Origin of the sequence: Streptococcus marmotae, from assembly GCF_001623565.1 — a bacterium.
Taxonomy (GTDB): Bacteria; Bacillota; Bacilli; order Lactobacillales; family Streptococcaceae; genus Streptococcus; species Streptococcus marmotae.
Map to the genome: position 1 here is coordinate 2233255 of NZ_CP015196.1, position 57671 is coordinate 2290925.

The 57671-nt window shown below is 38.9% G+C and carries 48 protein-coding genes and 7 pseudogenes (2 of these 55 only partly in view); 8 read left to right on the top strand and 47 right to left on the bottom strand.

Translation table 11 applies throughout. From position 1 onward, the window contains the following. From A4H00_RS10935 to A4H00_RS10965, 7 genes are all read right to left on the bottom strand, one after another. On the bottom strand, window positions 1-144 hold the 5' portion of the coding sequence (locus A4H00_RS10935) for an NtaA/DmoA family FMN-dependent monooxygenase (RefSeq protein ID WP_067091075.1). 1200 nt of this gene lie to the left of the window's left edge; 144 of the gene's 1344 nt are visible here — the first part of the coding sequence; its start codon is at window positions 142-144; its stop codon lies beyond the left edge, outside the window. A 1212-nt stretch (window positions 145-1356) separates the two neighbouring features. Further along, window positions 1357-2646 (bottom strand): O-acetylhomoserine aminocarboxypropyltransferase/cysteine synthase family protein, encoded by a 1290-nt coding sequence (locus tag A4H00_RS10940; protein ID WP_067091634.1) that lies wholly within the window; start codon window positions 2644-2646, stop codon window positions 1357-1359. A gap of 23 nt (window positions 2647-2669) precedes the next feature. After that, window positions 2670-3410 (bottom strand): cyclase family protein, encoded by a 741-nt coding sequence (locus A4H00_RS10945; protein ID WP_067091080.1) that lies wholly within the window; start codon window positions 3408-3410, stop codon window positions 2670-2672. Window positions 3411-4072: 662 nt separating this feature from the next. Beyond that, the gene (locus A4H00_RS10950; protein ID WP_067091084.1) at window positions 4073-5416 is read right to left on the bottom strand and encodes an MATE family efflux transporter; all 1344 of its coding nucleotides are present in this window, start codon (window positions 5414-5416) and stop codon (window positions 4073-4075) included. A 201-nt stretch (window positions 5417-5617) separates the two neighbouring features. Continuing rightward, the gene (locus A4H00_RS10955; RefSeq protein WP_082815646.1) at window positions 5618-6238 is read right to left on the bottom strand and encodes a TetR/AcrR family transcriptional regulator; all 621 of its coding nucleotides are present in this window, start codon (window positions 6236-6238) and stop codon (window positions 5618-5620) included. 656 nt (window positions 6239-6894) lie between these two features. Beyond that, on the bottom strand, window positions 6895-7209 hold the full coding sequence (locus A4H00_RS10960; RefSeq protein ID WP_067091088.1) for a MazG-like family protein: 315 nt from the start codon (window positions 7207-7209) through the stop codon (window positions 6895-6897). Window position 7210: 1 nt separating this feature from the next. Continuing rightward, window positions 7211-7897 carry an ATP-binding cassette domain-containing protein gene (locus tag A4H00_RS10965; protein WP_067091091.1) on the bottom strand — a complete coding sequence of 229 codons (687 nt, stop codon included), beginning with the start codon at window positions 7895-7897 and terminating at the stop codon, window positions 7211-7213. Between the two features lie 199 nt (window positions 7898-8096). Between A4H00_RS10965 and A4H00_RS10970 the strand changes: the two are divergent. Then, window positions 8097-8652: pseudogene (locus A4H00_RS10970) on the top strand (IS30 family transposase); the annotation flags it as partial. A gap of 694 nt (window positions 8653-9346) precedes the next feature. Here A4H00_RS10970 and A4H00_RS10980 read toward each other — a convergent pair. The 13 genes and pseudogenes from A4H00_RS10980 to A4H00_RS11715 all read right to left on the bottom strand — a co-directional run bounded on the left by A4H00_RS10980 (window position 9347) and on the right by A4H00_RS11715 (window position 20760). Next, window positions 9347-10429, bottom strand: a complete 1083-nt coding sequence (locus tag A4H00_RS10980; protein ID WP_067091101.1) for a hypothetical protein — start codon at window positions 10427-10429, stop codon at window positions 9347-9349. 509 nt (window positions 10430-10938) lie between these two features. Further along, window positions 10939-11481: a hypothetical protein gene (locus A4H00_RS10985; protein ID WP_067091103.1), complete on the bottom strand. Its 543-nt coding sequence runs from the start codon at window positions 11479-11481 to the stop codon at window positions 10939-10941. Further along, window positions 11420-11671 carry a hypothetical protein gene (locus tag A4H00_RS11935; protein WP_157771009.1) on the bottom strand — a complete coding sequence of 84 codons (252 nt, stop codon included), beginning with the start codon at window positions 11669-11671 and terminating at the stop codon, window positions 11420-11422. Before A4H00_RS11935 ends, A4H00_RS10985 begins: the two co-directional genes overlap by 62 nt. A gap of 240 nt (window positions 11672-11911) precedes the next feature. Then, window positions 11912-13092 (bottom strand): annotated as a pseudogene (locus A4H00_RS10990) (helical hairpin domain-containing protein); the annotation flags it as partial. Window position 13093: 1 nt separating this feature from the next. Beyond that, window positions 13094-13387: pseudogene (locus A4H00_RS10995) on the bottom strand (DUF5945 family protein); the annotation flags it as partial. Further along, entirely contained in the window at window positions 13384-13620 is a 237-nt protein-coding gene (locus A4H00_RS11000) for a DUF5965 family protein (protein ID WP_067091114.1), read from the bottom strand. The pseudogene A4H00_RS10995 and the gene A4H00_RS11000, both read right to left, overlap by 4 nt. A gap of 121 nt (window positions 13621-13741) precedes the next feature. Then, window positions 13742-14053, bottom strand: a pseudogene (locus A4H00_RS11005) (CHC2 zinc finger domain-containing protein); the annotation flags it as partial. Window positions 14054-14094: 41 nt separating this feature from the next. Continuing rightward, complete coding sequence (locus tag A4H00_RS11010; protein ID WP_067091123.1) at window positions 14095-14733, bottom strand: peptidylprolyl isomerase; 639 nt, start codon at window positions 14731-14733, stop codon at window positions 14095-14097. A gap of 106 nt (window positions 14734-14839) precedes the next feature. Then, a complete protein-coding gene (locus A4H00_RS11015) occupies window positions 14840-15436 on the bottom strand; it encodes a response regulator transcription factor (protein ID WP_067091127.1) in 597 nt (198 codons plus the stop codon). Further along, window positions 15417-16991 carry a sensor histidine kinase gene (locus A4H00_RS11020; protein ID WP_067091131.1) on the bottom strand — a complete coding sequence of 525 codons (1575 nt, stop codon included), beginning with the start codon at window positions 16989-16991 and terminating at the stop codon, window positions 15417-15419. Before A4H00_RS11020 ends, A4H00_RS11015 begins: the two co-directional genes overlap by 20 nt. Before the next feature lie 88 nt (window positions 16992-17079). Continuing rightward, entirely contained in the window at window positions 17080-19098 is a 2019-nt protein-coding gene (locus A4H00_RS11025; protein ID WP_067091135.1) for an FtsX-like permease family protein, read from the bottom strand. A gap of 11 nt (window positions 19099-19109) precedes the next feature. Continuing rightward, window positions 19110-19844 carry an ABC transporter ATP-binding protein gene (locus tag A4H00_RS11030; RefSeq protein WP_067091139.1) on the bottom strand — a complete coding sequence of 245 codons (735 nt, stop codon included), beginning with the start codon at window positions 19842-19844 and terminating at the stop codon, window positions 19110-19112. A 754-nt stretch (window positions 19845-20598) separates the two neighbouring features. Beyond that, window positions 20599-20760, bottom strand: coding sequence for a lantibiotic salivaricin M precursor (locus A4H00_RS11715; protein ID WP_099092178.1), 162 nt, complete (start codon window positions 20758-20760; stop codon window positions 20599-20601). Window positions 20761-20873: 113 nt separating this feature from the next. Between A4H00_RS11715 and A4H00_RS11940 the strand changes: the two are divergent. Next, window positions 20874-21002: pseudogene (locus A4H00_RS11940) on the top strand (transposase); the annotation flags it as partial. A 93-nt stretch (window positions 21003-21095) separates the two neighbouring features. On the opposite strand, the gene smc reads toward A4H00_RS11940, so the two are convergent. The 4 genes and pseudogenes from smc to A4H00_RS11050 all read right to left on the bottom strand — a co-directional run. Next, window positions 21096-24629, bottom strand: coding sequence for a chromosome segregation protein SMC (smc, locus tag A4H00_RS11035; RefSeq protein ID WP_067091143.1), 3534 nt, complete (start codon window positions 24627-24629; stop codon window positions 21096-21098). 2 nt (window positions 24630-24631) lie between these two features. Next, window positions 24632-25318, bottom strand: coding sequence for a ribonuclease III (gene rnc, locus A4H00_RS11040; RefSeq protein ID WP_067091146.1), 687 nt, complete (start codon window positions 25316-25318; stop codon window positions 24632-24634). Window positions 25319-25448: 130 nt separating this feature from the next. Continuing rightward, window positions 25449-26565, bottom strand: a pseudogene (locus A4H00_RS11045) (ISAs1 family transposase). Between the two features lie 98 nt (window positions 26566-26663). Next, window positions 26664-28825 (bottom strand): annotated as a pseudogene (locus tag A4H00_RS11050) (GbpC/Spa domain-containing protein); the annotation flags it as partial. Between the two features lie 193 nt (window positions 28826-29018). Here A4H00_RS11050 and A4H00_RS11055 point away from each other — a divergent pair. Further along, window positions 29019-29609 carry a type IV toxin-antitoxin system AbiEi family antitoxin domain-containing protein gene (locus tag A4H00_RS11055; protein ID WP_067091151.1) on the top strand — a complete coding sequence of 197 codons (591 nt, stop codon included), beginning with the start codon at window positions 29019-29021 and terminating at the stop codon, window positions 29607-29609. Beyond that, complete coding sequence (locus A4H00_RS11060; RefSeq protein ID WP_067091156.1) at window positions 29606-30451, top strand: nucleotidyl transferase AbiEii/AbiGii toxin family protein; 846 nt, start codon at window positions 29606-29608, stop codon at window positions 30449-30451. Before A4H00_RS11055 ends, A4H00_RS11060 begins: the two co-directional genes overlap by 4 nt. 99 nt (window positions 30452-30550) lie before the next feature. Here A4H00_RS11060 and A4H00_RS12260 read toward each other — a convergent pair whose 3' ends face one another. The 16 genes from A4H00_RS12260 to A4H00_RS11140 all read right to left on the bottom strand — a co-directional run bounded on the left by A4H00_RS12260 (window position 30551) and on the right by A4H00_RS11140 (window position 46650). Continuing rightward, window positions 30551-33646 (bottom strand): phage tail tip lysozyme, encoded by a 3096-nt coding sequence (locus A4H00_RS12260; protein WP_082815647.1) that lies wholly within the window; start codon window positions 33644-33646, stop codon window positions 30551-30553. After that, the gene (locus A4H00_RS11070; protein WP_067091160.1) at window positions 33646-34134 is read right to left on the bottom strand and encodes a hypothetical protein; all 489 of its coding nucleotides are present in this window, start codon (window positions 34132-34134) and stop codon (window positions 33646-33648) included. The genes A4H00_RS12260 and A4H00_RS11070 overlap by 1 nt, the downstream gene beginning before the upstream one ends. Before the next feature lie 83 nt (window positions 34135-34217). Further along, window positions 34218-34799: a CPBP family intramembrane glutamic endopeptidase gene (locus A4H00_RS11075; RefSeq protein ID WP_067091163.1), complete on the bottom strand. Its 582-nt coding sequence runs from the start codon at window positions 34797-34799 to the stop codon at window positions 34218-34220. A gap of 2 nt (window positions 34800-34801) precedes the next feature. After that, window positions 34802-35035: a hypothetical protein gene (locus A4H00_RS11080; RefSeq protein WP_067091167.1), complete on the bottom strand. Its 234-nt coding sequence runs from the start codon at window positions 35033-35035 to the stop codon at window positions 34802-34804. A 9-nt stretch (window positions 35036-35044) separates the two neighbouring features. After that, on the bottom strand, window positions 35045-35428 hold the full coding sequence (locus tag A4H00_RS11085) for a hypothetical protein (RefSeq protein WP_067091170.1): 384 nt from the start codon (window positions 35426-35428) through the stop codon (window positions 35045-35047). 9 nt (window positions 35429-35437) lie between these two features. Next, window positions 35438-35866, bottom strand: a complete 429-nt coding sequence (locus A4H00_RS11090; protein ID WP_067091175.1) for a hypothetical protein — start codon at window positions 35864-35866, stop codon at window positions 35438-35440. Beyond that, the gene (dcm, locus tag A4H00_RS11095) at window positions 35850-37202 is read right to left on the bottom strand and encodes a DNA (cytosine-5-)-methyltransferase (RefSeq protein WP_067091178.1); all 1353 of its coding nucleotides are present in this window, start codon (window positions 37200-37202) and stop codon (window positions 35850-35852) included. Before dcm ends, A4H00_RS11090 begins: the two co-directional genes overlap by 17 nt. A gap of 108 nt (window positions 37203-37310) precedes the next feature. Beyond that, window positions 37311-38099 (bottom strand): replication initiator protein A, encoded by a 789-nt coding sequence (locus A4H00_RS11100; RefSeq protein WP_067091182.1) that lies wholly within the window; start codon window positions 38097-38099, stop codon window positions 37311-37313. Further along, window positions 38096-38269: a hypothetical protein gene (locus A4H00_RS11105; RefSeq protein WP_167541364.1), complete on the bottom strand. Its 174-nt coding sequence runs from the start codon at window positions 38267-38269 to the stop codon at window positions 38096-38098. Before A4H00_RS11105 ends, A4H00_RS11100 begins: the two co-directional genes overlap by 4 nt. 65 nt (window positions 38270-38334) lie before the next feature. After that, window positions 38335-39578 (bottom strand): ISL3 family transposase gene (locus tag A4H00_RS11110; protein ID WP_099092179.1). Its coding sequence is split into 2 segments (ribosomal slippage): window positions 38335-38414 and window positions 38414-39578, totalling 1245 coding nucleotides; the frame shifts between segments, so codons are not numbered across the junction. A gap of 311 nt (window positions 39579-39889) precedes the next feature. Next, window positions 39890-41251: a 23S rRNA (uracil(1939)-C(5))-methyltransferase RlmD gene (gene rlmD, locus A4H00_RS11115; protein WP_067091190.1), complete on the bottom strand. Its 1362-nt coding sequence runs from the start codon at window positions 41249-41251 to the stop codon at window positions 39890-39892. A gap of 142 nt (window positions 41252-41393) precedes the next feature. Next, the gene (locus A4H00_RS11120; protein ID WP_067091193.1) at window positions 41394-42710 is read right to left on the bottom strand and encodes an LCP family protein; all 1317 of its coding nucleotides are present in this window, start codon (window positions 42708-42710) and stop codon (window positions 41394-41396) included. A 12-nt stretch (window positions 42711-42722) separates the two neighbouring features. Beyond that, entirely contained in the window at window positions 42723-43550 is an 828-nt protein-coding gene (gene pheA, locus A4H00_RS11125) for a prephenate dehydratase (RefSeq protein WP_067091198.1), read from the bottom strand. After that, window positions 43541-44032 (bottom strand): shikimate kinase, encoded by a 492-nt coding sequence (locus tag A4H00_RS11130; RefSeq protein WP_067091202.1) that lies wholly within the window; start codon window positions 44030-44032, stop codon window positions 43541-43543. The genes pheA and A4H00_RS11130 overlap by 10 nt, the downstream gene beginning before the upstream one ends. Window position 44033: 1 nt before the next feature. Further along, complete coding sequence (gene aroA, locus A4H00_RS11135) at window positions 44034-45320, bottom strand: 3-phosphoshikimate 1-carboxyvinyltransferase (RefSeq protein ID WP_067091642.1); 1287 nt, start codon at window positions 45318-45320, stop codon at window positions 44034-44036. Between the two features lie 403 nt (window positions 45321-45723). Continuing rightward, entirely contained in the window at window positions 45724-46650 is a 927-nt protein-coding gene (locus tag A4H00_RS11140; RefSeq protein ID WP_067091205.1) for an L-lactate dehydrogenase, read from the bottom strand. Window positions 46651-46912: 262 nt separating this feature from the next. Here A4H00_RS11140 and A4H00_RS11145 point away from each other — a divergent pair, with 262 nt between their 5' ends. The 4 genes from A4H00_RS11145 to aroB are packed head-to-tail and all read left to right on the top strand — an operon-like array spanning window position 46913 to window position 51027. Then, window positions 46913-47962 carry a 3-deoxy-7-phosphoheptulonate synthase gene (locus tag A4H00_RS11145; RefSeq protein ID WP_067091209.1) on the top strand — a complete coding sequence of 350 codons (1050 nt, stop codon included), beginning with the start codon at window positions 46913-46915 and terminating at the stop codon, window positions 47960-47962. A 34-nt stretch (window positions 47963-47996) separates the two neighbouring features. Further along, window positions 47997-49034 (top strand): 3-deoxy-7-phosphoheptulonate synthase, encoded by a 1038-nt coding sequence (locus tag A4H00_RS11150; protein ID WP_067091213.1) that lies wholly within the window; start codon window positions 47997-47999, stop codon window positions 49032-49034. Between the two features lie 43 nt (window positions 49035-49077). Continuing rightward, complete coding sequence (locus tag A4H00_RS11155) at window positions 49078-49944, top strand: shikimate dehydrogenase (protein ID WP_067091217.1); 867 nt, start codon at window positions 49078-49080, stop codon at window positions 49942-49944. A 15-nt stretch (window positions 49945-49959) separates the two neighbouring features. Further along, complete coding sequence (gene aroB, locus A4H00_RS11160; protein ID WP_067091221.1) at window positions 49960-51027, top strand: 3-dehydroquinate synthase; 1068 nt, start codon at window positions 49960-49962, stop codon at window positions 51025-51027. A gap of 215 nt (window positions 51028-51242) precedes the next feature. Here the strand turns inward: aroB and A4H00_RS11165 are convergent, their stop codons facing one another. The 7 genes from A4H00_RS11165 to A4H00_RS11195 all read right to left on the bottom strand — a co-directional run. Then, window positions 51243-52499 (bottom strand): ISL3 family transposase, encoded by a 1257-nt coding sequence (locus tag A4H00_RS11165; RefSeq protein WP_067091225.1) that lies wholly within the window; start codon window positions 52497-52499, stop codon window positions 51243-51245. A 370-nt stretch (window positions 52500-52869) separates the two neighbouring features. After that, complete coding sequence (locus tag A4H00_RS11170) at window positions 52870-53670, bottom strand: ABC transporter ATP-binding protein (protein ID WP_067091229.1); 801 nt, start codon at window positions 53668-53670, stop codon at window positions 52870-52872. An 11-nt stretch (window positions 53671-53681) separates the two neighbouring features. Further along, complete coding sequence (locus A4H00_RS11175; protein ID WP_067091234.1) at window positions 53682-54578, bottom strand: ABC transporter permease; 897 nt, start codon at window positions 54576-54578, stop codon at window positions 53682-53684. A gap of 58 nt (window positions 54579-54636) precedes the next feature. Beyond that, window positions 54637-55605, bottom strand: coding sequence for an ABC transporter substrate-binding protein (locus A4H00_RS11180; RefSeq protein ID WP_067091237.1), 969 nt, complete (start codon window positions 55603-55605; stop codon window positions 54637-54639). Between the two features lie 17 nt (window positions 55606-55622). Then, window positions 55623-56594 carry an ABC transporter substrate-binding protein gene (locus tag A4H00_RS11185; protein ID WP_067091240.1) on the bottom strand — a complete coding sequence of 324 codons (972 nt, stop codon included), beginning with the start codon at window positions 56592-56594 and terminating at the stop codon, window positions 55623-55625. A 582-nt stretch (window positions 56595-57176) separates the two neighbouring features. Next, window positions 57177-57515: a YlbF/YmcA family competence regulator gene (locus tag A4H00_RS11190; protein ID WP_067091243.1), complete on the bottom strand. Its 339-nt coding sequence runs from the start codon at window positions 57513-57515 to the stop codon at window positions 57177-57179. Between the two features lie 9 nt (window positions 57516-57524). After that, window positions 57525-57671 carry the end of a prephenate dehydrogenase gene (locus tag A4H00_RS11195; protein WP_067091247.1) on the bottom strand. 957 nt of this gene lie beyond the right edge of the window, so 147 of the gene's 1104 nt are visible here — the last part of the coding sequence; its start codon lies beyond the right edge, outside the window; it ends in the stop codon at window positions 57525-57527.

Sequence of the window (57671 nt, forward strand, 5' to 3'; positions counted from 1 at the left end):
CAATTGTGCCGCCTTAATATCCACTGTAATATCCGGATAACTTTCCAATTTGGCAACAGGATCCATCCAAGATCTGAAATTCAATCCTGTTGCACCAAAACTGGCTAAGCCCAACATCATTTGTTTTTTCTGTTCAGTTGTCATTCCTTTTTCCTTCCTTATACCAAATTCTCAATGCTACTCATCGATTTATCCATAATAACGACCACTGGTTCAAGCTTATCAAACAGAGAAATCCCTAAAATTTTTATCATCCGATTTGGCATTTCTCTTTCACTCTTTTTCTGGTACAGTCATTATATTACACTTGTCATCTAAATAGGTCAATAGGCAAAAGAACATCCTTTGTCACTTAAATGACAAAAAAAGGGGTAAGTGTCATTTAAAAAATAAATCTCCATCTACAAAGAAGATACCCTGAAAGTTATTCAATCCTTCTACACTGTTGAGATTGGATCAACATCTCGATTGCGGAGCTCTGATAAAAAACCTATATTTTGCGATTCTGTTGCTAAGCCTCTGTGGCAGTATCTCGAAGAACCTCTCCTTGTCATGAAAAGCTCCCTACCCCACAAGTAAAAATCAATCTATACTTTATAAAAGTCAATATCTGACGCGGTTTGCAGAATGTTGATTTATCAACGTTGTACAAACCGCGTCAAACTGTTAAAGCTATAAAAGAAGCAAGACTGGGCACTTTTTATACGTAATCTTCCGGATTACATTATTTTGTAGGTGAGCGCGACGTGTTCATCCTGGTTTGTCCCAGCCTCAAGGTGATAGATAAAACTAGCGTAACTGGTATCCTAAAAACCACTGAGGTAACGGAGGTTACGCTAAGGATTATTTTCAACCTTCAACAGTCCGCTGGACTGTTGAACCAAGGTGAGTTAACGACGTCAGATATTGATTTTTGACAAGTATTACATAACAAGCTTCGTCAGTGAGTACTCGCTTGAAAAATGGACGCAACTAAAAGCTCCTTCATCATTCATCCGTGAGGACATAAGAAGAACACCTCAGTAAGTGAAGTGCTCTTCTTTTCTATAGAACTACTAATTTCCCTTGTTTTAGTTTTATCTTCCTTGAAAAGATAACGATAATCAACTATTCAATCGGTCTCTAGGTCGCTTGGTCTCTCACTCAATCGAATAAACTCCATTCTTATGATGACTATATCTTTCGAATTCTCTTCCAAAGATATTGAATTGCCATTCACAACCATTGGGTAAGCTCAAGTTGAAATCGTTAAATGTTAGGGTATCAGTCATCCATAGATTTTTAAAGGAATCGTCACTCAGTACCCTAACTTCGTATCTCCTTTTTCTTAAGCAATTCAGGGTGCTGTTTCATATCTTAATTCTCAAATGCTTTATCCAAGGCAATCTGTAAATCTTCAATTAAATCCTTAACGTTCTCTAAGCCGATAGATAATCGAATTTGGCTTGGATTGATGCCACAAGCAAGTAAATCTTCTTCAGACATCTGACCATGAGTTGTTGTAGCAGGATGAACCACTAATGATTTTGCATCTGCAACATTCGCTAAGTTGGAGAAGATTTCCAAGTTATCAATCACCCTACGAGCTTCTACTGCACCGCCCTCAACTTCAAAGCTAAAGATAGAACTGGCTCCTAGTGGCAAATACTTCTGAGCTAAATCATAGTAGGGACTTGAAGGCAAGCTAGCATAATTCACTTTCCTTACTTTAGGGTGTTTCTCTAAATATTCAGCTACTGCCTTCGCATTTTCGACATGCCGTTCCACACGTAAGGATAGGGTTTCTAAGCCTTGTGTTAGGAGGAAGGCATTAAACGGCGAGATACTAGCTCCTGTATCACGGAGCAACTGTGTACGAACAGCTGTGATAAAAGCTGCTGCCCCGACATCTTTCGTGTAAGACAATCCATGATAAGACGGATCAGGCTCAACAAACTGTGGGAATTTACCAGACGCTTCCCAATCAAAGCGACCAGAATCAACAATCACACCACCAATCGTCGTTCCATGACCACCGATAAACTTAGTTGCAGAGTGAATAGCGATATCCACCCCATGAGAGAAAACATTGATGAGATAGGGCGTTCCAAAGGTATTATCAACAACTAATGGAATCTGATGTTTATGAGCAATCTCAGCTAATTTCTCCAAATCTGCGACATTCCCAAGAGGATTGCCTAGGGTTTCAGCCAAAAGAAACTTTGTATTTTCCTGAATAGCTTGGTCTATAGCCTCATAATCTGCCACATCCACAAAACTTGTGGTAATACCGTAACGGGGTAGCGTTTCACTAAGAAGATTAAAGGTTCCACCATAAACTGTCGTCGCAGAAACAATATGATCTCCTGCATGAGCCAGTGCTAATGCCGTATAAGTAATAGCCGCCATACCTGAAGCCGTAGCAAGACTACCAACTCCACCTTCTAGCACAGCCATTCTCTCTTCAAAAACAGCCGTTGTAGGATTGGTAATCCGAGTATAGATATTAGCAGGTTTGCGAAGGGCAAAAATATCTTCTGCTTCCTGGGCACTATCAAAGACAAAAGAGGTCGTTTGATAAATAGGAACTGCTCGTGATTTAGTTGTAGGATCAATGCCTTGTCCTGCATGAAGTTGCTTGGTTTCAAAAGAATACTCTCTAGCCATATCCATCATTCCTCTCTTTCATCCTATTCAGAAACGTAGGCTATCGCACGAACTGGTGAGCCAGTTGCCTTATCCCAGTTAGGATAAGCGATCGAAATAATACTACCTGTTGCTGGGACCTGATCTAGGTTAGCCAAGACTTCAACCTGATAAATCCCTTGCTCAAGCAAATAATACTCTTGGTGGAGACTACCACCATTAGCATAGGCAGCTTGACCACTGTCGGTATCCAGAGTTTCATGACCAAGAGCTTTAACATGACGTTCGTGAATCAAGAACTCTAATGCTTCACGGCTCCAACCCGGAGTTTGCTGAGCTCCCCTATCATCGAGATTTCTCATCGCATCTTGGTCCGGCCAGCGTTTATGCCAATCACTTCTAAAAGCAACAAAACTGCCTGCTGGGATTTGACCATGCACAGCTTCAAAATCAAGAACATCCTGCTTGCTAAGTTCATAGTTAGGATTTGCAGCAACTGCCTCTGATTTATCAATCACAAAAAGAGGCAAGAGTAAATCTTCTAAAGCAAGCTCGTCTAACCATTTACCACCTTCAACAAAGTGAATAGGCGCATCAATATGGGTGCCATACTGACCAACAACGCTAAATTGTTGCACATGGAAACCATCCTTCAAAGTAAAAAGATCCTTCTTCTCTAATGCTGGCAAGGCAGGAAAATGAGGACTATCCTCATTAATCTGATGGGTTAGATTGACCAATTTAGCCTCTTTAAAAATCTTATAAGCGTCTTGTAAAGTTGTCATAGTCTGACCTCCTTTTTGTTTCCTTCATTATAGATGAAATTGGAGTAACTGACAAATATATTTTTATTATCACATGTGATAGGTATAGACTATTAGACTTACCGAAATAGAAAAAGTAAAACGCCAAGGGGCAAGGCAAATACAACAAGAAGAAGGCTCCAAAGTCGCTCCATTATTCGCTGTTGAAATACTAACTGACATTAAGCTTTCTGCAGGTTCTGGGCAACGATTTGCTGATGATACTCATTAAATTTCAAAAATAGCATTTTATCTATAACTGTTTGCTATGATATAAAATATATGCAAATAAGTGGATCAAACAGAATATTCTTTCAGCAAATGGAATGGACAGTAATAAAAAATAGATAGTTTAGGTCTGAACCTTCTAAGAAAGTAGTAAAAATGCTAACTTTGATTTTCATTGAGCACGAGTTGGAGACAACTACGGTCTACTCAAGATAAGAAGGATAGGGATATAATATTATTTTTGACTACGGATATAGTTAGTTTTATGTCTCCCTAAAATAATCTAGGCAAGCTATCGCGAATAACTTGCCTAGACTGTTTAATTGGAATGGATAATCAAATTAAGACGGCAACCGTTCAATGATATCTATCAAACGCTGCCCCTTTATCAATCCATTTTCTCTTCTGTACTATTGTCATTTTTCACTGCCCAGCTTTTTTAACTCACCTAGCATCATAAATAATCCAACTAAAATCATGATGAAATCGATAAGTGGCTGAGTAAACCATACTGCTTTTATGCCAAACACCATTGGTAAAAGAATCATGGCAGGAACAAATAGGAATAATTGTCTAAGCATGACAATAACGCCTGCTTTCTTCCCGTCTCCAATTGATTGGAAGAAAGTAATTGTCATAACCATGACTCCATACAAGATAAAGACAGAATAAAACAACCTAAAATTTCCTACTCCTTGCGCAATGATACTTGCCTCTACTCCAAACAGAGAAAGTATCTGGCTTGGAAATAGCAATGATGGAATCCAAAATATTCCTGCAAGAACAAGGCCACCAACGGAAAATACTCTCACAGCTTGTCTTATTCTATTAAATTGCTTTGCTCCAAAATTTGTTCCTACAACTGGTTGCAGACCTTGACTCATTCCCCAAAGCGGAATAAAGGAAAAGCCATATACACGGAGTGAGGCTGCCATTAAAATTCCATTATTATCCCCTCCATACTTAAATGCCATTTTGTAAAGCATGATTTGTTGAATCATAAACAATAACTGCATCATCATAGCCGATGAACCAACTCCAAACATTTCTTTTTTTATTTCTGTATCAGACTTAATCTGACGAATTTTAACGACCTTGCTCTTTTTTAAGAAATAGTGCAATGTTACAATAGCTTGAACAAGCTGTGCAGTGATAGTTGCAAGAGCCACCCCTTCAATTGCATATTCTCCCATAAGTATCATCAGTATTGGGTCGAGTATAATATTGAGTAAAGCACCAAGCCCCATAATCATCATAGCTTTTTTCATCAAACCTTCCCCACGCATAACCATGTTGGCAGACTGGGTGAAGTTCACAAATAATGATCCGATAAAAATAACTCTAAGGTATCTAATACCATAGGCCTTAATCTCACCTGTCGCTCCAACCATATCCAAGAAATGGGGTGCAAGAATGATTCCACCAACTGTAATAATTGTCGAGAACACAATTACCCAAAAAATCAGGTTACCCATAATTTTATCTACAGTCTTCTTATCACCTTTTCCAATCGCTCTTGATAAAACAGAAGCAGAACCAACTCCAAGTAGGGTTGAAATACCACTGTTAAAAAATGTTAGTGGTGCTGCAACTCCACAAGCCGTCATAGCTACTTGTCCCATAATTTTTCCAGCAAATATTCCATCCATTAACGGATACAATCCTATAACGATCATTCCAATCACCGCAGGAACAGATAACTGAAAGAGTAGCGCTATCGGTCTTTTGCTCAGTAATTGTTCTTTCATATCTTGATTCATTTTTATACATCTCCTTGTGTTGTTTTTATTTTATCGGTAACTATGGATTGGTTTGAAACCTCTGATAGTACCTTTGCTTTTTATTCTTATTACACCATTTTCTCTGATATTCTTAGCACCCCCCTAAAACTGTTTATTAAGATAACTTAGTTATCAAATATTTTTAAAAAACAAGGGCTAAAAATTAGTTACCCTTATAGACTAAAAACCTATTAAATTTTTCCATCCAAAATTAAAGAACTCTGAAATGACTTTTGAATTTACTTTCACTTCCTCCGCTGTTTCAGAATGCATTATTATTTCACTTAAAGAACTAATATACGTATGATTCAACAAATGAACAGTAATTTCCGGAATTTCAACAACTTGTTTTTTTGTCGTTAAAATTTGAAATAGTTTCTTTTGATTCTTATCCTCGAGCTCAACCAATCGATCAGTAAAATTAGCATACTTTGTACCATAAGCTTTATACATTAACAGCTCAAATATATCTCTATTTTTAAAAAGATACAAGGCAATTTCTACTGACGCTTTCTTTTTGAGGTTAATTAAACCTTCTAGTTCTTCTTTTTCCAAACTTTGAAAGAATTCTGCTTCATTTTTTGAATAAAACCCTAAAATAGCATTGGCAAGTGGTTCAACCAAGGTTAGAAATAAATGTTCTTTGTCTTCAAAATGACGATAAAATGCTCCCGTAGTAACTCCGGCATTCTTACAAATTTTTCTTAAATTTGCTCGTTCATAGCCATCCTTTAAAAAGTTTTCTTTTCCACTATCCAATATTCTTTTATGTGTCAATTCATAACCTTTCAAATCGGTCACCGTATTACCTCGTTTCTTACCAATTGATAACTTAGTTATCAGTTTACTTGATAACCTATTTTTTGTCAAGTTAAATAAGACAATTAATCAATAATTTATCTTATAACACATGGTCCGAAAGTTCTAGCAACTTAAGGGTATTAAAAAACATCTCAGAGAGATATAATTGTAATCACGATAAGAACAATTAGAACGACTCTGAGATGTTTTTTCATACCCTTGACTGGCTAACTTCATTTTAGAACTTTCGGTTTGCTCTACAAACTAAAAAAATGATTCTTTTGGTATCAATATTGAAAAATATGAGTTTTTTAATGATTTGTCAAGATACCTTATTTTTCATTTTATTTAGTCTATAAGCATACTTTTTCAGCGAGTTCCTAAAATGCTTCTCTCCCAAACTTCTTATTACTTTTCATCTACCACTCCTAACAAATGTAAATATTTAACTTTCAGATAATGTGTTTTCATTTTGAACACTGCTTTTCTAATCATTTTCTATATTATAATGTCTTCGAAGACGAGATATTATCATTGTTTAATTGTGATTCTTATGAAAATATTTTAAAACCGCATGTAGCTAAAAATAGTTACATGCGGTTACTTCATACGTAAAGCATTTTCTAACTATCCACTATAGTTGAAAATAACCTACTTTACACTTTCTTGGCCGGAGCGGATAGTTTTGAACCATTTTCATTATAGATTCTTTTTTCATTGACTACAATTTTTTCAATGATTGCAGTTTCAAGATCTACATTGAGAATTTCAGAAATACCAAGTAAAAAAATAGCTACATCTGCTAATTCCTCTGCAATATTTGAAACATCATCCTTCAAATATGCCTGAAATAATTCATTAACCTCTCCATATAAACATAGTAACTCAAATTTAATGTCTGTAGTATTAAAGCCTTTCATTTTTTTATTTTCTAAAATCTTCTTTTGGCAATCTTTTAATGACGTAATCATATTATACAATCCTTTCAACTTTTATAAATTTATTATACAATATTTTGTCCTCTTTGGAAGCTTTATGTGCTACCTCTATAAAACCTACGTTTCGTTGTGATAGATATCCCCTTATATCCCTAGTTGTTTGTTCGTCAATCATTGAATTAACCTCATCCAATAACAAAAATTTAGAGGACAATAGCACCCCTCGAGCAAGTGCTACTCTTTGCTTTTCTCCCCCAGATATATTGAATATATTAAGGTTTTGTTCATCCCATAAGTATTGCATGTTCATTCTAATCAACATATCAATAATTATATCATCACTAATATTTTTCCCAAAAGTTAAATTATCTTTCAAATTACCAGAAAAAATATATGGATTTTGAGGAATATAAAGAAATTGTTTTCGTAATCTGCATGCCTCAATAATAGTTCCGTCTGAATCTAAAACCACTTCGCCATGCTTAGAAATATTTAAACCTGATAAAATTTTTAATAATTGTGTCTTCCCTGTTCCAGAATCACCAAAAATTAACACTCTATCCTCCATGCCAAATGATAAATCTCCACTCAACTCCAACGTTAAATTATCAAATATATAAATCTTTTTAGGGAGAGTGACTATTCCTAAATTCACTTCATCTGTAATTAAACTTTTCTGATCTCCCAATTCTTGAATATTTTCAATATTCTTTTTTAACATATCTATTTTAGAAACTATAGGAGATATTGTATAACTAATTGATATCAAATGAGGTATCTGTGTAAGTGCATTAAATAAATTATTAGAAATTTGAACGAACCGAAAGTTCTAAAATGAAGTTAGCCAGTCAAGGGCATTAAAAAACATCTCAGAAAGATATAATTGTAATCACCACAACAACAATTAGAAAGACTCTGAGATGCAAAACTATTATACACCAAAAAGAAGACATTTGACACTAGCTGAGCGTAGAATGATTGAGCGTTGGCTTCAAGAAGGGTTCTCAAATCGTGAAATCGCTAGAAGATTAGAAAAAGCTCCTCAAACTATTCACAACGAAGTCAAACGTGGTCAGGTTAGACAACAAGTGCGTAAAGGAAAATTTGAAATAATCTACTCAGCTGACTTCGCTCAAGAAGCCTATCAAAACAATCGTAAACATTCTGTGAAGCAGGCTTCCCTAACCAAGGAACTCAAAGAAAAGATTCTTCACTACATCAAACAGAAATACTCTCCTGAGATGATGGTAAAAGCAAAAGGGATACCTGTCTCCGTCTCCACCATTTACTAATGGACACTTAGGATTGACCAAGGATGACATGCTCTATCCTCGAAAAGAGAAAACGAAGAAAAAGCAAGCGAGTCCCAACTTTAAGCCGGCTGGAAAATCGATTGAGGAACGGCCTGAAAGCATTAATCAGCGTGAGAATGTTGGTGATGTTGAAATGGATACGGTTATTCAAACACGGACAAAAACGGGAAATGGGACTCAATCGGGATTTCGAAGAAATCGATTTTCCTCACTTCTTTATTTCTAGGTCTGGGCTAAACGATTCCAATGGATTCGTTTACTCTCACTCCCGCAAGGTTGACTAGCTTCCACAATTGAGAATTGTGGAAGGCTGGAAATAGAACGAGCGTAGCTCGCCCCTTGCAATTGAGAATTGTGAAAGGTTGGAAATAGGGTTAGCGAAAAAATGTTCGCTAACCTCCTCTAATAGAATGTTGATTTATCAATATTTTACAAACCAGACAAGCCTCGCTTTCGGGTCTCTAGGCTCGGGTATCAATAGTCACTTCTCTCCTAGAGAATTTTTACTCGCTGACTAACTTGGACTTGAAATTTGGAATTTGGAATTTTTACCCTTTGCTTCGTTGTAGCAACACTACGCATTCCACGTGTGCTGAGTGATACTTTCTATACTATAAGACGAAAGGGGTTGAGAGTAGTTTTGAAATGATACTATAGGCCTGAACTGCAGACTGCAAAGATATCACTGATACTTACGTTTCCTACTAGTAACAAATCACACTCAACCCTAATAGGATTTGAGTGTTGCCTTTAACAACACCAGCATTGATTGTTCAGAAATAACTATCTAGACAATGCCCTCAACAGAAACTTGTGGATTCCAATATCAAATTACACTAGTAATACATGCCTATCTGTTACTCACTCTGATACTTGTTAATAATCTTTAGAATTTTATCTTTTTCATTTTCAAAACGCCGTAAATCACTATTAATCAATTCAACAATCTCAATATTTGCGATATCATTTGGAATTTTTGCATATGTATATATGTCGAGGCTTTTAGCATCACTTTTTAATTTCAATGGTGATGTGTAAAAGTCAAATGATTTCTCTAATTTACCTAAACCGTATTGATTCCACTCTTTTCCCTTCTTACTCTTTAAGCAAGTACTAAAATTAAAAACGTGCCCCGATTCCTTTAGTTCTTTAACCATCGTAAAGGCATTATCCCTAACCATTTCCCGAGGGATATTTAGTTTATGACGATAGTCATTTTTTTCAAGTTGGACATCAATACTAAAATTATCATCCAGATGGACTATACCCCCAAAATAGTGTGATCCTGTACCCCGACCTGAATAAGGTTTAAATTCAGGATTAATTTTATCCAACATAGCGTTCTTAAAAATTCTCTCAACAGCTGCGTCTAATCGAAGATGTTTTACTTCATCCATTAATGGGTACACATCTCCATACTTCGATGTTGAAACATCCGTATTGATAGAAGCAAATAGTTCTTCTAAACTCTGACATAAATTTTTATAGTCATTAATAAAAGTATCAAACTCGTTCCTCTCAATGATTTGTAAGTATTCAACAATATTACTATAATGAATAATATTCCAATCTTCAGGTAATACTGATTCATTAATTTTAAACGGGACTAATAAAACTTTGAACTTAGCATCCTGATTATCCCTAGAATACTTTTCAAGCTGATCTCGCTTAGGATAATCTTTCATTTTATTTTCAATAATAACTTCTGTACCGTCAGTAAGATAGAGAGTTAAATCAATATTTTTACGCTCTCGCTCAACACTTTTAATTTTAACTTTATCGACATCAATTATATCTTTTAAGAATACTAAAGGAATATCGGGATTATTCTTAATAATATAGGCAATGAAATTGCTATGATACAATTCAAGACTTGCAAGCGATAAATTTAAATTTAAATTACTATTTAATTTTTCAATGATTTGTTTACTTGATATCATCCTACTTTTCCTTTCGTAATATAAGTTTTGAATTAATAATTATAATATCAATTTTTGAAATCTTATAATGTTTCTATAAAACCATCTAATACCTCTTTTTCTATTTGTAGGGTCCCATCCCAAACATATTATAAATCCTAAATATTCTCTATTTATATTATTGCTCCTTTCTTTTTCATCTCGAATTCAAAAAGATGTAATTAAAAGCTATTCAATAGTAATTCGCCACCTATGCAATATGACAACTAAGTAACCTTATTTTAATTTCCCCTAGATTTACTTGAAGCTATTTGGATTGCTCCATTAATTGTTTGTGACTTAACTTCTCCAGATTTTACAACTTCATCTAGGATTTGTCTAAACTCCTCTTTAGTTAATTTTTTTGGAATCTGAATCTTTATTTTTATTGCGGTCCCGGGAAAAATTTTACTGTCTTGTAAATCTTTAATACCTGTATTTGTTGCAATTGCTCTTTTAGATATTATAACATATTATCCTTTAAATTTTCTTCATAACTCAGTAACAATATATAATCCATACCCTGAGTTTAAGTAGTCCACTTCTTCATTTTCTCTCAAATGAGATTTTTCTGTAATACCACTAGTTACACCAGGTTTTAAAGCTAAATTCATCGCTTCTCTATCATTCGAAACGCTATAAAGCTCTTTAAAATTTAAACTTTCTTTAAATCCTATACCATAATCAATTAGAGCAAATTCACTTTCTATGTACTCCTTATGATCCCAACTCTGAGAACAGTGCCACGCATTAAAACAGTGAGAATGCTCCGGAATGTTTCTAATCATTTCAGAAATAATATAGAAAAAAATCTCCTCAACATTCTCATTTGAACATGAAAGAACTTTTGCAATTTTTCTCGAAATGTTCTCAGATATATTTTCCGATCCTCTAAAATAGTCACTCAATATAGACTTCATTATCGGAGTATATGTTCCAGTAGAGTTTATATTTCTTTCATCAGAATTTTTACTACTTTCTGCAAAGTGAAAAAATATTATTTTTAGCATAGTGAACTGAATCTTTTCCGACATTACCAACTTCATGTGTCACCTTAAATCCATACTCATTTAAAAACGATGATACTAATAAGCCAACAAAAGGGGGCATAAATTTTAAATCATACAAAAGGTTAACATTTTTATCAGACATATCTAAAGAAAGGAGTTTTTGTACATAATCTTTATATTTATGGTCTGGTAAATTCAACTCTATATATTGCATTGTTACTCCATATATCTTAAAAAGATCCCCTACATCAACTGAGAATTCAAGAACGTATACACCCTTTTTACATCACGGCTTTTGAGGAAATACTTGGAATTAAATAATCATAATTTCACTTATTATACCACTAAAGTCACTTCACAGAAAGACTTATTCAGCAAAAACCACGACAAACGCATGAAGAAAATCATTCGTTGAAAAAGTTGTGAAAACAGCAAAACGCCTACTTTGATAATCTTATTTTAAAAAATTCGAAGGATTTTCGAGAAATTCTCTAGTTTTCATCCTTTCCAACTTCTTGACCTGGTATTCGTAGTTATCTATACGATTATTCAACTCTTTCTTCCTTGTTCTAAGTTCGCTTTCAACTGCTCTTAAAGTTACACCTGCCGTCAAATTCATCTTGACATAGTCGTGGTTGGCTAAGCGACGATTTTCTGGATCGCTATTATTGAGATTGATAAGCACCTCTGCCATTCTATTTAGGTAAGCAATATGGTCCTGTAGATCTGTGATAACTAGGTCAAGCTGGGCAATATCCTTGATAATACCATCCTTAACTTCTTGAAAAGATTTATTATCTATATTCAATTCGATAAGAAGATTAATTTCGTCAATTTTATGTTTAAGAGTTTCAAACCTTGCCCGTCTTTGTTTAGGTATTGTCTGACTATCATTGGTTAGCTGTCGGATCAGGTCACTCCCTCGCATATATCGGTTAAAGCCAGAATTTTCTTTATGATAAATAAAAAACTGAGCAGTCTCACAGATAAACACATGATATGATTTGCCGCTGTCTGTCTCTTTTATATCCAAATGGCAGTTTGGGATAAAGACCAAGCCGTCTTTTTTAATTCCATAATTGATTCTGATAAATATGCCCTCCTTGACTAACTGATCAATCTGGTCCTCTGCAAGTACCACCTCAAACTCCTGAATTCGATCTCGATTCTCTTTGAACTCTTCATAGGCTTCCCACAATTCTTCATAGTGGAGCTTATCTTTCTCAGCTTCTCTACAATAATTCTCAAAGTCCGTGACAAGATTTGCTGACTCAAGTTCTGGAGTGTCTTCTCGCTTTTCAAAGTAATCTTCAAAGAACGCAACATCATATAAATTTTTAGTGCTAATTTTCTTATTTTCTAGGGAAATGGTTTGACCATTTTCAGTCAGGCTAAAAGTCACATGCTTTTTCTTCAGGGAAATGACCAGATTCAACTGCTCTACCATTTCCAAAAGATGAGATAAATCCTGAACTTTCGATAAAAGAAAATCCAATCGTTGCTCAATAGCTCGCTTGCAAATTCCTCACGGAAATATTCCTCTGTATAAGGTCGACGTTTGTCTAGTTGATTGCCTCGAATCACCTTCTTCATGTCCATATCCGTCATCAGAAACCTAGCATGCTTTCTGGAAAAGACTTTGGACAATATCTTCCTTGTTTTGTGCAATTACCTGTGCCAAATATTGCTTATAATCGTTAGTGATGCTTGACGATTGAGGTGTGACTGGACTTGATTCTTTTTTTACTTCAGATTCCACTTTTACTTTTGATTTTTGTTGTTCCATTTCAAATGCAGAAACATAGTCTACTTCTTCTGTCGGATCAGCCTCCGTTTGTTTAAATAATGCGGCAATCTTCGCACGTTCTTCTGTTGATGATGTCGGCGTCTTCTCATCTAGTGGCTGGTCAAAGTTCCATGGTTTTGTCATTTAGTTTCCACTTTCCTATTGTTTTCTGGATGTGTTGGAAGACTAACTTCCCTCCCAAAGGCTTGATTCAAAGCCTCGTCAAATGTTAAATGGCTTGATTGTTGCCGCTTCACAAACGTGCTATACATAGCTGTCTGTAATTGTTCCCGGTAGGTTTCTAATTTCTCTGTTTCCTTAGAAACCTTCTCCTCTTGCCTAGCCACTTTATCAGCTAGGCGTTCAATGACACTCATCGTGCTATCCTCCTTGTTCACACTTTCTAGCTTATGATAGGATTCTTGATTTTGTTATCACAACTCTAAAACAGTCTCTCGTTTAGGTGGAGGAGGATTCCTAATTCGTGCTTGTTTAAAGGGGCTCCTCAGATAAATAATAACAAAATGGTTGAGAGACATTTTCTACTACCTGTACCTGTTCAAAATGGACTGATTTGAGAAAAGTCACGGCTTCTTTGAACGATACACTTGAAACCAATTGAACAAAGTCAATGACATCTCCCTGAATATCCCTTGAAAACCACTTAAAGGTATTTGTATCCGCAAAAATCCGAAAGGAATCATGGTCTGGATGCTCATACACCTGACCTGATACTCTTTTAAATGGATAACCTAAGTTAGCTGCGACATCTAAAATAGCGATTTGTTTGAGATTTGTTAATGTTGTCATCTATGCTCTCCTTATCAAAAAAGCAGAAGGTTATCCTCCTGCTAGTTGTTATCACTGGTTGTTGTACTCTTGATGTCAGGAATGGCAGAATTACTTACTTCAGTATTTGACTTCAAGTCATCGAACTTCCCATTCCAAGTTATCAGCTGATTGACCAACAATTGATCCCTGATTTTGGCATAGGAGACTTTCATTGTTTTCGTTTCTGTCTGTGTCATTTTTTGTTGGTGTTCACTCATATCTGACACGTAAGTAACTTGATAAGATACCTCCACAAGTGCTTCATTAGTCTTTGAATTCACAAAAATCTTTGCCTCATCAAAACGATAGTCCAGCAAATAGTCCTTATACACTTGATTGATGGATTCTTCTTGATGTGCTATTTCTTCTTTATAGGCTGAATCTGTCATATAGGGCTTGATACGATTGTTGTTTTCACCCATCTTTTCCTTAGTGTAGTATTGAGTGAGAAATTCCTTAACAAGTTCATCAGATAAGACAGTTGCGTGCTCCTTTTCTTTTTCACTAGCAAGCAGTTTGTGAGCTTCTGTTTTGATTTGATGTTCTGTCTGCTTTGTGGCAGAGTGAGAACCAATGGTATAGCCCATCATCACTAGAAAACTAGTTACAGCTATTCCTCCGATACCAAGCAAAAGCCTGACTTTTATTTTATTTAACATATGTTGTTGCTTTCTCCTTTTTGATAAGATAGCACCATCATAACAGGATTGACTTGGAGATTTTATCACAAGAAAAAAGAAGCTGGGACAGCCTCAATAGATAATCTTACTCTGGAGAAAAATATCCTAAAAGTTCTGCTTTATGGATTGCCTCCTGCCTATTAGTAACACCCAGCTTTGAAAATATATTTGCCAAATGATTCGAAACAGTCCGTTTGCTTAAAAACAAGGTTTCGCAAATCTCATCAATTGTTAAACCATTTCTGACCGATTCTAACACTTCTATCTCTCGAGCAGACAAGATATCCACGATTTCTTCTGACGAAAAATACTTTTTTCCACTATATATACCTTGTAATTGAATAAGAAGTTTATCTGGATCAATACTTTTATCAATAAAAGCATACGCCCCCATCTTTTTAGCTCGATATTCGTATATTTTTTTGCTATACCCTGTTAAAATAACGATTTTAATCTCACGTTCCTTTTTTATCATATCTTCAGCTAAGGCTAATCCATCTGTTTCATAAATACTGGTCAAATTAATATCGATCAAAATGATATCGTATCGACTATAATCAATATCATCTACTGATTGAAAATTTTCAACTAAATCAACACAGTTAATTGTTTCCGACAATTCTAAAATCATTTTTAAACTCTGACTAAACAACTTGTGATCATCAATTAATAAAATTTTCATGGCACAACTCCTTATCTATTGGTAATTGGATTTCTACTATAAACGTAGCATTCACTGTCTGAATTTCTATTGTTCCGCCTAAAACACTAATACGATTTTCTAAATTCTTTAACCCATAACCAAGATGGTTACTTGAAACATCATAATTATTTCTACAAGATAAATAAATAATGTCGTCAGATACAGAGAGAGATAACAAAATAATATGGCCAGATGAATATTTAACAGCATTCGTCACCAACTCTTCAATAAAACGGTAAAGAATCTTATCATACGGTTCCATTAGAAAAAAATCAGACTGAAAATCTGTTTCAACTTTTTTCGTTGTCTCATATCTCTTCAATATTCTATCAATTAATGATGTATATTTTCTAGTTAACTTCTCATCACCACTGCTCATAGGTTGATAATAATCCATTCTCTCTCGAATACGTTGAACTAGTTCATCTGAGACATAGCCAATCTGAGTTCTAAACTGCTCATTTTCTCCATATTTATTAAAATTTTTTATCGCCATTACACTTTGTAATACTTCGTTATGGAGAAATTCTGCAAATTGTTGCTCTATATCTTCATTAGCTAATAAATTCTTCACCATTTTATTTCGTTTCAAAAATAAAACTTCTAAATAATCTTTTGCACCCGTTAGCTGCTTACCTCTAAATAATCTAATAAATTCTTCCGTTAAAAATCCAACTATCAGCACAATTAAATTAAAACAAAGAAAACTTTGTTTTAATTCTAGTCTTGCAATAATAAATGTAGTAAGTAAAAGGATGCCTACTCCCAGTAGTACTTTTAAACTTGCCTCAATATATAATAGTTTCAACTCATCTATCTTTTTTTGAAAACTTCTATAAATTGTTTTCAAGTGGAATGAAACAAGTACAAAGAGAATTTCCACATACCATAAAAAATTTAAAATACCAATATCAGTCGTATTAATATATAAAATAATATAAGTAACTGGTAGAAAAAATGAAAGGAAGGTCAAATTTTTCCTCTGATAATTTAAAGAAGATTTCAACTCTTTTTTATACATTATTAACAGGACAATAGGTAAGCAAGAAATAAAAAATGATGTAAATATAGATAAAAATAAAAAGAGGGGCTCACTAAAAAAATAAGATATTTCTGTGATAATCGTGACAATAAACGTGACAAAAAACAGTTCCTCGCCTATTTTTTTACCGAGTAGAATAATAGATACTGAACTATAAACTAATAGAAAAGAATTAATGGGATGAAATAGATCTAAAAAATGGAATAATGTATGCTCAATATTCAAATTTAGAGTCAATTGCCAACTAATTAAAAATAGAGATAGTAATAGCCACAACTTCAATTCACTATATTTAAACTTTAAGAAATTACAAATGTAAGTAGAAATAATCAACAAAATAATAAAAACAACTGCAAATTTTTGAGTAAAAGTTGACGAAAAATCAAATGGAATTTGAAGGTATATATAAATCATTAATATAAAATGATTTATTAAAGTTATCCACCATAACAATAGCGATTTATCAGAAATATTCTTTAACCACGTCTTCATATTTAAAATTTCCTACTATGATTTTTTGTTATCATTATATCACAAAACCAGAATAAGGATGGCTAATATCCCATTCTGGTTTCACTCACTAGGTCTGATTGCTAGCTTTTGTACAAATTTTATAGGTTGAATAGAGATAAATCGTAAATAAGCCAATCATAAACAATAAATATTTTGCATCAATTACAACTGTTGTATTCGCAAAATTTTCAAAGTAACCTAGTAAGCTATTACTAAGTGCCCAACTCAATGGAATAGCTATTAGCATCGGAACTAGAAAATAAGCGAGAATCTGTTGAAAAATAATTTTTTTATTTTGCTTCCTTTGATTTCCTAATAAATAAAGTATATTGTAGTCATTGACACTTTCCAACGCATTTGTCGAAGCCTGTAAAGATAGAATGCTCAGTGTAATTACTGTAAAAATCACCCCAACAAAAATGAGAACTAATACAATGACTCCCATAAATCCTAGGTACAGTTCTGCTGATCGAACTTTGGTTTGATATACAAAATCAGATTGATTTCCTTCTTGATTCGTAAAATAGTATTGCTCAATCCAGCTCTCTAAAAATGATTCAACCTTTCGTTTATCGATTCCTTTTTTATATAAGGCTACATAGTGTAAGCTGTTGACCGTTAATTTTTTCACTACTTTATCAGGAACTATCAATGTCCCTCGGTCATTATTTTCTACCGTAGTAACGAAATAAACATTTTCCAAAGGAGTCTTAGACGCTGACTTTAACGTTATTCCTAAAACAGTAACTTCATTATTTTTAGAGAGAAATTCACTAATCTGCTTCCTAGTACCTTTATAGTTTGCATTTATTAAAAATTCATTGTCAGACAAATCAACTTCTTTTTTTCCCTGAAATCTTAATAAGGAATTGTAATCAGTAAGCGAGACAATAGGAACGAATGAATCTCCTAATCCTTTATCTAAATCCCACAAATGGCTTGTATCAATAATATCTTTATAAGTCAAATCACTTATATAAGTTGGATACTCAAATTCTTTATTAATAATTGAAAAGTCAAAACCATCTTCTTTTAACTTATTCTTTACATCTATATGGTTATAATGGTATTTTTCTCCCTTAAACATCTGCACATCAATATCATAAGGAATAAATTTATTTAAATCATTACTCAATGAACTGTAGGCACTACCACTAAAAATCAATAAGCTAGTTGCTAATGTCAAGGAAAGCGATAATACCGATATGGTCACCGAATTACGATCTGCCTGTTTAGATAGTTGTCTGAGTTTAAATGAATTATATTTCTTGAAATACCAATTTGGCAATGAATAAGTTAAGCGGATCAAAAAATAGCTTAATGTACTGTAAAAAATAAATATAACTAGTACAAACAGTGTTATAAGCAACATTCCCCAATTTCTAAGAATTGAAATATGTGTATAGTCTGATAGATAGACACATCCAAAGCAAATAACTAGTGCCGATAAGATAAATAGTACCGCTTGCCACTTTGTTTCTCCTTTTGAAAAAATAGAACTTTTGACACCATTTTCTTGAATAAGAGAAATAATAGCTTGCTTTCTAAAGGTAAATATATCCATTACACCAATGATTCCACTTGTTGCTAAATAGGATATTCCTAATAAATTCACTGATTTCATGTCTATGAAAAACATATTACCAAAATAATTCCCCATAAAAAAATTAGATGCAATATGTGCTAGAATGATCAGCACTCCTAGTCCTAAGATAAATCCGGCAAGCAAAGCAAACAGATTAACAACCATCGTCTCACAGAAAAGAGTTCCTACAATATGACGTTTTTTCATCCCCAATGTTGCGTATAACCCCAGCTCTTGTTTTCTTCGGCCTAATACGAAACCAGTTGAGTAAACAACTAAAAAAGCAATTGTACTCAATATAACATAAGATAATAGGCCCATATATTGTGTCATAATGGTTGTCATCATCTCCTTAGCACCTGATAAACTTTGCATGACAGGATGACTTGGCAAAGCATTAAATGCATAGAGTAGACTATAAATTAACGTCAAACTAAGAAAGTAAACTGTGTATGTCTGTAAATTTCTTTGTACATTTCTAAGAATTAATTTTGGATACATCTTACTTCTCCCTATCGTGTATGTTTATAAATCTCTTGTAAATATTCTTCATTTGATAAAGAGTGGCGATACATATCTGCTGTAACTTGCCCATCCTTTAATAGAATAATACGTGATGAATACTTAGCTGCTGCTGGATCGTGTGTCACCATTAAAATCGTAATACCAAAAATTTGATTAATATCTTGCAGGAGAGCCATTAAATTTTCTGAGTTAGCCGAATCTAAAGCACCAGTTGGTTCATCTGCAATCAGAAGTTTCGATTCATCAATTAGAGCACGTGCAGTTGCAACACGCTGTCTTTGTCCTCCTGATAATTGATTGGGAAATTTATTTCGTAATTGACCTATTGATAATTTTTCTAGGATATTTTCTATTTTTACATGACAATCCGAAACTTTTTTTCCTTGAATTTGTAATGGTAAGACAATATTCTCATAAACTGTTAAAGTCTCAACTAAATTATAAGATTGAAAGATATAGGAAATATTTTGTGAACGATAGTTTGCCAATTGATTATCTGTCGCATTGATGATATCAAACCCCTCAAAGGAAATATCGCCTGATGTCGGCTTATCAATTGTTGAAACACAGTTTAACAAAGTTGTTTTTCCACTGCCGCTTGCTCCCATGATAGCAAGAAACTCTCCTGTCTTTACAGAGAGATTAACATCCGATAAAGCATGAACTAGACTATCTCCCTCACCAAACTCTTTATTTAAGTTTTTTACAACTAATTGTGACATAAGTATTCCTCCGTTTCTATTTTACAAGACTATTATAATCAATCTGATTTTTAATATCATGAGTAATTCGTGCATAGTACCTCTAAAGAAAAAACAAGTTAAAAAGCCATAAACTAGTATGGCTTTTTGAATCTCTATTATTTCCGTTCTTTTCGTTTTTTCATAACATAAACGATACCAATGATAGATGCTCCTAGAATCAATACCGGAGCATAAAACTCAAGTGATCCAATAATTCCTTCCATTTGTGACATAAGTATTCCTCCATTTCTATTTTATAAGACTATTATAATCAATCCTATCTTTGAGAGCATGAGTAATTCGTGCATAAACTCTCTAAAGAGACGTAAAAGAGGCTGAAACAAACCAGGATGAGCATGTCGCACTCACCCACAAAAGAATGTAATCCGGAAGATTACGTATAAAGAGTTTCCAGCCTCGCTTCTTTTATAGCTTTAACAGTTTGATACAGTAATTGTCTGATTTGTAAAATGTCGATAAATCAACATTCTAGTAGAAAAGGCTAGCGAACAGTTCTTCGCTAGCCCTATTTCCAAGAAATAAGGGAGTGAGGAAAATCGATTTCTACGAAATCACGATTGAGTCACACTCCCTTTTAAATATCTATCATTTTCGTTCTTTTCGTTTTTTCATAACGTAAACAACACCAATAATGGCTGCTCCTAGAATCAATGCAGGAGCATAAAACTCAAGTGTTCCAATAATTCCTTCCATCTTACCCTCTAAATCTTGTTCATTCTATCCACAGCGGACATCTGCATAAGACAGCCCTCCCACAACGATCTTGATTAGTCATTCGAATCGCAGTTCTGAGGCTAGATGCAGAATTACCTGATAATTCTTGATTGTCAATTTCATAATGCAAGCTATCAATTTCAACATAATTTTCTTTCATTTTTTTACTCCTATAATTTATCATTTCACTCAATCTCTGTCAATTACAACAAGGAAAATTTATATATATCTATCCTTCGAACGTGATAACGTCCCATCTACTACTATTCATTTAACAAACTTACCAAAGTCATCAAGCGTAATGCCTTTGGATTTCGGAACTTTGAAAACTTCAAAAAGCGGATTTTGATTGCCTTAAACATAAAGAAAGAGAAGACCAAGCTGGTCCTCTCTAGATGGTAGCTGACATCTACCCACTACAGTTGACAAAGAGCCGTATTCTATTGTATCAAGTTCCTTATTCTGACTTCTGTTGCGACTAATTTTATAGTCATACTACATACTTTCTAAATCTTTCAATTTAACTGACACAATCTTTGATACGCCAGATTCTTGCATGGTCACTCCATACATAGCATCTGCTGCTGCCATTGTCCCTTTCCGGTGTGTCACCACGATAAACTGACTCGATTGATCAAAGCGGTTGAGGTAATCACCAAAACGTTTCACATTGGCTTCATCAAGCGCTGCCTCCACTTCATCCAAAATGACAAATGGAATGGTTTTGACTCGAATAATCGAAAATAACAAGGCTAGGGCTGATAAGGCTTTTTCCCCACCAGACATCAAGTTTAGGGATTGAATTTTCTTTCCTGGCGGTTGAACAGAAATCTCCACACCTGCTGTCAAAATATCTGAACTGGTCAGAATGAGGTCTGCTGATCCACCACCAAACATTTGCTGAAAGGTTCGCTTGAAACTATCACGAATGGCTTCAAAGGTCTGCTTAAAGCGTGCTGTCACCTCTGTATCCATTTCATGAATGGTGTCCAATAAGAGATCACGAGCTGAAAGAATGTCCTCTCGCTGTTCTTTTAAGAAATGCAAGCGTTGCCCCACTTCTTCGTACTGTTCAATAGCTTCGATATTCACAGGCCCTAGGCTACGAATCGCTCGCTCCAATTCTTTTAAGGTCTGCTCAGCCTGAGTCAAGTTTTCCACTGAATCTGCTTTTTGGATCGCTTCATCAAAACTCATTTTATAATGCTCTGTCAGATTGACCAACAAGAGTTTTAAGCGGCTAGCTTCTTGCTCATGGTCTGCCTCCAATTTAGCTTGCTTGCGAATAAATTCGTCATTTTTCAAACGCATCTGCTCCAAACGTATAGCGATATCGTCAAACTGACCTTCGATATCCTCTAATTCGAGCTTCATCCGAACAAGCAGCTGATTGGTCTCATCTTGTTTTGCTTTTGCAGCAGATAATTGCTCTGTTAATACCTCTAAGCTGGTATCGTCCTGTGCCTCAATTTTTTGGTCAATAACCGCCTGTAATATCTCTATTTCATGCGCAAAATTAGCCTGTTCTTCCTGCAAGCGAGTTTGCTCTGACTGAACAAAGCCTACCTCACTAGCCAACTGACTTTGAGTGACTTTGAGGCTAGACAGGCTATCCTGTAAAGTCTGTATTTGCTCTTGGATAGCATAGCGATTGGTCTTCATCTCCTCAATCTGCCCTGACAATGTCGTTTTCTTTTCGGCAAACTCGGACAATTGTACTTGATACTGAGCCAACAAGTCCTCTAAATCAGACAATACAGTCTGACTAGTCTGCCCTGATTGGAGCTCATAGAGGGCATCCAATTCCGCTACCTTCTCTGCTAGCTGTTCATAGGAAAGGCGAACTCGCTGCTCCACCAATCGTGCTTCCTCACCAGCTTCCTTGATTTCTTCTAAGGAAAGGCGAATCGCTTCCGCTGCTTCTTTTTTAGCCGCAACTTGCTTTTCTTGCTCTACTAGGGTTTGATGTAAGAGTCTGATTTCTTCTGCCAAGGCATCCAACTCTGGTTTGACAAAAGTTGTATTATTGGTACGGTTACTTCCCCCTGCAAAAGCTCCACCAGGGCGAATTTCGGTGCCGTCTAAGGTTACCAGACGAACTTGGAATTTGGTTGCCCTCGCGGCCTGATTGGCATGCTCGACTGTATCAAAAACCGCAATCGTGCCTAGTAAATTTTGAAAAATAACCCTTAAGCCTTCAGCATAGGATACTAAATCACTAGCTAAACCTAAAAATCCTTTAGAAGATTGTAATTGACTAACGAGATGACTTGCTAACTGACGTGGTTTAATGGTCGTCAGTGGTAAAAAGGTTGCGCGTCCTTGACGGCCTTGTTTTAAGAAGGCAATTGCTGCTTTGGCAGTTGCTTCGTCTTCGACAATAATATGCTGGCTAGCACCACCAAGAGCAATGTCAAGTGCTGTCTGATACTGCATCTCAAAGGTGACATTGGCACTAACTGCTCCAATAATGCCACCGATTCTATCGGCTTGTTGCAAGACAGCTTTGACACCCGCATAGAAATTCGAGTGATTTTGCAAAATCGCTTCTAAACTAGCTTGTCGCGCCTTCTTTATTTTTACTTGATCTAACACATCAAACAACTGCGATTGACCTGCTTGATACTCCTGATCTAAGGCAACTAATTCTGTTTGTTTCTGCTGATAATCTGCTAACAGTTCTTTTAGCCGTATCTCAGCTTCTCGTAGCTGAATCTCCAATTGGGATAAGTCAGACTGGTGTGTTTCCTTTTCCGTCAACAGGCGAGTCATTTCTTCCGATTGACTTTTAGAAAGTCGTTGTTGGTTGGCAAGGTCTTGCTCTACTTTCGCTAGTGCATTCGATAATTCTGCTTCATCTTGTAGCAAGCCAACATAGCGCTCTCTAAGACGATCCAATACTTGGTCTGGATCTTCAGAAAAGTTGGATAAGTCCTGCTCTTTTTCGGCAATTATCTGTTTAATCTGGGTCAATTCTTCCTTCAATTGCACTAAACGACTTGCCTTTTCCGCCAGTTTTTCATTTGTTTTAATAGCTTTTTCTTCTACATCCTGTAATCTAGCTTGTGCTTCTTGGCGACTGGTTTCATTCTGGCTCGACTCCAGTTGGTGAACCGTAATCTTTTGCTCTAAATCGCTGATTAACTTGGTAACATCAAGCAATACGGCTTGTTCACGTTCTAGCTGCGCAGTTAACTGCTGTCTTTGCTGCTTCAAGCCTTGATTTTCTATCTCAAGGCTATCTCTTTGTGCATAATAATGGGTCAAATCAGCCTTGACTTGAGTCAAATCAGCCTCTTTCTGGTCAAGTAAAGACCTCCCTTTTGCAATTTGAGCCACCAAAACATTCAGATACAGCTTCTTACGCTCTTCATCCAACCCCAAGAATTTCTTTGCAACCTGAGCCTGTTTTTCTAAGGGCTTCACTTGCGTGTCTAATTCATAGATAATATCTTCCAAACGGTCTAAATTATCCTGAGCCTGTGACAGTTTGGTCTCTGTTTCTTTTTTGCGTGTCTTGTATTTGAGAACACCAGCCGCTTCTTCAAAGATAGCTCTACGCTCTTCTGGTTTGGAATTGAAAATAGCCTCTACACGACCTTGAGAAATAATGGAAAACGAATCTCGTCCAAGACCCGTATCCATAAACAAATCATGAATATCTCGTAAACGAACCTTCTGACCGTCAATCAAATACTCACTATCGCCTGAACGGTAAATGTGGCGTTCTACCTTGATTTCTTTTTCCCGACCTGCGATAAAACCGCTACTATTATCCAAGGTGACAATGACAGAAGCATAATTGAGAGCTTTTCGACTTTCTGTTCCAGCAAAAATCACGTCTGGCATTTTGCCTCCACGGAGACTTTTGGCTGATGATTCACCCAAGGCCCAACGAAGACTTTCTGTAATATTGGATTTACCTGACCCATTTGGACCAACGACTGCTGTTACTCCTCGGTCAAAGACAACCTTTGTTTTATCTGCAAAGGACTTGAAGCCTTGCATTTCAATTGACTTAAGATACATTCTTAGTTCCCTGCCTCTACCGCATTTTTCGCTGCAGCTTGTTCTGCTTGCTTTTTAGAGCGTCCCTGACCTCTGCCCAAGGCTTGATCATTCACCAACACTTCTACTTCAAAGGTTTTATCATGTGCCGGCCCTGATTCAGAAATGACCTGATAGCGAATAGCAATCTCTCCATTCACCTGCAACATTTCTTGTAAGGCTGTTTTATAATCAGTTACCCGTTCAAAATTTCCAACTTCTAACTGAGGAATCATCACCTGATAGAGAAAGTCCTCCACGGTTTCAATTCCCTTATCTAGCAAAAGGGCTCCTAAAAAGGCCTCAAATAAATCGCCTAAAATAGTATCTCGATTGCGCCCACCTGATTTTTCTTCCCCTTTTCCCAAACGAAGGAAACGATCAAATCCACAAGCACGTGCAAAACCTGCCAAACTCTCCTCTCGAACGAAGGTTGAGCGCATTTTTGACATCTCACCTTCTGGAAATTGAGGATAGGTCTGATACAAATAACGGGAAATAATCAATTGCAGAACAGCGTCTCCTAAAAATTCCAAACGCTCATTATGTGAAATTTTTAGAAGGCGGTGTTCATTGGCATAGGATGTGTGGGTAAAAGCTGTTTCCAGCAAGCTTACATCGGAAAAATCAATTCCAAAGTCCACAGCTAATTTTTTCTGTAATTGTTGCATAGCGACTCCTTTTTGTCTGTCCTTTTCATTATACCATATTTTGATAAAGAGCATAGAGAAACAAGATAATCTTCACGCCAAACGCATGAAACGTTCTTCTCCCTTTTTCCCCCTCAAACACTTTTTCGATTTAAAGTAGTCGTTTCAAATACTGGTCAAAGGATAGACTAAGGGCATATTTCTTGCGTCGCATGCTCATTTTCTTTCCAAAATCCAGCCGTTTTAGGACAGCGAGACAGAATTTGTCCATTACATTCAAATTAAATGCTAATTGCTTGTTCAATGTTTTATTTGCATCTTCTCGAAAAACAACATCTAACAGCCAATGCAGGCTCTCTATCTGCCAATGACCGCGTACATAGTCGCACAATTCCTTGGCGCTAACCTGACTACTCAAGATAAAGTAGCGGGTTTCTTCACTCTCTTGACCATTCTTCACTATATGAATATGAGCTCGTCCTATACTCTGAATATGACCCCATTCTGGATGGGATTTCCGGAGCCAACGAGTATCGTTGATGACCTCATACTGTCTCAACTCAATTTGACCATGCGCTTTCTCAAGCGTCTCATAGCTATCATCTCGCTCAGTATCTACCTCGAAAAAGGGCCGAATATCTGCTAGAAGGCTCCTCTGATTATCTTTTACTGCCAAACAGTAGTCTGCCTTCTTCTTGATAATCTTATCCGCAATAGCCTTCTGGGTTCCCATGGCATCAAGGCTTATCATACAGCCCTTCACTGAAATCATGTCCAATAACTCTGGTATCGCTGTGATTTCATTAGACTTTTCATCTGTCGCTACTTGACCATAGGAAATTCCTAAGTCTGTCGCATAAGCTGAGACAATATGCAAGGCTTTCTGCCTTGGGCTGGCATTCCCTCGAATCATCTTTCCGTCAATCGCTATCAGGCGTTTCGAAAATCGAGTAAAACTCGTAGCTGATAGTTCTGCTTCTTCAAGGAGAGCAGACTACATCTGTGTTACTTCTACTAGAACTTGGGGATTTAGGGTCGCAAAGACACATTGGAGAGTATCATGAGACGGAATCCCATTTTCTAACTCCAACACAGTTCGCAAGGAAGACTCGTAGGCATTTCCCAAACTCCTCAATTTCATCCCAATATTCTGCACCTGATAGGCGTGCAAAGAAAATAAGTAGCACAATATCTGATAAGAGGTGCTTGATTTTCCATGGTTCTCTGTCATCACGGACATGTATCAAAAAATCGAGTAGCCCATTCATAACAAAATCCTCCACTATCTCTAGTATAGCAGAGGATTCAATCTTAAATTATGAAACTCTTATCTGAAAGCGATATTTTCTTCATGCGTTTGTCGTGGGTGATAATGAACTATTGGTACTTGTGGTGCTTTTGGGAGCGGCTCTGGTTTTGGTCGTGTAGGTTCGGTTACCTTAGTGAGTGTTAAGCTAGGCTGTGTCACCTTGTCCAACGTTTTTGGCGTAAAGGTCACATGAGGCTCTGGGGTAAAGGTTTTGGGAACATAGGTCTCAGGCTGAACTGTTAGCGGCTCTGGAACAGGCTCTAGCTCTGCTTTGACATGGGGTTTGGGACGATAAGGGGTTACTGTTCGTGCAACTGGTAGGGTATTTAGGGCAAACCAATAGGTCTTTCCTCCCACCTGTGTAGGCATGTCTCCCTGCCCAAAGGTTACCGTGTAGGTATTGCCTGACGTCACCGTTGAGACAATCGCTCCCTTATAGGCATACCGACTAGAAGTTGTGTCCCATTCTTCGGGTAGATTCAAGTCACTGGCACGATTAGCTCCCAAAGAACGAGCTAATCCTTCATTGGTCACTTGAATACTAGACCCATGAATTGGCACAAATTTCCCTGATGAATCCTTCACATACTCAAGACCGATATTATTGTGATTCAGCGATGAATGGGTAAAGACACCTGGTTTTTCGTTTGTGAAGGTGACTTGGCTACCATCTTCTAAGAAATATTTGGCTTTGACACGGAACTCCATTTTATCGGTCCGCCAATTGCCTGTCCCATCATTGCGGTAAGCAATAAAGCCTTCTGTTGGATCATTTGGCACAACCAACTTGACCGCATTTGTGCCAGTTGGGGAGATAGTATTCGTAATCTCATAGGCAACCTTGGTGATTTTTCTGCCGTCAAAGCTCGCATTCTGTAAATTCTGATAGGTAAAAGATAGGTTTCCCCAGTCTGAAAATGGTCATATACAAAGAAACCTGTCGAATCAAGAATCTTCGAGTACCCACCAAGCATGGCGTCACCCTTTGCGATAATACGGTCAGGGTTACGAGTCCCTGCACTATGTTTGGCTTGGGGCTCGCCATTGTTCAAGTTGAGGGCTTGAACCAAAGCTTCTGAAATATAGCCTTCTTCTCCTTTTGAAATAGCTGCCACGTCACGTTGATAACGCTCCTTTTCTTTGGCATTATAGGCATCAATAGCTGCATTTTCTTTCTTAGCAGTTTCTTCTTTTTCTTGATTGCGCTTGGTGATTGAGGCAATCTCATCGGCACGGTCTGTGACTAGTTTCTCTTTGTCTTTGTTTACCTTGTCAACTGCGGCTTGACCTGCCTTATTTTCATCATCAATAGCCTGTTGACCTGCTTTATTTCGTTTGTCAATGGCTTCATTTTCAGTTTTCGCCTTCGCTAGTCCTGCTTCATTTTCCTTTTGAATGGCAAGATTCTTTGCGACAATAGCATCTGCGACTTGTTTCTTGGTCAGATAGTCCGCAAGATGATTCTTATTGGCCTTATCAATTGTGGCGACAGTGGCTGTATAGTCTTCATATCCTGAAACAGTTGTCCCATCTCCTGACGAAACCTCCTCGGTATGAACCGTCACATTAGCGTCTGAGAACTGTGCTTTCAATTCTGAAACGGTAGTATCAACAGACTGATTGAAGCGATCGCCTACTTGCGTAGCTTCTTTATAACCAGCCTCCAATTCAGCATTTCCTTTTTCGATACGGGCTTTATCCTGCTCATAAGTGGCTTTATCTGATTTGTAGGTTTCTGTGACCTTAGCAATGTTTTCAGCCTGCTTTGCCGCATCTGCCTCTGCCTGATTCAATTGTTGGGCTGTTTCATGAGCCCTTGTGGTATTTCCCAAATCCATTGGTTGGTCTTGAACAGTTTTGACCCCTTCTGTTTTTGCTTTGTTTACAGCTTCCGTCACCCTATCATGAGGAACCGTAACCGTGATAGCTCCACTTGACTGACCAGTTGAAGCTAAGCTATCTGACTGCTCAGCAACTGGTGTTGGTTGCGCTTCTGGTAAATTGGTGGCAGGATTTTCTGTCAACTGAACGGTCTTATCTGGCGAAGGTGTTACCACTTCGTCAGCTTGTGCGACAGAGCCTCCCCAAGCAACCACAGCTGTAACCACTGTCCCAAGAGCAACTGAACAGAGCGTACGATACTTCTTGCTTTTACGGAAGACATGCTTTTCTGCTTTTTCCTGATTGACTAAAAAGTGATGATGGATTTGTTTTGTCATAGAAAACCTTCTTTTCTTTTGATGTGTAGTAACAACTTGTCACTCTTATCCCATCATAAAAAAGAAGGCTTGATTTTAGTATCACATCAAGTAAGAGAATAATAAACTGTATTTTATAATATCTAAAAGATGTTGCTTTTGTACCGTTAAAATGTTAAAATTACGGTACAAAAGCAACAAAGAGAGGGAAAACATGTCAAAAAAAGAACTGTTACTTAACTACTTAGACAATCACAATGGCATAATTACCTATAGAGATTGTAAAAAAATGGGTATTCCAACCATATATCTGACAAGACTAGAAGATGAAGGAGTTATCTTTAGGGTCGAAAAAGGTATCTATCTGTCCTCTAGCGGAAATTATGATGAATACTATTTCTTTCAGTATCGCTATCCCAGAACTGTTTTTTCTCATATCTCTGCTCTTTATCTACAAGGACTTACAGATGAAATTCCTCAATATTTTGAAGTAACAGTTCCAAAGGACTACCGTTTTAGAAATACTCCGTTAAATCTAAATGTCCATACTGTTTCTAAAGACATTGTCACCCTTGGAGTTACCAGTGTAAAAACCCCTATGGGAAATACCGTTAATGTTTATGATTTTGAACGTATTCTATGTGATTTTATCCTCAACCGAGATAACATTGATACTGAGCTCTTTGTCAAAACACTTCAAACTTATAGCAACTTCCCTAAAAAAAATCTCACAAAACTCTATGAATATGCCCAAAAACTAAATATCTTAGATGAAGTTAAACGAACCTTGGAGGTACTCCTATGAATAAAGCAAAATTAACAGCACTCTGCCATAAAATTTCTAAACAAACAGGCCTAACTTTTAATTCAGTAATGACCTACTACTTTCTTGAAATCATTTTGAAAAAGCTAAGTCAAAGTTCTTATTCGAATTACTATATTTTTAAGGGTGGATTTTTACTTTCAAATGTCATAGGAGTTGAATCTCGTAGTACGGTGGATATTGACTTTTTGTTTCATAAACAAACTCTATCAGAAGAAAATGTTCAACAACAACTTGAAGAAATTTTAACCGATTCGAAAGATGATATTCAATTTTCAATTCAATCCATTACAACGATTAAAGAAAGCGATGATTACGGTGGTTACCGAGCAACCATTTTATGTCAACTGGAAAACATTAAACAAATTATCCATTTAGATATTGCGACTGGAGATGTTGTAACGCCACAGCCCGTTACTTACAACTATAAAGCTATTTTTGATGATGAAAATTTCCCCATCATTGCTTATACGATTGAAACTATTTTAGCTGAAAAATTACAAACCATTTACTCAAGAAATTTCTTGAACAGTCGCAGTAAAGATTTTTACGATGTCTATATCCTTTCTAAGTTAAAGAAAAATGACATTGACTTTTCACAATTAAAAATTGCTTGTCAAAGAACCTTTTCCTATCGTGAAACCGAACTCGACTTTAATAACATCATTCAACTTTTAGAAACATTCAAATCTGACCCTATTCAAGAGCAACAATGGCAAAACTATTCAAAAAAATATAATTATACAAAAGGTATTTCCTTTTCAGATATCCTCAATGAGATTATCAGTTTAGTAAGTACCCTAACTTCTACAAGTAATGGTTAACTCCTAAATGACAGTCTTTCGGTTATATTTTGATTTATCTAATTACTATCAAAAAAGGATATGCTAATATTTTTTTATTTTGTTAGCATATCCTTTTTACTATTTTATTGTATAAGCAAAGCTAATCGTACTATCCACTCCTGATAACTTACGGAAAGTATAGTTGGGATTATTATTATAGTTGGTCTCTGAGATGAGGAATGATCCATCGGGATAAACCTTCTCCACAAATCCCACATGCCCGTATTCTGCTGCAGAACCATGACTTCCACCCGCAAAGGAGATAATTGCGCCTGCCTTTGGTGTTGTACCTGTTTCTCCACCAAGGCTTGCGGCTGTTCCCACCCAATCTTGACCGTTCCCCATGGTATTGATAATGGGAATCTTCTCTCCATTTCTCCCCTTGAGTTTTAGTCCTAACTGGTTGATACGGGCTGCCACACCCCAGGTACACTGACCATAGGCATAGCCCATGCCATCTCCTCCTCCTGGGATAGAATTGTCATAAAGGTCTCCTCGAACAGCTTCCAAGGCTTTTGGATCACTTTGAGCGGTTCCACCATTAGGTTGGCTAAAGCCCTTTTCAATTTGAAAATACCACTCCGTTGCTCTCGTCTGACGCTCTAAGAGTTTATCACCACTATTTCCTTCCCAATAAATGAGAAAGAGCTGAGCGAGACTCGCTGGACTCCCTGTCTGGTGGAAAAAGTCCTTTAGCCAGTTGGTATAGTAGGGATTGTCCCCATGCAACATAAAATCCAACTGTAAGCCTAAATCATACCACTTCTGTTTTTTCTGTTTCGCATATTCTAAGAGAAGCGTGTGTCTGCGTGAACCATCAAGCGTGTCCGTCCACTGACCCAAGCCTAAGCCACGTCTTAAAATGTTGGGATAACGACCATTATAGATAGCTGGTCCACTAATCGACAACCACCCTTCATCCTCCCAAGAGCTGTCTGTTGCCCCAATAGGAGGAGACAAATAGTCACCTTCAGCTCGTTTAGGATTGATAGAGGATTCTACTGACCAATTGCCTAAAATAGCTGCGATGGCCTGATTGGTCGCTCCCTTGCTTTTTAAATACTCATAAATAGCTTTAGCTCTCGCAAATTCATCGCCACCAAATTGACCAATGGCAGGTAGAATGGTCGTCTGGAGCTGAATGACTTTGGGAAAGTAGAAGGCAGGATTGACATAAACCAACTGGTCGGTATCATCATCAACCTTTTGATAAGTGACTTTAAGACCTGTCCCGTCCTGTGTTTGACCAATCACGTCACCTGCTAGAACTTGCTGTCCTTCTGTTACTCGACCAGTCGCAATGTTATAGAGGGTGAGTTTGGTTTTGTTTTTCCCTTTTCCAGCTGTGAGAATCACATCCTCCCCATCTAGCGACACCTTACCGTCCATAGGAGCCACGATAACCTGGTCCTCTTTTGATTCTAAGAGAATGTGATGGTGTAACATTGGTTTTTCATCAACCACCTCATAGCCATACCGAACGGTCATGGTAAGCGCGTCTTCTTCGCTCTGCCCTTGAAACGGGTTATCTAACTCCTGTAGGGCTTGGTAAGTCCCTTCTTCTGTCAATTCCTTTAGCTCTTCTCGTTCCTCTTCAGAGAGTTTGTAAGCTGGTTCACTGGTTAAATCCGACATAGCCTTAATGGAAGAACCACCATTTAGGTCCTGCCATAACTGACTAAGATAGTCTTGATAGGTCTGGTTCCTCTTTTCCATTTTCTCTTCTAAACGATAGTCTTGGTACTTGAGGTTCATAAAGGCCATAACATCGTCTATCTTGGTGTAGTAGGTAATGCCCTGTCCATTGGTTCTAGAATGTTCCGCATCTTCCCAGCTCATATGAGTATAGCTCTTCGTGAGTTCAAACTCATCTTGCTGGATGAGGCTGGTTCCTAACACACTCATGACAAAACTCATCATCAAAAGAAAGAAGAGAAGTAAGCCCGAAACCACCCATGTCATAGGATGTAGAACAAGGGTTGAAAAGACGGTTGAGAAAAAGAGGGCAGACAAAAAGCGAAAGGTCGTATCATTATCTGGAATGACCAGATAGACCATGGTCTTCTTGGTTCCCCATGTCTTTAAGTCGAGAGTGTCACGCTTGGTGAGGTCAATGACCGACTGAATGTTAAAGAGGGAAAATTTGGCAGTTGTCACCGCAATCACCGAATCCAAGGTCTTATCCTTATAGTTTTGAAAGTCTGCCCAATTTCGCATGGTAAAATTCTCTGTTCCATATTTCTTGGCATAGTTTTCAAATAGGACTTCAAGAACACTCTTGTCTTGATTGTCTCCTTTAGCTAGCAGTTTGATGAGTTTTCCAATTTCTGAAAAGGTTGGGTAACGACCACGATTGCGGCGATTTTCTGCTTCTTCTTTGGTAGACCCTGGAGGATTGTAAAAATCTACTAGGTAAGAAGCAATAGCTCTCACCAAGGTCATGGAAGCCTCATCCCAAAAGGGATCACTGCGGCTTCCATTTCCTTTCGTGTTATTGAAATAGACCGTAAGCATACGATTCAAATCATTTTCTGTCTCCACATAACGAAAGGGATTAAAACCGTCTGAGTTGGTCAGATTCACCAAATCTAAAATCTTGACCTGATAGCCATTTTCTAAAAAGAGTCTTCCTGTCTTTTCAGCCAAGTGGTCCTTGGGGTCAACGACAATATTGGAACAGTTGAGCTGAATGAGATTGGGTTTGACAAATCGGAAGGTCTTTCCTGCACCTGAGCCACCAATGACCACCAGATTTTTATTGCGGTCAAACTGTGGTTGCTTCTTTTCCAATAAGGTTAAACGAACGTCTTGCGCCAAGATAGTATCGTTCAAAGGATTTTTACTAAAAAAGGATTGTCTTTCCTTCGTAGTCCCAAAACGAGCTGACCCATACTCAACCCCTTCTCGGTACACCTTTTGACCAGTTGAGACATAGAGATAGACTAACCCCATGACTAAACAGCCAAAGAGAAAGGCTAAAAAAGAGTTTGTCGTAAAATCCAACTTCCATAAGGGATGAAACACCTCATTTTGACCTTCACCTAACAGATAGGCTAAACGTTCCAAGGGTGGCTGATTGGGGAGACTATCATAAAGCAAGGCCAAGCGATGACAGAAATAACCAAAGGCTAGACCTAACATTCCAAAAACAATCGCTTTTTTACCTGAGTACATTAGAGACTAACCTCCTTACTTCTTACAGCACGAGGCTCAGTCAGAAGAATTTGTTCTTTCGCTTTTTCGATTTCCTCATCTAAGGTCTGATCAACTGTCAAACCTTCTAGCTTTTCTGGATGAGAGACCAACTTTTTAAGCAACTCATCCAAGTGCGCATCAAGTAAAGATTTATCCTTAGCGTAAAAATGAAGATAATCTCCCTGCCAACTAATCGCAATCGGGAGCTGTTCCGACTCCATCAGTTCCTTGAATTTTTCACTGTCAACTGGCTTATCTAAGATGTCTTTTGAGATATGGAGGGATTCAATGGCATAGGGACTTAGAAGGAGTTCTTCTAGTTTTTGAACCCCAATCTTGTAGGCAGAATCCTGAGCTAGGGCGTGTCTTGCCGACCACTCTAGGAGCTTTAAAAGAGTTCTGACCGTAAATAGGCTACTTCGCTCCACATACTGTACTGCTTGCCTCTCCTGTTGTTCAGATGACATCACAGACTTCCTTTCTGCTTTTTTATTTCCCCAACAAAAAATTAGGGTGCCTTCATGATACGAAAGCACCCTTGATTTGTTTATCACAGCAGAGAAAGAGTCAGAACAAGACCATTCCAAGCAATATGAAGAAAGATAGCGGTTAGATTGTCTGTTTTTAAGCGAACCATGCCAAGGACTAGTCCCAAACTCCCATAACTCAGCCAAGTAGCCAAACTAGAAGGATGATGAGCGAAGGCAAAAAGAAAGCTCGTTACAATTATCTGAAGAAGCGGATAGTTCATCTGTTTCCATAATAGTTCTCGGTAACAGTATTCTTCTGCGATACTGGCATTCCATAAGAACAAGAGAAAAGACACCAAAGGGACTTGACTTTGAACCTCCATGAGCCGTGCTTGATTGTGTGGAACTTCTGAAGCCAACAAACTCACTAAAAGAGATAAAATGACCATAAAGAAGATACCTAGCAGTACCCAACCTGCTCTCTTCTTCCATGATATGATCTGTCCTCCTTTGCCATGACGCAACCAGTCCCAACACATCATCACAAGAAACCCCACTTGGAAAAGCAGTAACAAGCCACCATCCAAATCTCCTAGCAAAAACAGACTGATTAAGAGCACATTGAGATGAATCGCACCGTATATCATCAATAACCGTATCATTTCTACCTCCTAAACAAATCTTCGTAATCAATACCTAAGACCACCACGATTCTCTCAACCCATTTGGCTTGCGGCATGAGACGATGTGAGCGATAATGGCGGAAGGTTTGATAGAGGCGATTAAATTCACTGGGGTAAACATACTGTCCCCTAAATAGTTTTCGAGCCAATTCTGCCCAAGTGAGTCCCCTTTCTGAAATAAGGATTTCTACATTTTCCCAAAAACGTTCGTTCATACTCTCTCCTTATGATGTCACCTGTGTCAAGAGACTAGTTTGGTAAAACTGACGTTTCACCTCTCTTGGTAGAAAGGTTCGCATCTCTTTTAGTGTTATATCAGGATAGACTACTCCCTTATAGACAATCAAAGGCAGTCGAAGATTCTGTTCAGACCTTTGAAGGACTAAATAGATGAAATCATTCAAACGCATATTATTTTGCCGTTTATAACGTAAGAAAGATGGTGACAAGAGGTCAAAACAATCACTGGTTTTCGAAAACAAATTGAAGATGATCTCTCGAGTAATCTGAGAGGGTTCTACACAGGTATAGGCAACTCCGTAATCCTCTAACCAATCAATGAGTTCCTGATTTCGTTTGGTATTTCTTCCTAGGTAAATCTCAATCATAGAACCTCCTCACAAGATATGTGGCTGGTCCAAGGTTTGTCTAGGAGCACCAAGAACCTTACCCATATCGATAGGAGTCATGCCTTCACCATAACACTTAACGGTAACTAGGGTTGTAAGTAGCCCATCTTTTCCCTCAGATGTATAGCCTTGCCCATAAGCCCTGAAGGCTAAATGATGGTCTGATGTCAAAAAAGCATCGACACCATTTTTAATGTCTTGTGCTTCCACAACATCAAAAATCCGATGTAGGTTTGATTCAAAAGCTTGAGACTCCTTCCTCACCTTGTGGGCTTCATCTTCAACTGTCACAAAGATGTCGCAGTCATAATTGGGCAATTCTAGAATCCTTAACATAAGCTGATCCATTTCAGCATGATGAATTGCTTCATCCAGATCTTGTAGGCCTAAAATACTTTGTTTATGTAATAATTTCATGTTCTTCTTCCTCAATCTTTCTTAATTCTTTAGCGATGGCTTGAATCACAGGCACTGTGACGCTATTTCCAGCCTGTTTGTATAATTGGCTTTTACTTGATACGCTCTCAGCTTTCTCAAAGGCCCAATCAGGGAAACCTTGAAGTCTAAAACACTCTCTAGGGGTAAGTCGTCTAATGCGCAGGCGATAGAGTTTGTCATCAATGAGAATGCCAGTTACCTCATACCACTTGTCCTTACGGTATTCAAGAGCAGCCACCACCACTCCCATGTTGTCAGACGTGGTTAAGGTGTTGGATACTCCTTTACCGACCCGGCCCCTGCGTTCTGTGGACTCTGGGTAAGCAAGGTTGACGGAATCGCCGAGTGTAGCCTTGGCATACCCCAATTTTGTGGCTTCCTTAATTTTCAAATGAGGGAGTTCTTCTCGCAAGAGAATCTTTGGGACTTTGTCTCCACCCTGCATGGTGGTGAGGGTCGGAGATAAGCCCGACACATCATAAACTCGTCCAGTCTGGACAAAGGAAGTTGGTAAGGTTCCAGCCACCACTACCCCGTGTCTGTCTTGACTGGTTAGGGTGAACATCTCTTCTTGATTGTCTTTAAATCTCCGCCCATTCTGGCGCTTTTCAAGTCTGTCTGGTGTTAGAACTGGAATGGCAATCTTAGTTCCTTCTCCCTTGCCTCTCACTAAAGTGGGAGCTAGACCTGAAGTCAAATAAAGCTCTCCATTCAGGCCTTTACCTGACGGATTGACATTGCCTAGTCGTTTAAGACGAGCTGAGCTACCTTCTCGTCTGAAAGGAAATAAGAATCGGGGACGGTATCTTCTAGAATGTCCGATAATAAAGACCCGCTCCCTGTTTTGGGGAACCCCGAAATCTTTACTGTTAAGGATTTGCCATTCAACATCATACCCCAGCTCATCCAACGTGGAAAGGATTGTTCCAAACGTCCTGCCCTTGTCGTGACTGAGTAAGCCCTTGACGTTTTCAAGGAATAGAAAACGTGGTTGGATTTGTTGGGTCGCTCGAGCAATTTCAAAGAAGAGAGTTCCTCTAGTGTCCTCAAATCCCAATCGTCTGCCTGCGAGTGAAAATGCTTGGCAAGGAAAGCCCCCGCAGATGATGTCCACTTGCCCTCTAAATTGTCTAAAGTCTTGGTCTGTGATCTGTCTAATATCATGAAATTCTACCTCTCCTTTCGTCTCGTACATGGCTTTATAGGATTTTCTTGCGAACTTATCTACTTCACAAAAGCCGATACATTTATGGCCCTCAAGCTCCATTCCCATTCGAAAGCCACCTATCCCTGAAAATAAGTCAAAAAACTTCATCATTCCTCCTCTTCACACAATCCAGCTTTATATTCTAACCTGATGATTTCAAAAACCGTATATATACCAATGAAATCAACAATAGCACAACTAATATCCAATCAATCATCATTTATCCCCCCTTCTTAACTCCTTATTGGTTTCAACAAGTATCCCATTAAAGACATAGTCCGCAATCATTTCTGCGCTCCTCGCAAATCGCATATGGGAAAGGGCTAGTTCATAGCGCTTCTCAAAGTGAAGCATGGCTACATCCGCTGCTCCTTGTGTGTAGCCTTCTTTTCGCAATTGAGCATGAACCAAGCCCCAGATATAGTCTTTGTCATACTGGCTCACTTTTTCTACTTTTCGTTTCAAGAATTTAGAATTCCTTTCCTCCTCATCCTCTAAAATAAAATCACTATCTTTCGTATCACTCCTATTAGTCTCACTATCTTCAGTCTCACTAGGGGCTGAATTTAAGACCGGCCCCGGCTGTTTTTGAGACTGGCCCCGTGTTTTTTTAACACCACCCCTGACTGAATTTAAGACGGGGGTCTGATCATATTCCAGTTCTCCCAAATAAATTTTATTGGCTAGTCGGCCTTTTTCACTAGACGACTGTTGGACTTCCTCAATCAATCCGTAGTCTCTCAACGATTTTTTGATGGTTAACAATTTAGACTTGGAGCAGCCCAACAGCTCCATTAAACTACCATTTGAGTAAACCAGATAGATAGCGCCATCTTCATCAATCCAACCTGAGCTAAGAGATAGCTCTAAGCGGTCTTTTAAGACAGCATACGCCACTTTGACTTCTAGTTTCATATCCTTATATCGTTCGCTCTCAAATAAGATTTTTGGCAATTTATAATAACGCTCTGAGGTTTGGTAGTGATTAGCGCTGATTCGTTTCATGAGTCTCCCTCCAATTCTTTTATTATCACATTCCCATTTGAATTAATCTGAATTAATTTCGCTTCCTCAAGGTCAGCTACAATTTCACTAGCTTGAGCTATATCAACCTGCATGTCAGCAACCAAAAAAGCCATCATCATTTGACGGCTGTCCTGTTCATCTTTTAGCATATTTTCTCCATTTCTTTTTACTAAAATAAAAAGGCTCTTTGTCAACTGTAGTGGGTAGATGTCAGCTAACATCTAGAGAGGACCAAGTTGGTCTTCTCTTTTTTGATATTGATGGCAATCAAAATCCGCTTTTTGAAGTTTTCATCTTCCGAAATCCAAAGGCATTTCGTTTAATGACTTTGATAAGATTATTGGTAGCTTCCAATTTAGCGTTGGAATAAGGCAATTCCAAAGCGTTTAAAACCTTGTCCTTATCCTTTAGAAACGTCTTAAATACCGTCTGGAAAATAGGGTTAACAGTGGCTATTTCTTGCTCAATTAGGTCAAAGAAATGATCTGAATTCTTCTCTTGGAAATGGAATAAAAGAAGTTGATAGAGTTCATAATGTTGTCGTAACTCATCTGAGTAGGATAGAAGCTTGTCTAAGATTTCCTTATTGGTCAAATGCATGCGAAAGGTTGGGCGATAAAACCGCTTGTCACTGAGTTTACGGCTATCTTGTTGTACCAGTTTCCAGTAGCGTTTGAGCGTCTTGTATTCATGCGATTTGCGGTCAAAAGCATTCATGATTTGGGTACGGACACGGTTCATAGCACGGCTGAGATGTTGCACAACGTGGAAGCGATCAAGCACTATTTTGGCATTCGGAAAAAGCTTCTTAGCGAGGGCGTAATAGGGGCTAAACATGTCCATAGTGATGATTTTAACGCGGTTTCTGACCTTTCTAGGGTATCTCAGAAAGTGATTTCGGATGGTTGCTTGCGTTCTAGCGATGATGTTATTTGTGTCAAAATCTTGAGCGATAAAGCTCATTTTCCCTTTCTTGAAGGCATACTCATCCCAGGATATGACTTCTGGAAGCTTACCCCAATCCGTTTCAAACTTAAACTCATTGAGTTTTCGAATAACTGTAGATGTTGAGATGGAAAGTCTGTGTGCGATATGTGTCATTGCTTGCTTTTCGATGAGTAATTGTGCGATTTTCTGGTTGACAGCGACAGAGATTTGATGGTTTTTCTTAACAATAGGAGTTTCAGCGACCGCTATTTTCCCACATTCCTTGCACTTGAAACGACGCTTTCGAAGGCGGATAAGTAGCGGGTAGCCAGCAGTTTCTAAGTAGGGGATTTTAGAGGCTTTCTGGAAGTCGTACTTAGCCATTTGTCCTTTGCAGGAAGGGCATTTAGGGGCTGTGTAATCCAAGTGACCGTGGAGTTCTAAGTGTGTTCCCATGTCGCATTCATTAGTGATAGTGATATTTTTGTCTTTCATTTTGAGAAAATTTGTGATAAGATTTAGTTGTTCCATATGAGTCTTTCTAAATGATAGTTTTGTCGCTTTTCATTATAGGTCATATGGAACTTTTTTTCTACACTGAAAAAGGCTCCATAATCTCTGTGGCGGGCGTACCCACTACAGATATTATAGAGCCAATAAAAAGAGAGAACTTCGTATGTTCTCTCACTTATTTATTATATGACGTATCTATTTTTTGTCTACGCAGTCGACATCCAAACAGACGTTCACATCAATGTACTTTTTTTGCACCTTTTTTATGTCAAAATCACTCTTTTCAATAAAGACAAAATGCTTGAAAAAGTGCTTAAAATAAAGGATTTTTACCCTTTGCTTCGTTGTAGCAACACTACGCACTCCACGTGATGTGTCTGCGGAAAGAGGTCAACGGGCTGAATCTTGCTAAGTTTGTAGCCTAGCTCTTCATAGTGTTTGACATCACGCGCAAGGGTTGCGACGTTACAGGACACGTAGACAATCTTGTCTGGATTCATCTGGCAACTCGCCTTGATAAAACTCTCGGTGAGACCTTTCCTTGGTGGGTCTACGAGAATGACAGTGGCTTGAACACCTTCTTGCACCCATTTAGCCATGGCTTTTTCAGCTGTGTCACAGACATAGTGAGCGTTTGAAATGCCATTTAGGGTTGCATTGCGCTGGCTATTTTCTACCGCTTGCGGTACAACTTCTACTCCATAGACCTTCTTGACATGCTTAGCAAAAGATAAGCCAATCGTTCCAATTCCAGAGTAGGCATCAACTACGGTATCATTTGGTGTAACATCCGCAAAATCAATAGCCGTTTGGTAAAGCTGCTCTGCCATTTCAGTATTGACTTGATAAAAGGAAGGAGCTGAGATTTCAAAGTGATTCCCCAGCATCTGATCTGTAATACAATCCTTACCATACAAGAGGCGGAATTCAGGACCAAAAATCACATTGGTAGCCCTATCATTGATATTTTGCATGATAGAGGTTATCTGTGGGAATTGATCTACCAAGAGCTCAATCAGTTGTTCTATGCGGAAAATCTTTGGTCGAGTTGTCACAAAAATCACCATGATTTCTCCAGAATAATGACCACGACGAACAATGACATTGCGTATCAGACCTGTTTTTTCTTGTTCGTCATAGGGTTTGATGTCAAATCTGCGTAGCAAATCACGTACAGCTAGAAGCACTTGGTCAATTTCTGGGTGTTGGATATAAAAATCCTCAATCGGCATCAAATCATGGGAATTTTTACGGAAAAAACCTGTTTCCAATTGACCATTCACACGGCGAACGGGTACTTGTGCCTTATTTCGATAAGCAACGGGGTTCCCCATACCAAGCGTTAAAGGAACTTCTATATCCTTGATACCAGCAATCTTATACAAACTATCTTTTACTTGCTTGGTTTTAAACTTTAACTGAGCTTCATAGGTCAAATGCCCCAAATCTGCAATCCCAGATCTGAGATAGGTCGCATCCATAGCCTCATTTCTGTCTGGTGATGTCGTCAACCGCTCTTCTACTTTTCCATAGCCGATTTTTTTAGTGACCTTAAGCACCCGCATCTGAATTTTTTCACCAGGTAAGGCATTCTCGACAAAAAAGACCAAGCCATCTATTTTGGCAACTCCTAGCCCTTCATGGCTTAAATCCACAATCTCTACTTCTACTACATCATTTTTTTGAATCATCTGTCTTCTTTCTATTCAACATTCTGCTCTTCTCATTGTTTTCTTTTCAAGATTGCACGTTTTAGTATTTCTTGACGAGAAACAAAAAGGTCAGAACAATTATTCCGACCTTTAGTATAGCATATTTTTTTCAAATAGAGAATTATCTCAAGCCTAGTTCACTTAAGCGATTCTGGTATTTTCCAAAATCGATTTTTAAGCCCAAACCACCATAAACATCGTACTCATCCACCCAATCTCCAATAGCTGGAATAGTTGTTTGCTCAATCCCATTTCGCGCATCAAGCGTTGCAAAAAGTCCATTCGTGACAATAAATGTTTGAGGAATATTGGTGGAGGTCAAGGCATAGACTTTTCCAAGTGCCTCTGCTCCTGTAAATAATTTAGTTGGGTCTTTCGCCTGAGTCATGATAGCTGCTAAAACTTGCTGCTGCCGCTTGGTTCTACCGAAATCTCCCTCATCATCTTTACGGAAACGGGCATAATTCAATAAGGTCCTACCGTCCATCTGCTGCAGACCAACCGAAATAGTTTGATTTGGCACAACGCCATTCTCCATTCTCAAATCGTCTGGCACATCTACTGATGAGACGGGCTGCCCATCAACCGTTGCGAATTGTGCGTCAATAGTAACTCCTTTAGGAAATAGGGTGTCAATGGCTGTTGCAAAGGTTGAAAAATCAACTAAGGCATAGTATTTCACATCAATGTCAAAATTTTCTTTCAAAACTTCACGAACATTTTCCGCACCTTGGTTGCCATTTTGTTCTCCAAAGGTATAGGCAACATTTAACTTGTAGTCATTGCCACCAATATCTATCAGAGTATCCCGCATGAAACTCACCAGCTTCACTTTTTTATCTCGATTATTGACATTCAACACCATGATAGAATCTGTTCGCGTCATGCTAGATGATTCACCGATTCGACCATCGGTACCCAAAATAAGGATGTTTACTCCATTAGCCGAGGATTGCCCAGCAAATCTTTCAGAAGCTGCTCTTTGCTCGACCGAGGCCATCCCCTTCACAAACATAAAACCCATGCCGACAAGTACTGCTAGAATCACAAGAAAAAGAACCAAGAAGAAGCGTTTTACCCGTCCTTTTTTCTTCTTTCGAACCTTCTTCGCTTTGGGAATGTCAATTGACCGAACCGTTGAGAAATACCGTCTTCTATGTGGATACGGTGGAAGAATATCATCCTCTGTTTCCACAAAATCGTCTTCAAAATCATCCTGCTCTTCTCTATACGGTTCCCAGTCTTCTACCCGTTCATCCTCTTCATATTCAGGAATATACGACTTTTTCCGTGACAAAAGCGGACGACCCGTCTCCCATTTATACTGTAAATAGGCCAATTCATTTCGTTCTTTGTCATTTAAATAATGAATATTTTTTTGTAAATAATCTAATCGTAATTCCTCATGATGAGTGAGGTTACTGTCCTGTTTTGCCATGGTATTTTCCTTTTACTGTGCCTGATAAATAAAATAATCTCCTAAAATTTTATACGTAATCCCTAAACTTGTCAATTCATCTAAAGCATAAGCTAGTAAATCTGGCTGAGTATGGGCCACATCAAGGATAAAAAAGTACTCACCTAAAGCTGTTTTAAGAGGCCGGCTTTCAATCTTCGTCAAATCAATGCCCCGCCAAGCAAAGACTGACATAGCCTTATAGAGGGCCCCTGGAAGATTGTCTGGCAGTGTCAGAGCAAGCGAACATTTTCTCATCCCTTGCACAAGCGGAAGAACCACAGTCCTATGACCTAGAATCCAAAAGCGTGTGAAATTTTGACTCATTTCCTGAATGTCTTGAGCGACAATGTGAAGGTCATATTCCTTAGCTGCTGCCTGTGGAGCAATGGCTGCATACGGCTGGTTTTTCTGCCTTGCAACAAACCGCGCCGCATAGGCTGTACTGGCTGTTGCTTCTAACCGTGCCTGCGGATAATGTTCCTCAATGTATTTTTTCCCCTGTGCGAGAGCTTGCGGATGCGAGTAAATCACCTGAATATCTTTCGAGGGTTCAGTTACCATTAACTGCTGAAAAATCGGTTGAACCACCTCTGCTACTGCCTGTAAGTCCGCCTGATGAAAGAGGTAGTCTATCGTCTCATGAACACTGCCTTCAATCGAATTTTCCACTGGAATGACCGAATAATCAACTTCTCCTTGCTCAACAGCTTTCATCACTTCTGTAATGGTATCATAGGACACTAATTCGTCTACAGGAAAAGCCTGCTGGGCTACCTGATGTGTAAAGGATCCTCTCGGACCTAAAAATGCTACATACATTCGATTATCCTTGCTATCTCTTCTGGGCTACGATTTTCTGTATGGATGATTAAATCAGACAAACCTTCATACAGTTTCATCCGGTTTTGATATATGCCATAAAATTCCTCTTTTGAATGGTTCAAAAAAATGGGGCGTTGGGAGAGGGTATCTTGCTTGATTCGATGATACAAAACCTCAAAAGAAGCAGTCAACAGAACATTGTATTTTTGATTTTGACGAAGTAAGTCCTGATTTTTTTCTGAGATGACTACGCCACCGCCCGTAGAGATGACACAATCTGTTTCCATTTCTAACAGTTCTTCTAAGGTTTCAGATTCGATCTTACGAAAGGCTGCTTCTCCTTCTCTTGCAAAAAAGTCTGCAATCGGCATGCCAATCTTTTCTTCAATAATCTTATCCATATCATAAAAGGGGCGCTGAATATGCTGGGAAACGGTTGTTTTCCCTACTCCCATAAATCCTAATAATACAATCGGCATCCTATTTTTCCTCTAATAATTTCTGCAAATCATCAAAGAAACTTGGGTAGCTCGTGTTGATGGCTTCGGCTCGCTCCAAGTGAACTTCTCCGTCTTGCACCAAGAGGCTAGCAATAGCTGTCATCATCCCAATGCGGTGGTCACCAAAGGTATTGATGGTCGCCCCATGAAGCGGCGTTTTCCCTTTGATAATCATGCCGTCATCTGTCGGTGTAATCGCTGCCCCCATGCTATTTAAGGCATTTGCTACTACCTGAATTCGGTCTGTTTCCTTGACCTTGAGCTCTTCAGCATCACGGATAATGGTTGTTCCATTTGCCTGTGTCGCTAAAAGAGCAATGATAGGCAATTCATCAATCAAGCGTGGGATGATTTCTCCAGCAATTTCTGTAGCTTGTAAATCTGATGTTTCTACTGTAATGGTAGCCGATTTAGCTCGCTCATCTACTTGACTCAGACTAATCTTTCCACCCATAGCCTCAATCACATCCAAAATTCCTGTTCTGGTTTCCGCTATCCCAACATTTTCTAGGATAATCCTTGCATTGGGCACAATAAGCCCAGCAACTAGCCAAAAGGCGGCACTTGAAATATCACCTGGCACCTGAACCTCTTGGGCTGTAAAGGTCTGACCACCTGTGATGCGGATTTCCTTACCCGATACCTCAATCTTACCGCCAAACTGACGAATCATATCTTCTGTGTGGTTTCTTGTCCGTTCTTTTTCGACAATAACAGACTCCCCTTCTGCTTGTAAGGCAGCAAAAAGCAGGGCTGATTTTACCTGTGCAGAAGCAACTGGCAGTTGATACTGAATGGGCTGAAGATTTTTCTTGCCTTTTATGGTCAGTGGTGGCAAATCTCGATCCGTCTGACCACTCATCTCGACCCCCATTTGTCGAAGGGGAATGCTCACCCGGTCCATAGGGCGTTTAGATAAACTATCATCGCCAAACATTTCTGCTTCAAAGGGCTGACCTGCTAAAACGCCTGAAATCAAGCGAATGGATGTCCCTGAATTTCCCATATCAAGAGGCTTTTGGGGAGCTTTTAACCCATGAAAGCCTACACCATGAATTTCCACAACCTCTCCCTTATCTTCAATCTCTACGCCCAACTCACGAAAGACCTGCATGGTGGAGAGAACATCTTCTCCCCGTAAGATGCCATAAACCTTGGTCACACCCTCTGCCAAACTTCCAAACATAATCGAGCGATGACTAATTGACTTATCACCAGGTACACGCAGTTTTCCAGTTAATTGACTTGCCTTTGTCTGTAATTGCATGATTGATCCCTTTCTTGTTTGTTTCATTATACCATAAAATCAGAAGCGACTTTCCTCTATGAAAACATATTCATGTTACAGCTTGAAGAAAAAGTCTTTTTATTGCCACCATCCTCATGTGCTTTCGGACATCAGCGACTTCCTTCGGAGTAAAATAATCCAGTGGATTATTTTAGCCTGAGCCCAGAAACAAAGGAGCGAGGATGACCGATTTCGATGAAATCACAACTTCTGTCTCACTCCCACTTTTAGCACGGCGATGGCGGCGGTATTATGCTCGCTACACTCGCAAATTTTCTAACCTTAAAACTACAGAAAATGAAATATCATTGTAATGTTTTTCTGAATTGTGAGGTTTGTCTACATTCTGAAACACATTCATATTACACTTTAGTGACAATGACTAGTCAAGTCTACCCAGACTAGCCACAACTTTTTCCTGAATAAAACGAGCAGATGCTGCTAACTTTTCTTCCTCTTCTGCTGTCAACTGCAACTGAATGCGCTCAATAATACCGGACCGTCCAACAATGGCTGGGTAGCTCAAATAAGTCTCTAAAGGCTCATAGTAGTGAGAAACTGGTAACTCTTCATGAGCATCTGATACGATGGCCAAAACAAGGCGAATCGTGCTACTTGCAATGCCATAGGAGGTAAATTTCTTACTATAAAAAACGGTATGCCCTCCCATAATAGCTGTTTTTTCCAAATCCGCTCGCTCCGTATCGCTGAGAAAATCACAGACAGCCTGCCCTTTTACCTTCACTTGACTCCAAGCTGTGAATTGGGAATTCCCATGTTCCCCTAAATTGTAGCCCTGCACACTTCTTGGATCAAGTGAAAAATATTGGCCAACTGCTCGCTTCATTCTAGCTGTATCTAACAAGGTTCCAGTTCCAATCACACGGTCCTTTGGTAGACCAGTATATTCTTGATAGAGACTGGTTACTACATCTACAGGATTGGAAATAACGACTAGAATTCCCTTAAAACCAACCGCTTTTAATTGCTGAGCTACTGCTGGAACTTCTTTTGCCGTAAAGGGAAGCTCGGCAAAGCGATCTGCCTGAGGATTGTCCTGCAAGGTGATATTGCCCAAGGCTGAAATCACGACGTCCGCATCTGCCAACGCCTGATAATCATTGACAAGGATAGTAGCATGATAGGGAAGATTTGCGGCTGCATCTGCAAAATCCATGGCTTCTGCAGCCATCTTTGCCTCATCCGTATCGATAAAAACATAATCATCAAATGCCCCTTGCGCAATCAAGCCATGTGCGACTGCAGCCCCAACATGTCCAAGTCCAATAATTCCTACTTTTCGTGCCATGTCCTCTTCCTCCTTTTGTGACCGTTATGCTCTGTTTAGTCAGTATTCTACCATATTTAAGGACAATTTTCATGGTTTTACCGTCTAGTAGTTGCCCCTATTTATCGCAATCTAGCGGGTTTACTTCCTATCTAAGCAGTTTTAAGCAAATCATTTTTTCAACCATAAACGAGTAAAATATGTGAATTTTCTGAAAAGTTTCTTTAAAAATCAACGAAATCGTGTTATAATAGGGATAATTTTGAGATGAAGGGGAATCATGATGGTATTTAATTTAGCAAGTGAAACAATTAGCATTGAGGAAATGCGTAGTTTTTCAAAATTAACAGGCCAAGCCCTAGCTGAAAAGAAAAAAAGAGACCAAGAATTAGAAGCCATTATCAAAGGAAAAGATGACCGTATCCTTCTTGTGATTGGTCCGTGCTCCTCTGACAACGAAGAAGCTGTTTTAGAGTATGCACACCGGCTAGCCGCCTTACAAGAGCAAGTGAAGGAGCGGATTTTCATGGTCATGCGGGTCTACACCGCTAAACCTCGAACCAATGGCGACGGCTATAAGGGCTTGGTTCACCAACCAGACGCCAAAGGCGAGCCAAATCTAATCAATGGGATTCGAGCTGTCCGCAATCTCCACTATCGGGTCATCACAGAAACCGGACTAACAACTGCAGACGAGATGCTCTATCCTGAAAATTTACCATTGGTGGATGATCTCGTCTCCTATGTTGCAATTGGGGCTCGTTCTGTAGAAGACCAGCAACACCGTTTCGTCGCCTCTGGCATTGATGTTCCAACAGGCATGAAAAATCCTACTTCAGGCAATCTCACGGTTCTCTTTAATGGAATCTACGCTGCTCAAGGAAGGCAAAATTTCCTGTTCAATGGCGCTGAAGTCAATACTTCAGGAAATCCCCTCGCTCACGCTATCCTACGAGGAGCTGTGAACGAGTCCGGCAAAAATATTCCCAACTACTACTATGATAATCTACTAGACACGATTGAACGCTATCAGCAAATGAAATTGGAAAATCCTTTTATTATCATAGATACCAACCATGATAATTCTGGGAAACAACATCTAGAACAAATCCGAATTGTCCGCCAAACATTGATTAACCGCGATTGGAATAACGCAATTCACCGTTTTGTACGTGGCTTCATGATTGAATCCTACTTAGAAGATGGACGACAAAACGAACCTGAAATCTTCGGCAAATCCATTACCGACCCCTGTCTCGGTTGGAAAAAGACAGAACAATTGGTACAAGAAATCTACGATACACTAGGAAAAAAGAAAGGAACAGCGTTATAGAGCTCCTCTACCCATACGCTGTGATATAGATAACATGGGAATTCATCAAAAAAGTGAAAAAATTGATTTAGCAACCGTTAAGGCCTTATCGAAACTTTCTGGAGAGTTTTTAGCCAAAAAGACCGAACGTGATCACGAACTCCACCAAATTATCACAGGACAAGACGACCGCCTTCTCCTCATTATTGGGCCTTGCTCGTCAGATAATGAAGAAGCTGTCCTCGATTATGCTCGTCGCCTTGCCCAACTACAAGAAGAAGTCAAGGATAAAATCTTCATCGTCATGCGAGTCTATACTGCAAAACCACGAACCAATGGAGAAGGTTATAAAGGACTGGTGCACCAACCAGATACTTCTAAATTACCAGACTTAATCAACGGTATTGCAGCGGTTCGCAACCTCCACTATCGGGTCATCACAGAAACTGGCTTGACAACCGCAGATGAAATGCTTTACTCGGCCAACTATCCTCTTGTAGATGATTTGGTATCCTATCACGCTATCGGCGCACGTTCGGTAGAAGACCAGGAACACCGCTTTGTCGCTTCTGGAATTGATGCACCTGTTGGCATGAAAAATCCAACTTCGGGCAATCTGACCGTCATGTTCAATGCAGTATATGCGGCTCAAAATCAACAAAACTTTATCTACCGTGATGCAGAAGTCGATACGGACGGAAATCCTCTAGCACACATTATCTTACGTGGAGCTAACAATGAACTGGGGATGAATCTACCAAACTACTACTACGATAACCTTCTGCATACCATTAAGCAATACCAACAATTTGGCTTAAAAAATCCCTTTATCGTCATTGATACCAATCATGATAATTCAGGGAAAAACTACTTGGAACAAATACGTATCGTCCGCCAAACCCTCATTAACCGAGCTTGGAATCAATCTATTCGTCAATACGTTCGCGGTTTTATGATTGAGTCATACTTGGAAGACGGACGACAAGATACTCCTGATATTTATGGAAAATCCATTACAGACCCTTGTTTGGGATGGGAAAAAACTGAAAGCTTGATTCGTGAAATCTACCAGACAGAATCCCAAGCACTCTAATATCCCCTTTATTTATCAAATCTTGTACGAAAAGAGGTGTTTTATGCTTATTGATGGCTACACGCGCTTGGCTGCTGTTGTCGCAACTCCCATTCGCCACTCTATCTCACCCTTTATTCACAATCAGGCTTTTCAACAAACTGGGGTAAATGGAGTTTATGTCGCATGGGATATTCCAGAAAGTGAATTGGCAGTAACAATCGACAACATTAAACGCTACAACATGTTTGGCATCAACATCTCTATGCCCTATAAACAAGCTGTTTTGCCCTACATGGATGAACTAACCGACTCTGCTCGGTTGATTGGTGCAGTTAATACCGTCATTCATCGAGATGGCAAACTGATTGGACATAATACAGATGGCATCGGTTTTTTTAGAAGTTTGTCCAATCTAACTGCTTTTCATGTCGAGCAAAAAACTCTTACTATTCTAGGGGCAGGTGGAGCTGGTTTAGCTATTATCGCACAAGCCGCCCTAAATGGAGCCAAACAAATCAATATTTTTAAACGCTCATCTTCCTTAAATCAAACCAAAGAAAAGGCAACAGAACTAATGGCCCTTACTGGAGTAGAAATTACTGTCTTTCCAATCGAAGAGACAGAGCTGTTACAGGAAAAAATTCTCCAATCTGATTTACTAATCAATGCTACCAATGTGGGAATGGATGGCTCAACAATGATTATTCCACAAGATTGTATCCTACCATCATCCATCATTGTTGCTGACATCATTTATCAGCCCTTTGAAACACCTCTACTAGCCTTTGCCCGTAGTAAGGGTATCCAAACAATCAATGGCCTGGGAATGTTGTTATTTCAAGCAGCCGAAGCCTTTGAAGCTTGGACGGGAGAAGCCATGCCAACCGATACAATTTGGAAAGCCTTAGAAGAAATAGTTCGTGGATAGAAAGCTGGTGAAGTTATGCAACTAATCGTCAATATTCCGCATCATCCTTACACACTCTTAATTGAAAGAGGGAGCCTTGCCAAAGCAGGGGAGTGGGTCAGTCAAGTCTGGCCAACACAAAAAATCACAATTATAACGGATAACCATGTGGGCTCCCTATACGCTGATACTGTCAAGACCAGTTTGGAAGAGGCTGGATTTGAAGTGCTGGTTTTTGAATTTTTGGAGGGTGAAGCCCGTAAAAACTTAGAAACTGTTCAGCTAGCCTATGAATTTCTAGTGACTAATGGCATGACCCGTAGTGATGGCATTATTGCCTTAGGCGGTGGCGTAGTTGGAGACCTAGCCGGTTTTGTAGCCGCTACTTACATGAGGGGAATTCATTTCCTTCAAATTCCAACTAGCCTAACAGCGCAAGTTGATTCTTCCATAGGGGGGAAAACAGGAGTCAATACTCCCTATGCCAAAAATATGGTTGGAGCATTTTATCAACCTGATGGCGTGCTCATCGATCCTGACACCCTACAGACATTAGGTGAACGGGAGTTAATCGAAGGCATGGGAGAAGTCATCAAATACGGTCTGATTGCAGATGTAGAATTGTGGCAGGAATTAGATGAAATGGACGGTTCTGTTGCAAGTATCCTAGAGCATGCAGAAAGTCTTATCTACCATTCTTGTAATGTAAAGCGGAAAATTGTTGTGGAAGATGAATTAGATAATGGCGTGAGGCTTTATTTAAACTTTGGCCATACCATTGGTCACGCTATTGAAGCAACGGCAGGCTATGGCGAAGCCATGCATGGGGAAGCTGTCGCTATTGGCATGGTGCAACTAGCACATGTTGCCGAACAAAAGGGCCTCATGCCAGCAGGCATCACCCAGCAAATTCGTTCCATGTGCCAGAAATTTGGACTGCCAGTTTCCCATGAACCGTGGAATCCTTCTAAACTCTATGCTGCTTTAACACATGATAAAAAAGCACGTGGTCAATCCATCAAAACAATCATTGTACCAGAAATCGGAACCGCAGCCATTCATCAAATTCCCATTGAAGAAATGAAAGAATACCTAGACAAGTAATCACAGACCATTAAATCATCCCTTGTTCACTCTTTGACTGAACAAGGGATGAATCTTTTATAGACTGAAAAAGGAATCTAGAAAGCAGATTTTCTATGAAAAAGAATAGGCTGACACATTCTGTCACTACTTCTCCTATGGTATGCCAAGAACACAAAAAAGCCCCTTGTTGGGCTTTTTTGGCTCTTTGTCAACTGTAGTGGGTAGATGAAAAGCTAACACCTAGAGAGGACCAAATTGGTCTTCTCTCGTTTTATGTTTAAAGCAATGAAAATCCGCTTTTTAAAGTTTTCAAAGTTTCGAAAGCCAAAGGCATTGCGTTTGATGACTTTGATGAGATTATTCGTCGCCTCAAGTTTGGCATTTGAGTAAGGCAATTCCATGGCGTTTAAAACCTTGTCCTTATCCTTTAGAAACGCCTTAAATACCGTCTGGAAAATAGGGTTAACAGTGGCTATTTCTTGTTCAATTAGGACAAAGAAATGATCTGAGTTCTTCTCTTGGAAATGGAATAAGAGAAGTTGATAGAGTTCATAATGTTGTCGTAACTCATCTGAGTAGGATAGGAGCTTGTCTAAGATTTCCTTATTGGTTAAGTGCATGCGAAAAGTAGGGCGATAAAACCGTTTATCACTGAGTTTACGGCTATCTTGTTGTACCAGTTTCCAGTAGCGTTTGAGCGTCTTGTATTCATGCGATTTGCGGTCAAAAGCATTCATGATTTGGGTACGGACACGGTTCATAGCACGGCTGAGATGTTGCACAACGTGGAAGCGATCAAGCACTATTTTGGCATTCGGAAAAAGCTTCTTAGCGAGGGCGTAATAGGGGCTGAACATGTCCATAGTGATGATTTTAACGCGATTTCTGACCTGTCTAGGGTATCTCAGAAAGTGATTTCGGATGACCGCCTGCGTTCTTCCATCAAGGATAGCGATGATGTTATTTGTGTCAAAATCTTGAGCGATAAAGCTCATTTTCCCTTTCTTAAAGGCATACTCATCCCAGGACATGACTTCTGGAAGCTTAGCCCACTCCGTTTCAAATTTAAACTCATTGAGTTTTCGAATAACTGTAGATGTTGAAATGGAAAGTCTGTGTGCGATATGTGTCATTGCTTGCTTTTCGATGAGTAATTGTGCGATTTTCTGGTTGACAGCGACAGAGATTTGATGGTTCTTCTTAACAATAGGAGTTTCAGCGACCGCTATTTTCCCACATTCCTTGCACTTGAAACGACGCTTTCGAAGGCGGATAAGTAGCGGGTAACCAGCAGTTTCTAAGTAGGGGATTTTAGAGGCTTTCTGGAAGTCGTACTTAGCCATTTGTCCTTTGCAGGAAGGGCATTTAGGTGCTGTGTAATCCAAGTGACCGTGGAGTTCTAAGTGTGTTCCCATGTCGCATTCATTAGTGATCGTGATATTTTTGTCTTTCATTTTGAGAAAATTTGTGATAAGATTTAGTTGTTCCATATGAGTCTTTCTAAATGATGGTTTTGTCGCTTTTCATTATAGGTCATATGGGACTTTTTTTCTACACTGAAAAAGGCTCCATAATTTCCACAGTGGATTTACCCACTACAGATATTATAGAGCCCTTTTTTTTATGTGTTTCAAGTGATGGGCTTATACTCTATAAAAATCAAAATCTGACTAGTCTCCACAATTGAGAATTGTGGGAGGTGAGAAATAGAGCGAGCATAGCTCGTTTCCCCTGAACCACTAGTTCGGACTAATGTTAGCTGAGGATTATGTCATAATCCTTATTTCCAACCTTCAACAGTCCGCTGGACTGTTGAAGCAAGGTGAGTTAACGACGTCAGACTTTGATTTTTGACGAGTATTAGAGCATTATTTCGTCATCTGTCAGTTTTTGACCGCTATTTTTGTGGAACAAATCCATTAAATCTTGGACTGTCAGATTTGCTTTTTCTTCACCTTGGACATCAACCACAATGCGACCTTGGTGAAGCATGACAAGACGATTGCCATACTCGATAGCATTTTCCATATTATGGGTAATCATCAAGGCTGTCAAGCGGTCTTTTTCAACAATTTTTTTGGTCAATTTCATAACCATCTCACTAGTCTTAGGATCAAGAGCCGCTGTATGCTCATCCAGCAGTAAGACTTTTGGTTTGACCAAGGAAGCCATAAGCAAGGTCAGAGCTTGGCGCTGACCGCCTGATAAAAATTGGGTATCGACCTTCATTCGATTTTCAAGTCCTAAGTCCAATTCTTTCAATGCTTCTTTAAAAATCTTGCGCTCACTATCTTTTACTCCCCAGCTCAAACCACGAGAAAGACCACGGCGATAAGCAACTGCCATATTTTCTTCAATGGTCAAGCGAGAAGCGGTTCCCATTTTCGGATCTTGGAAGACACGACTGATGTCACGCGCACGTTTCGCAGCTGGAATATGCTTGATTGACTTTCCGTCTAATAAAATGTCGCCTGAATCAACGGTCAAAGCACCTGCAAGACTGTTCATCAAGGTTGACTTTCCTGCACCGTTTCCACCAATAATGGAAATGAAATCTCCCTCCTTCACGTCCAAATTCATCCCACGTAGCACATGATTCTCATTAATTGTCCCTGCTTCGAAGGTCTTATGAATATCTTGAATGGATAAAATCGTTTTCATGTTTTTTCCTCCTAAGCTGATTTTTCAGATAGATTTGGCTTACGAATCTGTAATTTTTTCTGCAATTCTGGTACAAAAAGGACAAAGGCAAGAAGCGTTGCCGAGAACAATTTGACCAAGTCAGCATCCATACCAGGAATTTCAAGAATCGCCAAGATAATCAACCGATAGATAACCGATCCAAGTACCACAGAGGCCAACCGCCAACCAATACGCAAATTGCGTAAAATTACTTCTGCAATAATCACGGAGGCAAGACCGATTACAATCGTTCCAGTACCCGAATTCAAGTCTGCATAGCCATTGTTTTGTGTCAAGAGAGCGCCACAAAGTGCAATCAGCCCATTTGATAGCATGTAGCCATAAATCTTCATCTTATCAACGTTAATCCCATTGGCTTCACTCATTGGAATATTATCCCCTGTTGAACGAAGAGCAAGACCAACTTGGGTATTTAAGAGTAAGGTCAATAAGGCAATCACAACCAGAACGAAAATCGCACCGATAATGAGAACGGCATAGGTTTTCGTTAAGCCCATTTTCTGTAACTGAGTAACCAAGGTCTGTTGGCGCAACAAGGCGACATTGGCCTTGCCAAGAATTTTCAAGTTAATCGAATACAAACCTGTCAGCGTGACAATCCCTGTTAAAAGAGCAGGAATTTTCAGCTTAGTATGCAATAAGCCTGAAATAAGCCCTGCCAGCATCCCGCCAATAAAAGCAAGGAAGGTAGCCAGTAAAGGATTGACACCATTGACAATTCCTGTTGCACAGACTGCCGCTCCCAAAGGATAGGCCCCTTCAGCTGTCAAATCAGCAATATCTAAAATACGAAATGTTAAATAAACTCCAATCGCCATAATTGACCACAATAGGCCCTGCGATACACTTGATAATATCAAATCCACAATGTTCTCCTTTATTTAGGAAGTCAAAAAACCAACTCCGCTTCCCTCTTCGTCCCTTTTATTTTGATAGCGAAAGTCCTGCTACATCAATGCCCAATTTTTTAGCCATTTCCTCATTGACGTGTAGGCTAACCGTTTCAGGATACTCTACAGCTGTCTTGGCAGGATCTGCTCCCTCGATAATCTTTATTGCCATTTTAGCAGTCTGACGACCCAAGGCTTCATAGTTTGTTCCATAGGTAAGTAAACCACCTTCATCGACCATGTCAGTCGAGCCACCGATAACTGGAACCTTATACTGAAGGGATAATTCTCCAATCATGGTCATGGTTGACGCAACGGTATTGTCTGTTGGAATAAAGACTGCATCGACCGCCTTCATCAGGCTTGTCGCTGCATCTTGGACTTCATTGGTATTTGAAATACCTTTAACCACTACCTTATAGCCAGCTTTTTCAAGCAAGGGCTTGGCTGCTTCTACCTGAACTTCTGAATTACGTTCGCTCGTTGTATATAAGATACCAACCGTTTTTGCATGGGGAACAGCCTTTCCAAGCAAATCAATCTGCTGATCAATCGGTGCTTGGTCGCTCGTTCCTGTCAGCATGCCTCCTGGCTCCTCCATTGAACTGACCAAATCAGCTGATAAGGGATCCGTTACAGCAGTAAACAGAACAGGCGTATCCATTGAAGCCGTTGCTAAACTCTGAGCAGCTGGCGTTGCAATAGCTAAAATCAGATCATTATCGCCAACTAGTTGCTCAGAAATCGTTTGGAGGTTGGCTTGATCCCCTTGAGCATTTTGGTAATCAAGGGTGATTTTTTCTCCTTCTTTGTAGCCATTTTCTTCTAATTCCGCTATAAATCCTTTACGGGCAGCCGATAAAGAATCATGCTCCATGTATTGTAAAATACCGACTTTTACTGTATCTGTATTCTTACTGCCTGAAGTTGCACAGCCAGCTAAAGCTAGAGCGCTCAGGGCAACCACTGATAGGCTGCGTAAATATTTTCCTATTTTGTCCATAGACTATCTCTCCACTACTACTTTCCTAATTCCTTAATCGTTTCTGGGTCAATTCCTACTGCTTTAGCCATTTCTTCATTAACAGCGACAGCAGCAGTTTCAGGTGTTTTGACCGCTAGATCAGCAGCCTTTTCCCCTTTTAAGATCTGTACAGCTAATTCACCAGCCTGTACACCAATGGCATGGTAGTCAACACCGTATGTAAAGAGGGTTGCTTCTAGCACAGCCTCGTCACTTCCCATAGCAGGTACTTTGGCTTTTAACAAGATATCTCCAATAGTAGAAGCCGTTGAAGCTACCGTGTTATCTGTCGGCAAGTAAATGGCTTCAACCTGACCAGCTAGTGATGTCACAGCCTGTTGCACATCATTAGTCGATGTCACTGTCTTAATCACTACTTTTTTGCCTTTTTCTTCTAATAATTTTTTCGCTTCTTTGGCTTGAACTTCTGAATTCACTTCACTTGAGTTATGGAAGATTCCAAAGGTCTTAGCATTTGGCACAACCTTGAGCAACATTTCAATTTGTCCAGCGACATCTGTCGCATCAATCGAGCCTGTCATGCTGCCTCCCGGAGCTTTTAGGGAATCAACCAAACCAGCTTCTACCGGATCAGTTACCGCTGTAAAGACTGATGGTGTCTCACTATCGGCACTCAAGAGGGCTTGAGCTGCTGGGGTTGCAATCGCAAAGTTGACATCGTTTTTCCCTGCTAGTTGCTCCACCATTGTTTGTAGGTTAGCTTGATCTCCTTGGGCATTTTGGTAATCAACCGTCAGATTCTTTCCTTCTGCATAACCAGCCTTATCAAGTGCTTCCAGAAAACCTTTACGAGCAGACGAAAGAGCTTCATGTTCTGCGTATTGGATAACGCCTACTTTGACATTGTCGCCGTCTGACGATGCTGATTTTTCTCCTGTACTACAAGCCGCAAGTGCTACTGTCGAAAGAAAAGCTACTGAACCAACTAAAAATCGTTTAAAACCCATAATAAATCTCCTTTTATGAATAAATAGAATGCTGTTCTACCGATTAGAGATAGAACATTGTTACCCTAGAAGTGAGTGACTGTCCTCATGCTATTTCTAGCTTCACCACGCCCATCAGGCGTCCCTGATACAATATGACAAAGCTACATCCCTAGTGAAAATAGTGGCCTTGGATACAAAAACAGGACCGTCTCAGATACATCTAAACGGTCCCTCAATTCAACTGTAAAAACGAAAACAGACTGATTGGACGTGCCAGCTAGATGTATCTCATCTATGTAGGCATCGTCAAAACTACCACAGCCACATAGATACAAACGTAACGTTCCCGTGTTTGCATCCATGTTTCCATGTCTACAAACACTATCTAAAATAGCTGTAGAAATATGTATGATTGCTTGCTGTTAACTGGCAATTCAGTACCATATCGTAGTTCTCCATTTCTCATTTCTCTTAGGCTATAAAAATAATAAAATATTTTAATTCATTTGTCAAGAATTTTTATACATAAATTGTCAGATTTTTTCAACTTTTTTGAACAATGTGACGATTTCAGTCAAAAAGCAGACAAAACCGCTTTTCTTACACTAATTCATTCAAGGGTTTGAAAATAATTTTTTCCAAATCGGCAATGTAGACTGAGAGCTGCTGTTGCTTGGTAAAATAATCTGTCAGTAAGCTATTCCCCTGAATTTTCTGATTAAAGTCTTGTAATGTTTGCTGCAAATCACTTCTTGGCATTTGTCCAGACTGTAGTTGCTGTTGCACTTCTCGTTGGAAAGCGACATACTTTTCTAGGATGTCCTTAGCTTCCTTGTTTTCTTCAACAGCAGCCTTGCTTGCTTCTGCTGCCTTATATTCTGGAAGCTGGCGAATGCTGCGTTCCAATTCATTTGCAATATCATAGATATTTTGTGCCATCATTGTCTCCTAATCTACGAACACTTGATAGCTGGTCTGCTCATGGATAATCTGCTCAGCCCGCTCCAAATCCTCTTTATTTTTAAATGTAATTTGTAAAATACCATGAATATCCGCCCGATTATCCTCGTTAATCCGGATATTCACAACCGAAAT

What these genes read in the sequence shown, in the direction of transcription:
- A4H00_RS11140 (WP_067091205.1), bottom strand. Translation starts at nt 46,650, where the DNA reads ATGGCACGAAAAGTAGGAATTATTGGACTTGGACATGTTGGGGCTGCA.
- A4H00_RS11150 (WP_067091213.1), top strand. Translation starts at nt 47,997, where the DNA reads ATGGGAATTCATCAAAAAAGTGAAAAAATTGATTTAGCAACCGTTAAG.
- A4H00_RS11185 (WP_067091240.1), bottom strand. Translation starts at nt 56,594, where the DNA reads ATGGGTTTTAAACGATTTTTAGTTGGTTCAGTAGCTTTTCTTTCGACA.
- A4H00_RS11025 (WP_067091135.1), bottom strand. Translation starts at nt 19,098, where the DNA reads ATGTATCCAAAATTAATTCTTAGAAATGTACAAAGAAATTTACAGACA.
- A4H00_RS11935 (WP_157771009.1), bottom strand. Translation starts at nt 11,671, where the DNA reads ATGCAATATATAGAGTTGAATTTACCAGACCATAAATATAAAGATTAT.
- A4H00_RS10940 (WP_067091634.1), bottom strand. Translation starts at nt 2,646, where the DNA reads ATGGCTAGAGAGTATTCTTTTGAAACCAAGCAACTTCATGCAGGACAA.
- A4H00_RS11080 (WP_067091167.1), bottom strand. Translation starts at nt 35,035, where the DNA reads ATGAACGAACGTTTTTGGGAAAATGTAGAAATCCTTATTTCAGAAAGG.
- A4H00_RS11180 (WP_067091237.1), bottom strand. Translation starts at nt 55,605, where the DNA reads ATGGACAAAATAGGAAAATATTTACGCAGCCTATCAGTGGTTGCCCTG.
- A4H00_RS11000 (WP_067091114.1), bottom strand. Translation starts at nt 13,620, where the DNA reads ATGAGTGTCATTGAACGCCTAGCTGATAAAGTGGCTAGGCAAGAGGAG.
- A4H00_RS11055 (WP_067091151.1), top strand. Translation starts at nt 29,019, where the DNA reads ATGTCAAAAAAAGAACTGTTACTTAACTACTTAGACAATCACAATGGC.
- dcm (WP_067091178.1), bottom strand. Translation starts at nt 37,202, where the DNA reads ATGAAGTTTTTTGACTTATTTTCAGGGATAGGTGGCTTTCGAATGGGA.
- pheA (WP_067091198.1), bottom strand. Translation starts at nt 43,550, where the DNA reads ATGTATGTAGCATTTTTAGGTCCGAGAGGATCCTTTACACATCAGGTA.
- A4H00_RS11105 (WP_167541364.1), bottom strand. Translation starts at nt 38,269, where the DNA reads ATGCTAAAAGATGAACAGGACAGCCGTCAAATGATGATGGCTTTTTTG.
- A4H00_RS11190 (WP_067091243.1), bottom strand. Translation starts at nt 57,515, where the DNA reads ATGGCACAAAATATCTATGATATTGCAAATGAATTGGAACGCAGCATT.
- A4H00_RS12260 (WP_082815647.1), bottom strand. Translation starts at nt 33,646, where the DNA reads ATGTACTCAGGTAAAAAAGCGATTGTTTTTGGAATGTTAGGTCTAGCC.
- A4H00_RS11120 (WP_067091193.1), bottom strand. Translation starts at nt 42,710, where the DNA reads ATGGCAAAACAGGACAGTAACCTCACTCATCATGAGGAATTACGATTA.
- A4H00_RS11010 (WP_067091123.1), bottom strand. Translation starts at nt 14,733, where the DNA reads ATGTTAAATAAAATAAAAGTCAGGCTTTTGCTTGGTATCGGAGGAATA.
- A4H00_RS10965 (WP_067091091.1), bottom strand. Translation starts at nt 7,897, where the DNA reads ATGTTAAAAAAGAATATTGAAAATATTCAAGAATTGGGAGATCAGAAA.
- A4H00_RS10960 (WP_067091088.1), bottom strand. Translation starts at nt 7,209, where the DNA reads ATGATTACGTCATTAAAAGATTGCCAAAAGAAGATTTTAGAAAATAAA.
- A4H00_RS11165 (WP_067091225.1), bottom strand. Translation starts at nt 52,499, where the DNA reads ATGGAACAACTAAATCTTATCACAAATTTTCTCAAAATGAAAGACAAA.
- A4H00_RS11085 (WP_067091170.1), bottom strand. Translation starts at nt 35,428, where the DNA reads ATGATTGAGATTTACCTAGGAAGAAATACCAAACGAAATCAGGAACTC.
- A4H00_RS10980 (WP_067091101.1), bottom strand. Translation starts at nt 10,429, where the DNA reads ATGATATCAAGTAAACAAATCATTGAAAAATTAAATAGTAATTTAAAT.
- rnc (WP_067091146.1), bottom strand. Translation starts at nt 25,318, where the DNA reads ATGCAACAATTACAGAAAAAATTAGCTGTGGACTTTGGAATTGATTTT.
- A4H00_RS11155 (WP_067091217.1), top strand. Translation starts at nt 49,078, where the DNA reads ATGCTTATTGATGGCTACACGCGCTTGGCTGCTGTTGTCGCAACTCCC.
- A4H00_RS11030 (WP_067091139.1), bottom strand. Translation starts at nt 19,844, where the DNA reads ATGTCACAATTAGTTGTAAAAAACTTAAATAAAGAGTTTGGTGAGGGA.
- A4H00_RS11060 (WP_067091156.1), top strand. Translation starts at nt 29,606, where the DNA reads ATGAATAAAGCAAAATTAACAGCACTCTGCCATAAAATTTCTAAACAA.
- A4H00_RS11090 (WP_067091175.1), bottom strand. Translation starts at nt 35,866, where the DNA reads ATGAAATTATTACATAAACAAAGTATTTTAGGCCTACAAGATCTGGAT.
- A4H00_RS11100 (WP_067091182.1), bottom strand. Translation starts at nt 38,099, where the DNA reads ATGAAACGAATCAGCGCTAATCACTACCAAACCTCAGAGCGTTATTAT.
- A4H00_RS11070 (WP_067091160.1), bottom strand. Translation starts at nt 34,134, where the DNA reads ATGTCATCTGAACAACAGGAGAGGCAAGCAGTACAGTATGTGGAGCGA.
- smc (WP_067091143.1), bottom strand. Translation starts at nt 24,629, where the DNA reads ATGTATCTTAAGTCAATTGAAATGCAAGGCTTCAAGTCCTTTGCAGAT.
- A4H00_RS11015 (WP_067091127.1), bottom strand. Translation starts at nt 15,436, where the DNA reads ATGAAAATTTTATTAATTGATGATCACAAGTTGTTTAGTCAGAGTTTA.
- A4H00_RS10945 (WP_067091080.1), bottom strand. Translation starts at nt 3,410, where the DNA reads ATGACAACTTTACAAGACGCTTATAAGATTTTTAAAGAGGCTAAATTG.
- A4H00_RS11020 (WP_067091131.1), bottom strand. Translation starts at nt 16,991, where the DNA reads ATGAAGACGTGGTTAAAGAATATTTCTGATAAATCGCTATTGTTATGG.
- A4H00_RS11170 (WP_067091229.1), bottom strand. Translation starts at nt 53,670, where the DNA reads ATGAAAACGATTTTATCCATTCAAGATATTCATAAGACCTTCGAAGCA.
- A4H00_RS11075 (WP_067091163.1), bottom strand. Translation starts at nt 34,799, where the DNA reads ATGATACGGTTATTGATGATATACGGTGCGATTCATCTCAATGTGCTC.
- aroA (WP_067091642.1), bottom strand. Translation starts at nt 45,320, where the DNA reads ATGCAATTACAGACAAAGGCAAGTCAATTAACTGGAAAACTGCGTGTA.
- aroB (WP_067091221.1), top strand. Translation starts at nt 49,960, where the DNA reads ATGCAACTAATCGTCAATATTCCGCATCATCCTTACACACTCTTAATT.
- A4H00_RS11145 (WP_067091209.1), top strand. Translation starts at nt 46,913, where the DNA reads ATGGTATTTAATTTAGCAAGTGAAACAATTAGCATTGAGGAAATGCGT.
- rlmD (WP_067091190.1), bottom strand. Translation starts at nt 41,251, where the DNA reads ATGATTCAAAAAAATGATGTAGTAGAAGTAGAGATTGTGGATTTAAGC.
- A4H00_RS10985 (WP_067091103.1), bottom strand. Translation starts at nt 11,481, where the DNA reads ATGTCGGAAAAGATTCAGTTCACTATGCTAAAAATAATATTTTTTCAC.
- A4H00_RS11130 (WP_067091202.1), bottom strand. Translation starts at nt 44,032, where the DNA reads ATGCCGATTGTATTATTAGGATTTATGGGAGTAGGGAAAACAACCGTT.
- A4H00_RS11715 (WP_099092178.1), bottom strand. Translation starts at nt 20,760, where the DNA reads ATGAAAGAAAATTATGTTGAAATTGATAGCTTGCATTATGAAATTGAC.
- A4H00_RS10950 (WP_067091084.1), bottom strand. Translation starts at nt 5,416, where the DNA reads ATGAATCAAGATATGAAAGAACAATTACTGAGCAAAAGACCGATAGCG.